Raw genomic sequence first — 55,454 nt, forward strand, 5'->3', positions numbered from 1 at the left:
ACCATGACGGGAACCGCGTTCGTGATCGGCGCTTCTGGACAGATCGGGCGGCAGGCCGTACGCGCCCTGGCCGCGGACGGCTGGCAGGTGACGGCCGCCTCGCGCGGCGGCGGATCGGACGAGGGGTGGCCGCCGGGCGTGCGTACGGTCCGGGTGGACCGCTCGGACAGCGCCGCGCTGGCCGCGGCGCTCGGCGACGGCTGCGACGTCCTACTGGACTGTGTGGCCTACGACGGCGCCGACGCGCGGCAGTTGCTGTCGCTGTCCGACCGGATCGGTTCCGCGGTGGTGATCTCCAGCGCGGCGGTGTACGAGGACGAGGCGGGCCGCAATTTCGACACGCAGGCCGAGCCGGACGGCTCCCCGCGCTTCCCGGTGCCGCTCCCGGAGACCTGCGCGACGGTCGCGCCGGGCCCCTCGACGTACGGCACCCGCAAGGTCGAGTTGGAGCGGACACTGCTGGAGGCGGGCGAGCGGTTGCCGTCGACGCTGCTGCGCGCCGGGGCGATCCACGGCCCGCACAGTCCGCTGCCGCGTGAGATCTACTTCGTCAAACGCGCGCTGGACGGCCGTCCGGTGCGGGTGCTGGCGTACGGGGGCAGGAGCCGGTTCCATCCGGTGCACGCGTCGAACATCGCCGAGCTGGTCCGGCTGGCGGCGGCGAAGCCGGGCTCCCGCGCGCTCAACGCGGGTGATCCGCGGGTGCCGACGGTCGCGGAGATCTCCGCAGCGGTGGACCGGGCGCTCGGTGTGACCAGCGAGACCGTGCTGGTGGACGGGCCGCCGCCGGAGCCGACCGTGGGCGACACTCCGTGGGGCATGCCGTACCCGATGGTGCTGGACATGTCGGCGGCCGAGCGCGAACTGGGCTACCGCGCGGTCACCTCGTACGAGGAGTCGCTGCCGGGGACGGTGGCCTGGCTGGCGGCGGAGCTGGACAAGGCGGACTGGCGCGAGGTGTTCCCGCTGCCCGCGCGGCTGTCGGAGCACGGCGACTGGTTCGACTACGCGGCCGAGGACCGCTGGCTGGCCGGGCGCGGGGCGTGACGCCCGGTCGGCACCGCGGCGTCAGCGGCCGTCCCGCCAGGGCCACTTGAAGCGGCGCATCACCCGGACGTGGCCGAAGACGGAGCGTCCGGTGATCCGTACGACCGGTCCGTCCACGCCGCTCTTGTCGCTGCGGCGGCCGTGCTGGGAGCGCTTGCCGAACAGCGCCGTGCCGACGTCGTAGACCTGCGCGTGGTCGGGGACGATGACCTCGACCTTGCCGAAGAAGGAGTCGGCCTGGATGACCACCTCGCGGCGGGTGAACACCGCCTGCCGCAGGTCGATCACGACGGCGCCGAAGCTGGCCCGTACGACGGTGTGCGGCGGCACCGGCCACTGGCCCGAGCGGCGGACCTTGCTGAACAGCGCCCGCACCGCCTCGTTGTCGGCGGGCGAGGCGAGCGGGGCGCCGGGCGCGGGGGCGGGCAGATCGGCGGTGAGCGGCGCCAAGTCGCCGCGGGTCCTGGCGGCGTAGGCCGCCTCCATCCGCTCGGCGTGCTCCTCGGCGGTCAGCCGGCCCGCGGCGAAGGCCTCCGCCAGCAGCGCCGCCGTACGGTCGCGCTCGTCGTCGGACGCCCGCATCCTCGGCTCGCCGGAACGCGCCTTCGGGGACAGCTCGGACACGGCACTACCTCCCAGGGAAACGGAACGCGACTCACGATATATCGCGTCTACCGCTGCCCGCAAGAAGCCGGCCGGAAGGCCGGACGAAGCCGTACGAAGTCCGGGATCAGCCCGTACGGATCGGCCCGACGGCCGCCGCGACCGCCCGAATTCACTCGCGCCGGAGCCCGTACACGCCCTACCGTCCTGGGCATGAGTGCTCGTCTGCGGAACATCGCCACGGAGAATCAGCGGATCGCGGCGGAAGGCGGGTACGACTCCCCGGCCGGACGGTACGTCCCGCTCGGCGAGGCCGTCGCGGCGGCGGCCGACGGGACCCGGATGTACGGCCCCGCGCCGGTCGCGGTCCCCGGCGAGGGAGCGTGGGGCGACGGGCCCGTGCGCTGCGAGGTGACGCCGGAGAGCAGCATGGAGGCGGCGGCCAGGCTGGTCGCGGCAGACGCCGCGGGCGGCGCGGTGGCCGTGCTCAACTTCGCCTCCGCACGCAACCCCGGCGGCGGTTACGTCAAGGGAGCGCAGGCGCAGGAGGAGGCGCTGTGCCGTTCCTCCGCGCTCTACACCTGTCTGCTGCGCGCGCCCGAGTTCTACGCCCACCACCGGGCGGACACCGATGTCTTCTACAGCGACCGCGTCATCCACTCCCCCGCCGTGCCGGTCTTCCGCGACGACAGCGGCACGCTGCTCGACGTGCCGTACACCGTCGGCTTCCTCACCTCGCCCGCGCCGAACGCCGGGGTCATCGCGCGCACGACGCCCGACCGCGTGCCCCTCGTCGGAGCGGCCCTCGACGCGCGCGCCGAGCGGGTCCTGGAGGTGGCCGCCGTACACGGCTACCGGCGGCTGGTGCTGGGCGCCTGGGGCTGCGGGGTCTTCATGAACGACCCGGCGCGGGTGGCCGCCGCCTTCGCCCGGCTGCTGACCGGCGACGGCCGCTTCGTGGGCGCCTTCGACCAGGCCGTCTTCGCGGTCCTGGACCGGCGCGCGGACTCCCCCACCCGTGCGGCCTTCGCCGCCGCCTTCAGCGACACCGCCGCGAAGCGACCGTAGCCGTACCGCGGTCGTCGTCGCCCCGTGGCGGCGCGGCCGTCACGCCGCATGCGCGGCGGGCGGCCCACCGCACCGTGAAGGTGGGTGGACCGCCCGTACGCGGTCTCGCCGTTCCTCGCGCTAAGACGCGGCGGGTACGGGTGCGGCGTGGGGTCCGCACACCACGTCGTGGGCGTCGACCGTGCCCGTCAACAGATAGCTCTCGACACGGGAGTTGATGCACGGGTTCACCAGGTTGGTGACGCCGTGCGAGCCCGCGTCCTTCTCGGTGATCAAGCGGGAGCCCGCCAGGCGGCGGTGGAGTTCGAGCGCCCCGGTGTAGGGGGTCGCCGCGTCCCTGGTGCTCTGCACGATCAGCACGGCGGGCAGCCCGTGGTGCGAGCGGACGTCCACCGGGCGCTGCTGCTTGACGCCCCAGGTGGCGCACGGCAGGTTCAGCCAGGCGTTCTCCCACGTCAGGAAGGGGTACTTGGCGTGCAGCGCGGTGTTGTCCCGGTCCCATGTGCGCCAATTCGTGGGCCACTTGGCGTCGGTGCACTCCACCGCGGTGTACACGGCGTTGCTGTTCTCGGCCGAGATGTTGCCCGCGGTGTCGGACAGGTCGGGCGCCGCCGCGTCGAGCAGCGCCTGGGTGTCACCCGCCTCGTAGCGGCTCCAGACGCCCGCGACCGTGGCCCACGTCGAGTCGTAGTAGGGCGCGTTCTGGAAGAAGCCGAGGAGTTCGTTCGGCCCGACGACGCCGCCGATCGGGTGGCTCTTGGCGCCGGCGCGCAGCGCGAGCCACTTCTGCTCGACCTTCGCGGGCGTGTCGCCGAGGTGGTAGACGGAGTCGTACGTCGCGACCCACGCCTCCCAGTCGTCCCAGCGGCCCTGGAAGGCCACGTCCTGGTCCAGGTTGTTCCGGTACCAGATCTGGCCCTGCGCCGGGTTGACGACGCTGTCCACGATCAACCGGCGCACGTGCGTCGGGAAGAGCGTCGCGTAGACCGCGCCGAGGTACGTGCCGTAGGAGACGCCCAGGTAGTTGAGCTTCTTCTCGTGCAGCGCGGCGCGGATGACGTCCAGGTCGCGGGCGGTGTTCTGCGTGGTCATCTGGGAGAGCGTCCGCGCGCCGGTGCGCTCCAGGCAGCCGTCGGCGTACTCGGCGGCGAGCTTGCGCTGCGCGAGCTTGTCGGCCTCGCTGTCCGGCACCGGGTCGGCCTTGGGGGCTTTCACGTACTCCTGCGGGTCCTCGCAGGAGATCGGGGCGGAGTGGCCGACGCCGCGCGGGTCGAAGCCCACGAAGTCGTACGCCTTCGCCGTCTTGACCCACAGCGCGGAGGAGGTGGTGACCCGGACCGGGAAGCGCAGTCCCGAACCGCCGGGACCGCCCGGGTTGTAGATCAGCGCGCCCTGCCGTTCGGCCGGGGTACCGGTGTTGCCCGCCCGGTCCACGGCCAGCTTGACGGTCGCACCGAACGGCTTGCCGTAGTCGACGGGCACGGTCACATAGCCGCAGGTGATCGGCGACGGAATGTTCCAACTCGCCGGGCAGGCAGCCCAGTCGATGCCCTTGCGGGCGGCGTTCGCGGCGGCGATCACCACGCCGACGGACTCGGGTACGGTGACGGACCGCGCCGATCTCGACGGCTGGTCGTGCGACTGTGCGGTGGCCGCCGGGGCGGCTGCGATGGCGCCCGCGATCAGGGCGCCGGTGGAGACGAGCACGATCGTGCGTCTCAAGGCGGAAACTCCCCTCCTGGTCCGTGGCTTGTGGCCACGGTGGTCACAGATGCTGCGGAGCGAATCCTTTCCCCTGTGAGTCGCCTGTGAACAGGCCAGGCGGGTGATTCTTCATCAAAGTGTGATTCTGCGGACGAGTTGGGCGTGAGGTGGCTGCCGCCGCACGGGTGACGGCCGTTTCCCCGGGCCTGCGCTGGTCGCGCTCCGGGCGCCGCGCTGGGGCCTGTCCGGCGGATCATGGGCAGTCCAGGCGGCGCCTGGTGCTCCCCCGGGCGGAAGGCGCCGGGATGCCCTCATAGCGTGGCTATGCGGGTATTCCGGCAACGCGGCGGGCGGGCGTGCCAGGCACCGAAGGGGCCGTTCGTGATCCGCCGGACAGGCCCTAGTCGGCCGGGGCGCTCGCGGCCCGGACGGCCGCCAGACCGGCGTCCAGCAGACGGCGCAAGCGCAGGCCGTCCGCGGCCACCGCGGTGATCAACGCGGCGGGGCCCGCGAGCGGGGTGACAGCCCCCCGGCCTTCGGCGGGGTCGGCGGGCAGCGTGCGGGCGACGGCCGGGAGGTCGGCGAAGCCGGGTTCGATCAGCAGGAGTTGGCCGACTGCCCGGTAGCGGCCGAGGACGGCCGGTCCGTCCCAGCCGGTGGGGGCGCCGGGGCCGAAGCGGAGTTCCTGGTCCAGGAGCGGGCGGCCGTCGAGGTGGGCGGTCAGCCGGGTGCTGAGGCGGCCGGGGGGTTCCGCGTGGCGGCCGAGGATCTGTTCGTCCCGCAGCAGGAGGCGCGCGCCGGGGGCGAGGTCCACGCGGGTGGTCATCCGCAGGTCGCTGCGGTGGGCGGCGATCACCGGCTCGGGCAGCCAGCGCAGCGCGCCACCGGCCCGTACGGTCAGCCGCACGTCGTACGTCGCCCGCCCGCCGTCCCGCCCCGGCAGGGACACCGTGGCCGCGGCGGACCCCACCGCGAGCCGCGCGCCCTGCCCCACCTCCGCCTCGATCCGCAGCCGGTCGCCGCCGAGCGGCGCGCTCATCGCGCCGACCACCATCACCCCGGCCCCTTCGCCGTCGGCGCCGCCGACGATCCGGCTGCGCCGCAGCGCCAGCGGTCCGTCACCGGCCAGCACGGGCAGCGCCGTACCGCCGTGCCCGTCGGGGGCGGCGACGATCCGCGCCGTGGCGACGACGCCGTGCGCGGTGTCGCGGACCGCCACGTCGTTCACGCCGTCGTCGCGGGGACGGCGGCCCAGGCGGCGAGGCGGTCGCCCACCCAGGCGGCGACCGGGGCGACGCCGTCGGGGGCGGCGACGGAGGTGAGGACGACGGGCAGGTCGCCGCGCTGGGCGGCGGCGTCGCGGGACATGCGGGTGAGGTCGGCGCCGACGTAGGGGGCGAGGTCGGTCTTGTTGATCACGAGGAGGTCGGCGGTGGTGACGCCGGGGCCGCCCTTGCGGGGGATGTCGTCGCCGCCCGCCACGTCGATGACGAAGATCTGCGCGTCCACCAGTCCCTTGGAGAAGGTGGCGGTCAGATTGTCGCCGCCGGACTCGACGAGGATGAGGTCGAGCGGGCCGACCGCGTCCTCCAGGTCCTCGACGGCTTCGAGATTCGCGGAGATGTCGTCCCGGATCGCGGTGTGCGGGCACGCGCCGGTCTCCACGGCGGCGATCCGTTCGGCAGGCAGCACCGCGTTGCGCAGCAGGAATTCGGCGTCCTCGCGCGTGTAGATGTCATTGGTGACCACGGCGATCGACAGGTCGTCGCGCAGTCTGCGGCACAGCGCCGCGACGGTCGCGGTCTTGCCGGACCCGACCGGGCCGCCGAGCCCGATCCGCAGCGCGCGCCGCCTTCCGTCGGCGCGGACGGCGGGCGAGGAGTGCGCGTACCGCTCGGGGAAGGTCTCGGGGTGGTCGAGATGCATGGTCAACTCCGTTGGTGCGGACGGCGTTCGGAACCGGGCGGCGGATGAGGCTGCGGATCGGGAGGCGGATCAGGCTGCGGATCGGGAGGCGGATCGGGAGGCGGGTCAGGAGGCGAAGAGGCGTACGGGCCAGGCGGCGTGGTCCTGCGCGGCAAGGTCGAGCAGCGGCGCGGACGCGGCGGGCAGCACGTCCGGGCCTTCGGCGAGGGCGCGTTCGGCGGCGAGCGCCGCCGCGGCGGCCGCCTCGTCGACGCACGGTGCCAGCCGGGCGAGTACGGCCGCGGCGTGGAAGGGGTCGAGGCTCAGCAGCCGTACGGCGGCGGTCGCGGGCCCGCTGACGGACTCGTAGGCGGCGACGTGTGCCGCGTCCTGCGGGAGCAGGCCGGCGGCGCGGGCGGTGACGCCGAGGACGACGGGCTGGTGGGCGCCGCGCGGGCGGGCGGCGGCGAGCTGGTCGAGCGCGGGTGCGGGCCAGGCGGCGCGGGCGGCGCGCAGGAGCTGGCGGCCGAGCTTGCGGGAGGTGGTGCGCAGGGCGGGCGAGGGGGTGCGGGCGTCGGCCGCCGCGTCGAGGACGAGCGGGTCGAGGCCGAAGGTCGCCGCCGCGGCCAGTGCGGCGGCGACCAGTCCAGTGGTGTGCAGACGGCCCCGGCAGAAATCCGCCAGGGTCGCCGCGTCCCGCACCCGGCCGTCCGCGACCGCGGCCTCCGCGCCGCCGGAGTGCGCGTGGCCGCCGGCCGGGAAGCGGCCGTCGGCGAGCAGCAGCAGGGCGGCGCGCGCGGCGGGTGTCGTGGTCGTAGGGGGCGGTGTCGTCGGGGTCATGGTCTCAGAAGAGGAAGTACCGCTGGGTCATGGGGAGTTCCGGCGCTGGCGCGGGCTCCACGACCTCGCCGTCGATCCGTACGGTGAACGTGTCGGGTTCGACCTCGACTCTCGGCAGCGCGTCGTTCTCCCGCATGTCGGCCTTGGTCAGGGCGCGTGTACTGCGGATCGGCACGAACTCCTTGCCGAGGCCGAGGCGTTCGGGCAGGCCGTCCTCCAGCGCCGCCTCGTTGACGAAGTTGACGGAGTTGGCGGCGGGCGCGGCGCCGACCGCGCCGAACATCGGCCGGGGAAGCACGGGTTGGGGGGTGGGGATGGACGCGTTGGCGTCGCCCATCTGGGCGTAGGCGATCTGCCCGCCCTTGATGACGAGTTGCGGCTTGACTCCGAAGAACGCCGGTTCCCACAGCACCAGGTCGGCGAGCTTCCCGGCCTCGACGGAGCCGATCTCGTGGTCGAGGCCCTGCGCGACCGCGGGGTTGATGGTGTATTTGGCGACATAGCGGCGGGCGCGGTGGTTGTCGGCCGCGCCGTCGCCGGGGAGCGCGCCGCGCCGTCGCTTCATCACGTGCGCGGTCTGCCAGGTGCGCAGGGCGACTTCGCCGATCCGGCCCATGGCCTGTGAGTCGGAGCTGATGATGCTGATCGCGCCGAGGTCGTGCAGGACGTCCTCGGCGGCGATGGTCGACGGGCGGATCCGGGACTCGGCGAAGGCGAGGTCCTCGGGGACCGACGGGTTGAGGTGGTGGCAGACCATCAGCATGTCGAGGTGCTCCTCGACGGTGTTGACGGTGTGCGGCCGGGTCGGGTTGGTCGAGGACGGCAGCACGTGCGGCTGCGAGACCACGGTGATGATGTCGGGCGCGTGCCCGCCGCCCGCGCCTTCGGTGTGGTAGGCGTGGATGCCCCGGCCCGCGATGGCGGCCAGGGTGTCCTCGACGAATCCGGCCTCGTTCAACGTGTCGGTGTGGATGGCCAGTTGGGCGCCGGTCCGCTCACAGACCGTCAGGCAGGCGTCGATGGCGGCGGGGGTGGCGCCCCAGTCCTCGTGGATCTTGAACCCGACGGCTCCGGCGCGCAGTTGGTCGTGCATGGACCGCTGGTTGACGGTGTTGCCCTTGCCGAGCAGCCCGACGTTGACCGGGTACGCCTCCAGGCCCGCGAACATCCGCGCCAGGTGCCAGCCGCCGGGCGTGACGGTGGTCGCCTTGGTGCCCTCGGCCGGTCCCGTGCCGCCGCCGATGACGGTGGTGACGCCCGCCGACAGGGCCTGCGGCAGCAGCGTCGGCGAGATGAAGTGGACGTGCGCGTCGATGGTGCCCGCGGTGAGGATTTTGCCGTTGCCCGCGATGATCTCGGTCTCGGGGCCGATGACGAGGTCGGGGTGGACGCCGTCCATCGTCTCGGGGTTGCCCGCCTTGCCCAGCGCGGTGATCCGGCCGTCGCGGATGCCGATGTCCGCCTTGACCACGCCCCAGTGGTCGAGGACGACGGCGCCGGTGATGACGGTGTCGGGCGCGCCCTCCGCGCGGCTGGTCCGCGCCTGGCCCATCGACTCGCGGATCACCTTGCCGCCGCCGAAGACGGCTTCGTCGCCCGCGAGTCCCGGCCCGCCCGCCAGGTCGCGTTCGACCTCGATCAGCAGGTCGGTGTCGGCCAGCCGGACCCGGTCCCCGGTGGTGGGGCCGTAGAGGTCGGCGTATACGGCCCGCGAGAGGTCAGCCATCGAGCGCCCCCGCGGTCTCGCCGCGCAGCCCGGCCACGACGCGCTGTCCGGCGATCGGCACGAGTTCGACCTCGGCGGGGATGCCGGGCTCGAAGCGTACGGCGGTGCCCGCGGCGATGTTCAGCCGCAGTCCGCGGGCGGCGGCGCGGTCGAACTCCAGACCGGGGTTGGCCTCGGCGAAGTGGTAGTGCGAGCCGACCTGGACGGGCCGGTCGGCCGCGTTGAGAACGGTGAGGCGGGTCACCGGACGGCCCGCGTTGAGCGGCACGGGCGCGTCCGCGCTGAGGATCTCTCCGGGGATCATGGCGCTCCTGCCCGTCAGACGATCGGCTGGTGGACGGTGACGAGCTTGGTGCCGTCGGGGAACGTGGCCTCGACCTGCACGTCGTGGATCATCTCGGGGATGCCGTCCATGACGTCGGCGCGGGTCAGCACGGTGCGCCCGGACTCCATCAGTTCCGAGACGCCGCGGCCGTCGCGGGCCCCTTCGAGCAGATGCGCGGTGATGAGCGCGACCGCCTCGGGGTGGTTGAGCCGCAGCCCGCGGGCGCGCCGCTTGGCCGCCACGTCCGCGGCGACATGGATGAGCAGGCGTTCCTGCTCGTGGGGGGTCAACTGCACAGCCACACCTCACAGTCGTCAGAACCCGCGAGATTAGTTCGACGCGGTTTCGACTGCGTTAACCCCTGTTACGGGCGGCGGTCGCTGTTACGGACGGCGGTCGCCGGTCTGGTGACCCCGGTGCTCGGCCGCGATGCCGAACCGTCGGCGTTCGCCCGTGGCGGACGTACGGGAGCCGACGGCGGAGACCGTACTGATCACCTGCTCCTCGGCCTGCTCGTCGAGATCACGCAGTCGTTGCAGGTCAGCGGCGGACACCAGGGCGACGAGGGGCTTGCCGTGGCGGGTCAGCACCACCTGTTCGCCGCCGTAGACCACGCGGTTGATCAGTTCCGCGAGCTCGGCACGCGCTTGTGTCACCGGGACGTCATGGGTCATGCTCCCCATCATAACGAGATGTACGTCCTGTACATTTTGACCAGTGGCCAGTTCCTGCGCCCAGATCCGCCCGGAGGTGCACGCCGTGTTCCGTCCCACCGCCCGCTACGTCCTGCCCGAGTTCACCGAACGCAGCAGCAACGGCGTCCGCACGATGGACCCGTACTCCAAGCTGCTCCAGGAGCGGATCATCTTCCTGGGCACCCAGGTCGACGACACCTCGGCGAACGACGTGATGGCCCAGCTCATCCACCTGGAGAACGCCGCCCCCGAGCAGGACATCAACCTCTACATCAACTCGCCCGGCGGCTCGTTCTCGGCGATGACCGCCATCTACGACACGATGCAGTTCGTCACCTGCGACGTGGCGACGGTCTGCATCGGGCAGGCCGCCTCGGCCGCGGCCGTGCTGCTGGCGGCGGGCGCGCCGGGCAAGCGCATGATCACTCCGGGCGCGCGGGTGCTGATCCACCAGCCGTCGCTCGGCGAGGTGGTCCAGGGGCCCATCTCGGACCTGGAGATCCAGGCCAATGAACTGCTGCGCACCCGCGAGCAGTTGGAGACGCTGCTGGCCCGGCACACCGGCCGGGACATCGAGCGGATCCGTACCGACATCGAGCGGGACAAGGTCCTCGACGGCGAAGAGGCCGTCGCCTACGGACTGGTGGACAAGCTGACCACCAGCCGCAAGACCAACGGCCCCGCGTACGGCCTGCGGTGACCCGCGGTGGTCCCGGAACTGCCGCCGCTTCCGGCGCTCACCCGCTCCGAGGGTGAGCTGATCGACTCCTACCTGGAGGTTGTCGATCTGCTCGGCCGGATCAATCCGTCCCGCACCGCCGACACCTACAGCGCCCTGCGGGCCGCCCAGGCGCTGGTGGGCCGGGCGACCGCGCTGCGCGACGCGCTGACCGTGATGCACATGCGGGGCGAGACCGAACTGCACCACGCCACACTGGCCCGCGCCCTGCGGGTGCTGGACGGCGAGCGGCGGTCGGGGCTGGTGGCGCTGGCGCCCGATCCGGCCGCGGGGCCGCCGCCCGCGTGAGGCTGGTGCGAACAGCGCGGCCCGTGCGGCCCGTGCGGCCCGTGCGGCCCGTTGGTGTGAGCCTCGTGCGGTCCGCCGACGGAGAGCTCGCGCGGCACGCCGACACAGACCAGGTGTGAGCGCGGTCACTCTGCGCGCTCGAAACCGTCGGCACTGCACCAAAGGGGCTCATCCCATCGGCGTATCCACCGCCGATTCATGCTCTCCGGCCGAATTGCGCGCACCGGCCAAAACCGCCCATCGTCCGTCACATATCCGCAGGTCAGATGATGCGACCGGAGGCGCGGACCGGGTGATTCGCCCCGGTGTCCACCCGAATAGGTGAGTCGTGACCTGACTCACACCGCGCGTTTCCCGCCCGGCTGTGGCCGGTTCTGTGCGTCACCATCCGTAGTGACGACAAGCCCCCGCCGCCGTGGCGGGGCGGTCCACGCGGACGCCCAGTCCCGCCGCCGCGTGGACGTCAGGTCGACATGAGTGCACCGGCGGGAGCGGAGGACCCAGGTACGACGGGTCGGTCACGGCACAGCGCCGGAGCCGTCCCTTGGGGTGAAGCCGCACCACGCGGCCGGGCATCTTCGCCAGCCCGAACCCGACAGGTCATCCTTCGGAGGCTGATGACGAAGGGTTGCGCATGTTCGCGCTCAAGTGCATCTCCGGACGGCTGTCCCGGCTCGGGACGGCCTCCGTGCTCACCGCCACAGCGGTCGCACTGCCCGCGCTGCTGCCGGGCACCGCCCAGCAGGCCGAGGCCGCGACGATGGGCGTGAAGGCCCTGAACGTGGCGGCGTCGAAGAAGGGCTCGCCCTACCAGTGGGGCGCCACCGGCCCGAACCGCTTCGACTGCTCGGGGCTGACGCTGTACTCGTTCAAGCGCGCGGGCAAGAAGCTGCCGCGTACCGCCGCCGCCCAGTACAACAGCACCCGGCACATCTCGTCGGGTGCCCGCCGCGTCGGTGACCTGGTGTTCTTCCACACCGGCCGGTCCATTTACCACGTCGGGATCTACGCCGGGAGCGGCCGGATCTGGCACGCCCCCAAGACCGGCGCCAGGGTCCGGCTGGAAAGGATCTGGACCAGCGCCGTCTGGTACGGGCGGGTGGCGTGACCCGGACGGCCGATTCCGGCCGCGACGCGTATCGCGCCCGTACGGCGTATACGGTCCGTGGAGCGGTGGGCACTCGCCGCCGCGCGGCCCGGCCGTCGTCCGGCCCGAACAGCGGCCCGGAGCCGTAGGACAGTGCGGGCCGGCGGCTCGGGTGCGACGGGGCGACCCGCCGCACCCCCTTCAGCGGCGTGGACAGCCGGTCCGGCCGGGGGTACGGCTCCCCCGGCCGGATCAGGGACGGTCAGCCCGCCGGGAGCAGCACCGGCGCGAACGGACGCGGCGCCGGAATCCCGCGCCACGGGACGTAGTACGGGTTGCGTACGCAGCCGGCCAGGTCCTCGTCCTTGGTCGCCTTGTCGACGGGACAGGCGCCGACGATGAAGCGCCGGGCGAGGCCGCCGGGGAAGGCGACCTCGTGCTGGTCGGCCCACTTGTGGGTGTCACCGATCGTGGCGTTGACGTCGATGCCGCCGGGCGCGTCCACGTAGTAGTTGAAGCCGGGCTTCCACTGCTTGTAGAGGTCGTGGTCGTAGGTGGTGCTCACGAACGGCGACGGCTGGTTCTTCAGCACGTACGCCGCGAGGTCGTACTGCCCGTCCTGCGCGGCCTTGGGCTGGAAGCCCTCCTGGAAGACCACGGCGGGGGCGCGGCCGTCCGAGCGGAACAGCTCCCCGCACGTGCGGCGGTAGGACGGCTCGGGCGTGATGCGCTCGACGTCGACGCTGCGGTCGGCGGCGGCGAACAGCGGGTCGTGGACCACCGGGCACCAGCCGTCGTCGCCCGCGGGGGCGGGACGGGGCACGAGGGACGTGGAGGGCGCGGACAGGGCGGTGGGCGCCGCGGGGGACAGGGGTCCGGAGGCGACGGCCGACGCGGTCTCCGACGTGGCCGCGGTCTGCGCGGCGAGTACGGCGGTCAGGGTCAGCGCGCCGGTCGTGAGAAGCGACCGGACTCGGTTCTTGATCATGACGCACAGACTCGCGGGACCGGCCCCGCGATCGGCCGCATGTCACCCGATCGTAGGCGCGTCCGGCCGCGTACGGGACGGCTGAGAGGATGGTCGGATGAGCTCGCCGACCACCGCGGCGCACCGCGCCGGGCCCTCTCTGCGGTCCCTGCTGGACGCCGCCGCGCGAGGCGACTTCCCGCCCGCCGACGGCACCGTCACCTTCGTCTCCCAGCCGTCGGCCCGCGACGCCGGAGTCATCGCCTTCACCGCCCACACCGTGGTCTTCGCCGACATCGCCGACGCGTCGGGGACGGCGGGCACGTCGGGGACGGCGGGCACGTCGGGGACGGCGGGGACGGCGGGTACGGCCGAATGCCCGGCGTCCGAAGGCACCGGTGCCGGTCTCCGCGCCCTGCTCCCGCCCGACGACCTGTCCGCTCCCCTCAACCCGCCTTTCCTGACCGCTCTTTGCGCCCGCACCGGCCGTGTGGTCAACAACCTCGACCTGCTGGCCCTGGCCGCCCCGCTGCCGGGCCCGCCCCCGCTCCCCCTCACCGAGACCACCGACCGCTCCCATCCGCGGATCGTGCGGGCGCTCCAGCACCGCGACGACGTGCGGGCCTGGACCGCGCCCGGCGGCACCGTCCTCATCGGCCGCGGTGTGGCGGGCCGTTGGGAGACCGCCGTCGAGGTGGACCCGGACGCCCGCGGCAAGGGGCTCGGCCGCCTTCTCGCCCTCGCGGCCCGTCATCTCGTCCCGGACGGCGCGCCGTTGTGGGCCCAGATCGCCCCGGGCAACGCGGCGAGCGTGCGGGCCTTCCTCGCCGCCGGTTTCGCACCGGTCGGAGCAGAGGCGCTGCTGGTGCCGCCGACGCGCCCGTGAACAGCGCCCGTCGCTCAGGCCACCGGGACCGCCCAGGGGATCGTGATCCAGACCGTCTTGCCGCCCTCGTCGGTCGGCGTGATCCGCAGCCTGCCGCCGGACTCCGCCGCCAGATGCCGAATGATCACCATCCCGCGCCCGTTGTCCTGCTGGACCGCCGCGGGCAGCCGCTGGGGCCAGCGCGGGTGGCTGTCGGTCACGCCGATCAGCAACTGCTCCTGCCGTTCGAGACGCACGTCCACGGTGAAGGTCGGCGACATTCCCGAGGTGTGCAGCACCGCGTTGGTGGCCAGCTCGGAGACGATCAGGCGCACGGCGTCGACCGAGGGGGCGTCCGACGGCAGCCCCCATTCGGCGAGTCGGGCGCAGACATAGCGCCGGGCCGCCGGTACCGAGGCAGGGTCGCTCGGCAGAGTGACGGAAGCTTCCTGCAGATCTGCCATGGCGACATCGTTCCTTTCCCATCCCACCGCGGACCGGGGTATCGGCGCGGGCTCTCCGGGCCACGCCCGGAAGTGGCTGGTTCGCGCCAGACTGCCACTAATCGTGCCGCCGTTTCGGACGGTCCACCGCGCAATGCATATATCTGTCGCTCAAATCGGTGAACTCTGCTACGTGGATACGCATTTGGTCGGCACACTGTCGTAATGACCGCCCGACTACCGGCATCCCTCACTTCAGGAGGTGCGAGAGGCCATGGAACGGGTCCCCGCCGTACGACGACGCAAGCTCGGCGGCGAACTGCGCCGACTCCGCGACCTGTCCGGAATGACCAGCGAGCAGGTCGCCGAGGCGGCCGGCTGGCACCAGTCGAAAGTCAGCCGTATCGAGACCGGCCGCAGCAGCGTCAGCGCCGAGGACGTCGACGTGCTGCTCGACGTCTACGAGGTGCGCGACCGCGATCTGCGCGACCTGCTGGGCACGCTGGCAGGTCAGGGCAGACAGCGCGGCTGGTGGCAGGACTTCCGCGACGTACTGCCCGTGGAGTACCGCGACTTCATCAGCCTGGAGGCGGGTGCCAGCCGGGCCCGCTCGATGGAGAACAGCGTGGTGCCCGGCCTGCTCCAGACCCCCGCCTACGCCCGGGCGCTCACCCGCGACGTCATGCCGCATCTGACCCGGAGCGAGGCCGGCGCACTGGTCGACGTGCGGATCGCCCGGCAGGCGGTGCTGCGCCAGGACGAGCCGCTGGAACTGTGGGCCGTGCTGGACGAGGCCGTGCTGCGCCGCGTGGTCGGCGGCCCCGCGGTCATGTCCGATCAGTTGCGGTCACTGGAACGCGCCGCCGCACTGCCGCAGATCCGGCTCCAGGTGCTGCCCTTCGGCGCCGGAGGCCACATAGGAGTTACGGGTTCGTTCGTTATCTTCTCATTTCCGCGCATCGCTGATCTCGACGTGGTTGTTATCGATCATTTGACGAGTAGTCTCTACGTCGATCGAAAAGAAGACATCACCGCTTACGGCGCCGCTTTCACCCGATTGAGCAACATTGCCCTTCCTCGCGACGAGTCCGTCGCGTTGATCAGTAAGATCGCCGGGGAGATGTCGCGATTCGCAGGCGCATAAAGGAGGCCACCATGGCGGCACAGTCCGGGTACGTTTCCTCGAGCGCGTCGATTTCCGGCGTGACATGGCGGAGGAGCAGTCACAGCACCGCCGCGAACAACTGCGTGGAGACCGCGAGACTGGCGTCGGGGCTGCTCGCCGTCCGCGATTCCAAGGACCAGGAGGGGCCCGCGCTGCTCTTCCCACCGGGTGCCTGGTCGCACTTCGTCGGGGCGCTGCGCCGGGACGACCTCGGCCCCGCGTAGGACCGGGTCGGTTCCTGCGGCGGACGGACGGCGGCGGGCCGCGCCCTCAACCGCGCGGCGCCGTACGGACGATGACGTCCACCGCGCCCGCGACCTGCGCGTCCGTCAGGTCGCAGCGCGCGGTCAGCCGCAGCCGGGACACCCCGTCGGGGACGGACGGCGGCCGGAAGCAGCCGACGGCCAGACCCGCGGCCCGGCACCGGGCCGCCCACTCGACGGCCGCCTCGGGCGAGGGCGCGCGCACCGACACCACACAGGCGTCGGGCGCCGTCGCGTCCAACTCCGCGGCGGTCAGCATCCGGTGGAAGGCGCGGGCCACGTGCAACGCGCGGTCGGCGCGCTCCGGCTCGCGCCGCAGCAGCCGCAGCGCGCCGAGGGCGGCGCCCGCCGCGGCCGGGGCGAGACCGGTGTCGAAGATGAAGGTGCGGGCGGCGTTGACCAGGTGCTCGATGACGGCCGCGGGGCCGAGTACCACACCGCCCTGCGCGCCGAACGCCTTCGACAGCGTCGCCGTGCCCACCACGTCGGGGGCTCCGGCGAGTCCGGCCGCCGCGAGCGCGCCGCGCCCGCCCTCGCCCAGCACGCCGAAGCCGTGCGCGTCGTCGACGAGCAGCGCGGCGCCGTACTCGCGGCAGGCCGCGGCGAGCGCGGGCAGCGGCGCCGCGTCGCCGTCCACCGAGAACACCGAGTCGCTGACGACGACGGAGGACGCTCCCCCGGACCGGGACGCGTCGGCGTCCCGCCGGGCCCGCGCGCCGAGCGCCTTGCGTACGGCCTCGGGGTCGGCGTGCGGCACCACTTCGGTGGTGGCGCGCGACAGGCGGCAGCCGTCGATCAGTGAGGCGTGGTTGGCGGCGTCGGAGACCAGCAGGGTGTCGGGGCCGGTCAGCGCGGTGACGGCGGCGAGGTTGGCGGCGTAGCCGGAGGCGAGGACCAGGGCCGCCTCGAAGCCGGTGAAGTCGGCGATCTCCGCTTCGAGTTCCGCGTGCAGCGCGGTGCTGCCGGTGACCAGCCGGGAGCCGGTGGCGCCCGCGCCCCAGCGCAGGCAGGCGTCGGCGCCCGCCTGCGTGACCTCGGGGTGCCGGGTCAGGCCGAGGTAGTCGTTGCCCGCGAGGTCGAGCAGTTCCCAGTCCGCCGGGCGGGGGCGCAACTCCCGCCGGAGCCCGGCCTCGCGCCTGATCCGGTCCTGTTCCGCGATCCAGCCGAAGGGACCTGACGGGTCGGCGGTGTCGCTCCCGGCGGAGGCGTGCGGGTCGGCGGGGTCGGTGCTCTTCACGGGTGTCCCTGGGGTCGGCGGGTCGATGGATCGGGCGGAGCGGGCGGATCGGGCGGATCGGTGCGCGAGCCGGTCGGGCGGATCGGCGGCTTTTCGGCTCAGCGGTTCTTCGGCTCAGCGGTTCTTCGGCTCAGCGTTTCAGTGGCACTTCGGTTCAGCGGCACTTCTGGTTGGGCCGCGCGCCCCCTCACACGGACGTCATCAGCAACGTACTGGCCCGCACACATGCACAGGGTGTGGTGATGCACACACCAGTAGCCACCCGAGTTGTGCGGTCCGCCATTGGCCGCGGGTGCCGTCGTGCGCGAGGATCGCCCCTATGGATCTGCTGACCACTCTCGTGGACAAGGGGCTGCGGCGCGAGCTGCCCACCAGGGACGAGGCGCTTGCCGTCCTCGCGACCTCCGACGACGAACTGCTCGACGTGGTGGCCGCCGCGGGCAAGGTGCGCCGCCAGTGGTTCGGACGCCGGGTCAAGCTGAACTACCTGGTCAACCTCAAGTCCGGGCTGTGCCCCGAGGACTGCTCGTACTGTTCGCAGCGGCTCGGCTCGAAGGCCGAGATCCTCAAGTACACCTGGCTCAAGCCCGACGAGGCCGCCGCGGCGGCGCGCGCCGGGGTGGCGGGCGGCGCCAAGCGGGTGTGCCTGGTGGCGAGCGGGCGCGGTCCCACCGACCGCGACGTGGACCGGGTCTCGGCGACCATCGCGGCCATCAAGGACCAGAACGAGGACGTCGAGGTGTGCGCCTGCCTCGGCCTGCTCTCCGGCGGCCAGGCCGAGCGGCTGCGGACGGCGGGCGCGGACGCGTACAACCACAACCTCAACACCTCCGAGAACACCTACGGCGACATCACCACGACGCACACCTACGCCGACCGCGTGGACACCGTGCGGCAGGCGCAGGCCGCCGGGCTGTCCGCGTGCTCGGGGCTGATCGCGGGCATGGGCGAGAGCGACGCGGACCTGGTGGACGTGGTGTTCTCGCTGCGCGCGCTCGACCCGGACTCGGTGCCGGTGAACTTCCTGATCCCGTTCGAGGGCACGCCGCTGGCCAAGGAGTGGAATCTCACCCCGCAGCGCTGCCTGCGCATCCTGGCGATGACGCGGTTCGTCTGCCCGGACGTCGAGGTACGGCTCGCGGGCGGCCGTGAGGTGCACCTGCGCACGATGCAGCCGCTCGCCCTGCACCTGGTCAACTCGATCTTCCTGGGCGACTATCTGACCAGCGAGGGCCAGGCGGGCCAGGCCGACCTCGACATGATCGCCGACGCGGGCTTCGAGGTGGAGGGCGCGGGGACGTCCACGCTGCCCGCGCACCGCGCCGACGTCGCGGAGGCGGCGACCGGCTGCGGTTCCCACGCTTCCGGCTCCGTGTGCGGCTCGCACGAAGGCGGCTGCGGCCCCTGCGGCCACGACGAGGACGCGGCACCCGCCGCGAGCGCGGCGCCCGTGCGGACCGAAACGGCGCGGACGGAACCGGTACGCGCCGAGGGCCCGCGCCCCGATCTGGTGGCGGTACGGCGACGCGGCGCGGGGACGGACCTGCCGCCCAATGCCTGAGCCCTGCCCCTCGCCCGACGCGCCGCTCGCCCCGGACACGCTGCTGGCGCTGGACCGGGAGCACGTCTGGCATCCGTACGGCCCGATGCCCGGCCGTCAGGAGCCGCTTGTCGTCGCGTCCGCCTCCGGCGTACGGCTGCGGCTCGCGGCGCCCGCCGAGGGCCGTACCGAACTGGTCGACGGCATGTCGTCGTGGTGGTCGGCGATCCACGGCTACCGGCACCCCGTGCTGGACGACGCGGCGCACGCCCAGCTCGACCGGATGAGTCATGTGATGTTCGGCGGGCTCACGCACGAGCCCGCCGTACGTCTCGCGGCCAAGCTGGTGGAGATCACGCCGGAGCCGCTGCGGCATGTCTTCCTCGCCGACTCGGGTTCCGTGTCGGTCGAGGTCGCGATCAAGATGTGCCTCCAGTACTGGCGTTCGCTGGGCAGGCCGGGCAAACAGCGGCTGCTGACCTGGCGCGGCGGCTACCACGGGGACACCTGGCAGCCGATGTCGGTGTGCGATCCGGACGGCGGCATGCACGAGCTGTGGTCGGGCGTGCTGCCCCGGCAGATCTTCGCCGACGCCCCGCCGCCCGGCTTCGACGCGGCGCCCGACGCCGTGTACACCGCGCATCTGCGGGAGTTGATCGGACGGCACGCCGACGAGCTGGCCGCCGTCATCGTCGAGCCGGTGGTGCAGGGCGCGGGCGGCATGTCCTTCCACTCCCCCGAGTACCTGCGGGTGCTGCGGGAGGCGTGCGACGAGCACGACGTCCTGCTGGTCTTCGACGAGATCGCCACCGGTTTCGGCCGCACCGGCACGCTCTTCGCGGCCGAGCACGCCGGGGTCTGCCCCGATGTGATGTGCGTCGGCAAGGCGTTGACCGGCGGCTATCTCACGATGGCGGCGGCGCTGTGCACCGGCGAGGTCGCCGAGGGCATCTCGCGCGGCGAGGTGCCGGTGCTGGCGCACGGCCCGACCTTCATGGGCAATCCGCTGGCCGCCGCCGTCGCCTGCGCCTCCGTCGACCTGCTGCTCGACCACGACTGGGCGTTGGAGGTCAAGCGCATCGAGTCCGGGCTGCGCGAGGGCCTGGACGGGGTCGCCGCGCTGCCCGGTGTCCGCGATGTGCGGGTGCTCGGCGCGATCGGCGTCGTCCAGCTCGACCACCCGGTCGACATGGCGGCGGCCACCGCCGCCTCGGTACGCGCCGGGGTGTGGCTGCGGCCCTTCCGCGATCTCGTCTACACGATGCCGCCCTATGTGACGGGCGACGACGACGTGGCGCGGATCTGCGCGGCGGTACGGGACGCGGCCGTCGCGGGCTGACCGGACCGCGTCCTTGGCGGCAGACGCACGGCATCCGACATACCGCGCGCCGTACGGCATACGTCGTACGAGCTGACCGCGCTCGTCACCAATTGGGCGGAATGAGCGGTCCCGGCACGGGTACGAGGCGCGCCGGGACCGTACGCTCCGGGCACACGCGCGGCGCCCGGAGCGGCACGGCGACATGACATGGCACGGCAACGAGGAACGGAGCGACACCATGGCCATCGTGGTCATCACCGGAACGGGTACCGAGGTCGGCAAGACGGTGGCCACCGCCGCCGTGGCCGCCGCGTCGCTCGCGCAGGGGCTGAGCGTGGCCGTGCTCAAGCCCGCCCAGACGGGCGTGGCGGACGGCGAGCAGGGGGACGCCGCGGAGGTGGCCAGGCTCGCGGGTCCGGTGACGGCGGCCGAACTGGCCCGCTACCCCGAGCCGTTGGCGCCCGCGACGGCGGCCCGCCGCGCCGGACTGCGGCCGGTGGGCCCCGAGGACATCGCGGAGGCGGCGGCCAAACTGTCCGCGGTGCACGACGTCGTGCTGGTCGAGGGCGCGGGCGGGCTGCTGGTCCGCTACGACGAGCAGGGCTCGACCCTCGCCGACGCGGCGGCGCTGCTGCGGGCCCGTGTGCTGCTGGTCGCCCCGGCCGGCCTCGGCACCCTCAACAGCACGGCGCTGACCGTCGAAGCGCTCAGCGCCCGCAAGGTCGACTGCATCGGTGTGATCATCGGAAGCTGGCGGGCCGAGCCGGAGCTGGCCGAGCGCTGCAACATCGCGGACCTGCCCGAGGTCGCGCAGGCGCCGCTGCTCGGCGCGCTGCCGGAAGCCGCCGGCGCCCTGTCCCCCGCCGCCTTCCGCACCGCCGCCCCCGACTGGCTGGCCCCGCAGCTCGGCGGCACCTGGGACGCGGCCGCCTTCGCGGAGGTCTTCGCCCCGGCGCCGTACAAGGCGTAGGCGCGCGGGGCATCGCCGGACAGGGCGCAGCCGTACGTACGGGCGACCGCGAGCGGGCGCAGCCGTACGTACGGGCGACCGCGAGCGCGCCGCTACCCGACCTGTCCGGCCGGGCCCAGCTCCGCCTCCGTCGTCCAGGTGCGCAGCTCGTCGGCTATCCGGTCCAGTGGCGCCGAGCCGTCCTTCACCAGCCGGGCCAGGTCACGTACCTGTTCCGGCGTCATGGAGGGCTTGAGGCGGCTGGCGACGAGGTAGGCGTAGGCCACGGCCGAGGCGAACAGCGCGTTCGTCTCCTCCAGCGCCGGGACGTGCACGAGCAACTGGAGCATGGCGGCGGCGCGGGTGTGGGTGTCGGTGTAGACGGGCGTGCCGAAGATCTCCGCGTCGTGCCTGCTGACGGCCGCGACGAGCGCGCCCCAGTCGGTCACCTGCGGGTCGCCCGGCGTGTAGTGCTCGGCGACCATCAGCAGCCATGCGAGGTCGATACGGAGGGTCAACGCGCGCCTTCACCCCGGGCGGCCGCCCGGGTGCCGAACTCCTCGGCGAAGACCTCTTCGTAACGCTTCATGAAGTCGGCGGCGGCCTCGACGAATGCCTTGCCGTTCTCGCCCTCGTCCTGCTGGACGAGTTCCTCGATATAGCGGTTCACACTGATACCGCGCTGCGACGCGCGCTGCCGGGCCGTCTCGGCCGTGGCTTCGTCCACCCGAACGTTCAACTGGGTCTTCGACATGCGTCCACGCTAGCGCCGTGGCGCTAGTAGCGGCAAGGGCGCCTTCCTCGGCAACAGCGGGAACCTCCCGCGCCCCCCGGGGACGGATCGGGGCCTTCGACCGTTGGCAGGGCATGAACGACATTCATCTCGCATGCCGGAATTCCCCACCCGGAAATCGGTGCGGTGATTGGCTGCGGTGATGAGCGATCTTCACCTTCGGACCGCCACCCCCTCCGACGCCCTGCCCGTCCTCGCCTTCTGGCGGGTCGCGGCCGAGGGCACCAGCATCAGCGACGACCGGGCGGGAGTGGAACGACTGATCGCCCGCGACCCCGGCGCTCTGCTCCTCGCCGAGCGGGACGGCGACCTCGTCGGTACGGTCATCGCCGGTTTCGACGGCTGGCGCTGCCACCTCTACCGCCTCGCCGTCCACCCGGACGCCCGGCGTCAGGGCGTAGCGACCGCGCTGCTCGACGCCGCCGAACGCCGCTTCACCGCGCTCGGCGGCAGGCGCGGCGACGCGATGGTGCTCGAACGCAACGAGCGGGCGCAGCACGCCTGGAGAGCGGCCGGGTACACCCGCGAGTCCCGCTGGCGCCGGTGGACCAAGCCGCTCACCTCATGACGGTTCACCGAGCGACGACCGGGCCGGCCCCGGACCGCCAATACCGAGCGGTCGGCCCGGTCGTGGCCGATCATGGGACCGAGGTGACCGGATGACTGAAACACTTCTGCTGTTGGTGGCCGTACTGCTCACCCTCGCCTGCGGCGTCTTCGTCGCGGCCGAATTCTCCCTGACCACGATCGAGCGCGGTGAGCTGGAGCGCGCGGCGCGGGACGGCGAGCGCGGCGCCGCGGCGGCGCTGGCGGCCGTCCGCACACTGACCGTGCAGCTCTCCGGCGCGCAGCTCGGCATCACCGTGACGGGGCTGGTCATCGGCATGCTCGCCAAGAGCTCGATCGCGGAGCTGCTGCGCGGGCCGCTGCGGGCCGCGGGGCTGCCGGACTCGGCGTCGTCCTCCGTCGCCCTGGTGCTGGGCACCGCCCTGTCCACGGTGGCGCTGATGGTGGTCGGCGAGCTGGTGCCGAAGAACTGGGCGATCTCCACTCCGCTGCCGGTCGCCAAGGCCGTGGCGGCGCCGCAGCGCGCCTTCACCGCCGCCTTCCACCCGCTGATCCACCACCTCAACAACACCGCGAACCGGGTGCTGCGCGCGATGGGCCTCGAACCCGCGGAGGAGCTGGCGTCGGCGCGCGGCCCGCAGGAGCTGGCCGCGCTGGCCCGGCACTCCGCCAAGGAGGGTGTGCTGGAGGCGGACACCGCGGAGCTGTTCGTCCGTACCCTCAACCTCGCCGAGCTCACCGCGGAGAACGTGATGACGCCGCGCGTCCAGGTCACCGCGCTCGAAGCACAGGCCACCGCCGAGGACGTGGCGAACGCGACCCGCGCGACCGGCCTGTCCCGCTTCCCCGTCTACCGCGGCAGCCTGGACTCGGTGATCGGCACCGCCCACATCAAGGACGTCCTCGCGGTCCCCGCCGACCGGCGCCCGCGCGTGCCGGTCACCGAGCTGCTGCGCGAACCGCTGCTGGTCCCGGAGACGCTGACGGTCGACCGGCTGCTCGACCGGCTGGGCGGACGGCGCTCGATGGCCGTGGTGATCGACGAGTACGGGGGCACGGCGGGCGTGGTGACCATGGAGGACATCGTGGAGGAGGTCGTCGGCGAGGTCCGCGACGAGCACGACCCGCACGAGCTTCCCGACCTGCTCTTCCTGCGGGAGGCGCCGGACGGGCGGCGGATCTACGACGCGGACGGCGCGACCCGTACCGAGGACCAGTTGGAGCGGATCGGGCTGCACGCCCCCGACGGGCCGTACGAGACGCTGGCCGGTCTCGTGGCCCAGCGCCTCGGCCGTATCCCGGCGCGCGGCGACGCCTTCGAGCTGGACGGATGGCGGATCGAGGTCACCGACGCGAGCGGGCACCGGGCGTCGCGGGCCCGGCTGATCTCCCCCGCGCGGGCGGCCCGGGCCCCCGCCGCCGCGGACAGGGCGGCGGGCGGCACGCCCGGCGCCACGGCGGGCAACCCGCCCGGCAACGCGCCCGGCGACACCGCGGGCACGGCCGAGCGGAGACGTGACCGATGACCGTCGTCCAGTTGCTCATCGGCGCGCTCACCCTCGTGGTGAACGCGTTCTTCGTCGGCGCCGAATTCGCCATGATCTCGGTACGCCGCGGCCAGGTGGAAACCCTCGCCGAGAGCGGCGACCGCCGCGCCCGCAGCGTGGTGTGGGGTCTGGAACACCTCTCGCCGCTGCTGGCCGCGGCGCAGCTCGGCATCACCGTGTGCACGCTGGTGCTCGGTATCGTCGCCGAGCCCGCCATCGCGCACCTGCTGGAGCCGGTGTTCCACGCCGTGCACGTGCCGGAGGGCGCGATCCACGTCATCGCGTTCGTGATCGCGCTGGCCGTGGCCACGTATCTGCACATGCTGTTCGGCGAGATGGTGCCGAAGAACATCGCGCTGGCCGATCCGGTGCGGTCCGCGCTGGTCCTCGGCCCGCCGCTGGTGGGGCTGACCAGGGCGCTGCGGCCGGTGATCTTCGCGATCAACGCGTTCGCCAACACGCTGCTGCGGCTGCTGCGGGTGGAGCCGCGCTCCGAGGTGGCGGCCGTCTTCTCCGACGACGAGCTGTCCCGGATGGTGGTGGACGCCGGGGCGGCGGGGCTGCTCGACGAGCGGGCCGCCGAGCGGCTGCGGGACGCCCTGGAGCTGGGCAGGCGGCCGATCGGCGAGATCGTGGTGCCGCCCGAGCGGGTGGTACGCGCGCCGCTGGGCATCACGCCCGAGGGCCTGGAAGCGCTCGCCGCCGACTCCGGTTACTCCCGATTCCCGGTCGCCGACCCCGACGGCCGGGTCCTGGGCTACCTGCACGTCAAGGACGCCCTGGACGCCGATCCGCGGGACGCGCCCTTCCGGCGCACCGCCCTGCGGCACATCACCCGCGTCGGCGCCGCCACCCCGCTGGACGACGTCCTCACCGCGATGCGGGCGGGCAGCGCCCACCTGGCGGCGGTCGTGGACGACGCGGGGCGCGGCATCGGGCTGGTGACGATGGAGGACGTGCTCAAGGAGCTGGTCGGTCCCGGACGCCCCTGAACGGCAGGGCGACCGGGTACGGGTCCCGACCTCGTTGCCGGTGCTCCTGAGCGGTCGCATAGGATCTCCGGCGCCATGCAGAATGACGCACAGACAGACACACAGGCGGGCGCGGAGGCGGGCGCGCGGTCGCCGGCCGCGTACAGCAGCTTCGTCGCGGTCGGCGACTCCTTCACCGAGGGCATGTCCGACCTGCTGCCCGACGGGTCCTACCGGGGCTGGGCGGACCTGCTCGCCGCCCGCCTCGCCGCCGCTTCCCGCACTGCGGCCGGGGACGGGGACGGGACCGTGGACGGGACCGCGACCGGGACCGGTCAGCAGCCGGTGCCGGGGGACGGTCCGGGCTTCCGGTACGCGAATCTCGCCGTGCGCGGCAAGCTGATCCGGCAGATCTCCGAGGACCAGGTCGACGTGGCCGCCGCGATGGGCGCCGACCTGATCACCCTGGTCGGCGGCCTCAACGACGTGCTGCGGCCCAAGTGCGACGTGGACGAGGTCTGCGCGGTCCTGGAGAGCTGTGTCGAACGGCTCACGCCGGCCTGCGGCCAGCTCGTCCTGATGCGCAGCCCCGCCCGGCGCGGGCCGGTCGCCGCCCGCTTCCTGCCCCGGATGGAACAGCTCTTCGCCTTCCTCGACGACCTCGCGGCCCGCCACGGCGCCCTGGTCGTCGACCTCTACGGCGCCGAGGTCCTGGGCGACCAGCGCATGTGGGCCGACGACCGGCTCCACCTCACGGCGGACGGCCACCGGCGCGTCGCCGAGGCCGTCTGGCAGACCCTCGGCCATCCCGCCGAGTCCGACTGGACGGTCGGTCTCCCCCCGGCGGTCCGCCCCGGCTGGACCGCCCGCCGCACGGCCGACCTGCGCTTCACCCGGCGGCACCTCGTCCCGTGGATCGGCCGCCGCCTCACCGGCCGCTCCTCCGGCGACGGCCGTCCCGCCAAGCGCCCCGACCTGCTGCCGTGGACGGCCGGTCCGTCGTACGACGACTGATCCGCCGTACGACGGGTCGCCCGTCAGCCCAGCGGCAGGTCCAGGTGGGACTCCTCTCCCGGCGGGGAGCTGACGGTGGTCGTGCTGCCCTCGACGTCGGCGTCGGAGTAGAGCTTGTCCTTGCTGTTGACGACCAGGGCCAGCCGGTGGCCGGCGGGCACGTCGTAGGCGGCGGCCTGGAGCTGCCAGGTGACGGTGGTGTCCTGGCCGGGCACGAGGTCGGACAGGGTGTACGGCTCGTGCGTGACGATCCGCGCCGTCCGGTCCTCGGCGATGTCGAAGAGGTACGCGACCAGGGTCGTGGACGCGGCGGAGCTGCGCACGGTCAGCCGGACCTCGGGGATGCCGCGAATCCGGCGCGCCACGTGCCGGTCCGCGCCCGCGGGGAGCGGATCGGTGGCCCACAGCGCCAGGTGCTGCCGGTCGAACTTCTCCGTCTCGTAGGTCTTCGGATTGCCGTTCCACTCGGCCTTGCCGGTCGCCACGATCCCGTCCACCGCCGTGGCCTCGGTCAGGTGCCCGGCGATGAACCCGCGCGACCAGCCGGGCGCGGGCTCCTCGGTCAGTGACCCGTCCCGGCGCCCGGCCCCGGTGTTGGCCAGATACCAGCGTTCGGTGGAGACGGTGACGTCGCCCCAGGTCTGCCGGGGTTCGCGCCGCGCCGGGGTGACGACGGTGTCGTCTCCGGTGCCGGAGCCCGGCCGGGTCTCGTAGGTGAACATGATCTGGTTGTTGACCTGGGACCAGTCGGGCACGTCGTTCGCCTCGCCCCGCAGGTGGTGGTCGAGCCAGGCGTACGCCTCGGCCATCGCGAGGTTGGGGCCGGTCGGCCCGGCCAGCGGTCCGGTCAGTCCGGGACCCTCCGGCACCGCGTGGTCACCGATCCACATGTTCAGCCGCTTGGGGACGGTGAGGCGGTTGAAGGTGGCCAGCACCTGGTTGACCGGGAACAGGCCCTCGTGCCAGGTGTTGGAGATGAAGGTCGGCACACCGCGGTCGTTGGTGGCGTCGGTGTACGCCTCCGGCGCACGCTCCGTGCCCCACGCCACGACCGCGTCCATGTTCTGATTCGCGTGGAAGTCCGCCAGGATCTGCTGGGTGCCCTCGTCGAATTTGCGCTCCACGGGTCCGCCGGTCAGGGCGAGCAGGACGGCCACGGCCTGGAGGTGCCGGGTGTCGTGGTGGTAGAGGCTGGTGGCCAGATTGCCCCAGGTGCTCAGCGCCACGACCGCGTCCACCCGGTCGTCGTTCGCCGCGACGAGCTGGCTGATCCCGGACCCGTAGGACTCGCCCAGGAATCCGATCCTGCTCGGCGCGAAGTGCTCCTGCGCGTAGTCGATCACCGAGGACCCGTCGGCCCAGTCGTTGGGTCCGCCGACATCGATGAAGCCGCCCGAGGTGAACGGGCCGTCCACGTACCCGTGGCCGGGGATGTTCACGGTCAGGCCGATCCCGCGCGGGGTGTACGCCAGCACGTGGTAGCCCTTGAGGGCCAGGGTCAGGTGCGCGTACTCGAACAGCGGCCAGCCGACCGGGGTCCAGCCCGCGGGGAGGATGACCAGCGGGCGCGGCTCCGCGGAGTTGAGCCTGATGGTGTGCGCCGCCAGCCGGGTCCCGTCCTGGGCCCGGATCCACGGGAAGCCGACGGTGGCGACCCGCAGCACGTCGTCGGTGAGCCGGCGCAGGTCGCGCGGCAGCAGGTTCTGGGTGGTGTTGCCCTGCAACGCGGCGACCAGCGCCTCGCCCAGGTTGGCCGCGTCGGGATTGACGCTCGCGCCCGTGCCCCAGATGCCGTTGTCGGCGACCTGGGTCAGTTGGGCGGTGGTGACCGCGCGGACCTCGTCCTGCGGAGGTCCGTCCCCTGATGACGTGCTCATGAGCGTGTTCCTTCCGTCTCGGTCCCGGACAGCCGGGTGACCGGGTAGCAGAACATGTGGCAGAAATCGTGCGAATCGCCACACCTCGATCGTGGGACCTCGCCGATCACCGGGGACAGGGCGCGAACCGACGCGCGGAAGCGTCCGGGCGGCCGCGTACGCCCGGCGCAGACCTACGACAGACCCGGGTCGACTCGGCAGTGGTACGGCGCCGGGGTACCTGCCGCGCGCGGCGGTCACGGCCCCGTTCCCGGACCGCTGACCAGGGCTCCGGCGCGTGTGACCGGCGGAATTTGGCCGCCCGGATACCCGGTAAACTCTCCGCACGTGACTGCTAAGCCGCGCATCCCCAATGTCCTCGCCGGCCGCTACGCCTCGGCGGAGCTGGCCACCTTGTGGTCTCCCGAGCAGAAGGTGGTGCTGGAGCGCAGGCTGTGGCTGGCCGTGCTGCGGGCGCAGAAGGACCTGGGGATCGAGGTGCCGGAGCAGGCCATCGCGGATTACGAGCGGGTGGTCGAGCAGGTCGACCTCGGCTCGATCGCGGAGCGCGAGAAGGTCACCCGGCACGATGTGAAGGCGCGCATCGAGGAGTTCAACGCGCTGGCCGGGCACGAGCAGGTCCACAAGGGCATGACGTCACGGGACCTGACGGAGAATGTGGAGCAGCTTCAGATCCGGCTGTCGCTGGAGCATGTCAGGGACCGTACGGTCGCGGTGCTCGCGCGGCTGGGGCAGCTCGCGGGTGAGTACGCGGAGCTGGTGATGGCGGGCCGCTCGCACAATGTGGCGGCGCAGGCGACGACGTTGGGCAAGCGCTTCGCGACGACCGCGGACGAACTGCTGGTGGCCTTCGAGCGGGTCGAGGACCTGATCGGCCGCTATCCGCTGCGCGGCATCAAGGGTCCGGTCGGCACCGCGCAGGACATGCTGGACCTGCTGGGCGGCGACAGCGCGAAGCTGGCGGATCTGGAGCAGCGGATCGCCGACCACCTCGGCTTCTCGCGGGCCTTCACCTCGGTCGGCCAGGTGTACCCGCGGTCGCTGGACTACGACGCGGTGACGGCGCTGGTGCAGCTCGCCGCCGGTCCCTCGTCGCTGGCCAAGACGATCCGGCTGATGGCCGGGCACGAGCTGGTCACCGAGGGCTTCAAGCCGGGCCAGGTCGGCTCGTCGGCGATGCCGCACAAGATGAACACCCGTTCCTGCGAACGCGTCAACGGCCTGATGGTGATCCTGCGCGGTTACGCGTCGATGACCGGCGAGCTGGCGGGCGACCAGTGGAACGAGGGCGATGTGTCGTGCTCGGTGGTGCGCCGGGTCGCGCTGCCCGACGCCTTCTTCGCCTTCGACGGGCTGCTGGAGACGTTCCTGACGGTGCTGGACGAATTCGGCGCCTTCCCGGCCGTCGTCGCCCGCGAACTGGACCGCTACCTGCCGTTCCTGGCCACCACGAAGGTGCTGATGGGCGCGGTGCGCGCGGGCGTCGGCCGCGAGGTCGCGCACGAGGCGATCAAGGAGAACGCGGTGGCGTCCGCGCTGGCCATGCGCGAGCAGGGCACCGAGCGCAACGAACTGCTCGACCGGCTCGCCGCCGACGCGCGGATCCCGCTGGACCGGGCGGGGCTCGACGCGCTGATGGCCGACCGGCTGTCGTTCACGGGCGCGGCGGCCGGACAGGTCGCCGAGGTCGTCCGGCGGATCGAGGACGTCACCAAGGCGCACCCGCGGGCCGCCGCGTACCGCCCCGGCGCGATCCTCTGACCACCGGGACGAGCAGGACGAGCAGGCGGCAGCCCGTATGACTCCGGAACAGCTCACGGCGGCCCGCGACCGCACCCTGGACGATGTCATCGGGGGCGGTCTGCGGGTGCTGTTCTGCGGGATCAATCCGGGGCTGATGTCCGCGCATCTCGGGCAGCACTTCGCCCGGCCGGGCAACCGCTTCTGGCCCGCGCTGCACGCCTCCGGTTTCACCCCGCGCCGGTTCGCCCCGGCCGAGCAGGAGGACATGCTCGCGCTCGGCCTCGGGATCACCAACGTGGCCGGGCGGGCGACCGCGCGGGCCGACGAGCTGACGGCGCGGGAGCTGGTCGAGGGCGGGAAGCAGCTGACCGCGAAGGTCGAGGAGTACCGGCCCGGCTGGCTCGCCGTGCTGGGCGTCACCGCCTACCGGGTGGCCTTCGCGGACAAGCACGCCCAGGTCGGCCCGCAGGAGCGGACGATCGGCGCGACCCGGATCTGGGCGCTGCCGAGCCCCAGCGGCCTCAACGCGCACTGGTCGCCGGCCGCTCTCGCGGAGGAGTTCGCCCGGCTGCGCGTCGCCGCGAGTCACGAGCCGAAGCCGTAGCCCCCCGCCCTGCCGTTCCGCCTGGGCCGGCGGGACGGCCGCGCGCGGCACCGGCACTCCACCGGTCCCGCGCACCGTCCCCGTAGGACATTTGGCGTCCCGTCAGCGCTTACGGGACGCCACGCGTCTTCGCGGGTACGGGCGACCACTCGCCGCGACGGCCCGCGCCCGGTACGATCCGCCACACACAGGTACAGGCTGGGAGGACATACGTTGGGGCGGCTCACCGGCGGGGACCCATCCCTGCTCCGGCGGATCAATTCCGCGGTCGTCCTCCATGCGCTGCGCGGGGCGCAGGCCCCGACGCTGACCGAGCTGGTGCACAGCACGGGACTGTCGCGGCCCACTGTCGAGGGCGTCATCGAGGGCCTGGCCGAGTCGGACCTGGTGGTCGAGGTGGCCCCCGAGGGCGCCGACGCGCGCAAGCAGGGCCGTCCCGCCCGCAGGTTCCGTTTCCACGCCGAGGCCGGGCATCTGCTGGGCATCGAGATCGGCGCGCACCAGGTACGGGTGGTGCTGTCGGACCTCAGCGGCCAGGTGCTGGGCTCGCACGGCCGCGAGGTCGACGAGGCCGCGTCCGCCGACGACCGGCTGGAGCGGGTCCGCGGCACGGTCGCCGAGCTGCTGCGCAAGGCCGGGGTGGCCCGCAGCACCCTGTGGGCGGTCGGCGTGGGCAGCCCCGGCATCGTGGAGGCGCACGGCGAGGTCCGGCTGAGCACGGCGCTGCCCGGCTGGACGGGGCTGCCGCTGGGCGAGCGGTTGCAGCGCTCCTTCCGCTGTCCGGTGCTGGTGGAGAACGACGCGAATGTCGCGGCGGTCGCCGAGCACTGGAAGGGTGTCGCGGTCGACACCGACGACGTGGTCTTCGTCCTGGCCGGGCTGAGCCCCGGCGCGGGTTCGCTGATCGGCGGGCGGCTGCACCGCGGCTTCGGCGGCGCGGCGGGCGAGATCGGCGCCCTGCACCTGCTGGGCCGCGAGGTCACGCCCGAGCACCTGCTGTCGACCACCGGCACCCCGCTGCACCCGCTCGACGAACCGGCGGTCGCGCGGGTCTTCGCGCTGGCGAAGAAGGGCGACGTACAGGCCAAGGACGCCGTCGAGCGCTTCCTTCGCCGCCTGGTGCACGATGTCGCCGCGCTGGTGCTGGCGATCGACCCGGAGCTGGTGGTCGTCGGCGGCTGGGCGGCGGGCCTCGACGGGGTCCTGGAGCCGCTCCGTTCCGAGCTGGCGCGCTACTGTCTGCGGCCCCCGAAGGTGACGCTGTCCGCGCTCGGGCAGGAGGCCATCGCGACCGGCGCCCTGCGGCTGGCCCTGGACCATGTCGAGGAGCAGCTCTTCGCGGTGGAGCAGACGTCACTGGCGCGGCACTGACGTATCAGTACCGCGCCATGGTGACGTCGGGTCGGCGTACGGCCGCCGGGCTCGGCGCCTCCGGTGGTCTGGACCGGCGGGCGCGCGCCGCCGGGGCAGCCGCCCGGTTCAGGAAGCCTGGCGGCTGTCGTCCTGGTGGTGGGTGACCTCAAGAGCACCCGAGTCGCCGAAGGTCAGCCGGCAGGTGTCGGCGCGGTACGTGGCCACCGACGCGGCGGCGACCCGGCCCTCGGAGAAGTAGCGGGTGGTGACGACCAGGACGGGCGCGCCGGGCAGCCGGTCGAGCTGCTTGGCGTCCTGGGCGCTGGCCGAGCCCAGCTCGACGGAGCGGTCCTCGCCCTCCAGCTCCAGTGTGTGCAGCTCGCGCAGGACGGCGGGGCCGTGGTTGGCGGGCGTGAGCATCGTCGACAGCTCGGGCACCGAGGCCGGGGGCACGTACAGCAGCTCGGTCGCGACGTGCTGGCCGCGCATCACGCGCTCGCGGCGGATGGTGTGCACCGCCTCGTCGCCGCCGGTGCCGAGGAGCGCCGCGATCGGGCCGGGCGCGGCGGCCTCGACGCAGCCCACCGTGTTCCAGGAGTCACGGCCGGAGCCGGGCCACGCCTCGGCGACCGGTCCCACGGACACGCCCATCCGCGGCGGTGCCACGGTGGTGCCGACCCCCCTGCGCCGCTGGAGGCGCCCTTCGAGTTCCAACTGTTCGAGCGCCTGCCGGAGCGTCGCGCGCGCGACGCCGAAGCGGGCGGCCAGGTCCCGCTCGTTCGGCAGGATCTCACCGACCTCGAACTCCGAGTCGAGGGCGTCGTTCAGCACGGTCTTCAGGTGCCAGTACTTCGGCTCCTGCACCGATTCGAGCTGCGTGGTCCCCACCCTGTCCTCGCAATCACCGGGTCCGCGACGGGCTCTGGCTTGTCGGCCACGCCCTCGGCTTGTTCAGCCTTGTTTCCGAACCACTATTTATTAAAGGTCCTTGCACTACTACGTCTCGAAGATAGAGCCGCCTCGTGAACTTGGTCAAGACCAATCCTCGAACGCGACGGCCTGCTATGGGGCGGGCGCGCGAGACGTTCATGAGTTGTTGACGGTGTGCTGAGACGCCGTTCGTGATGTCCGTGGGAAACGACGCGGGTGTTGACCTGGGCATGACTGAAACCCGACGGTGATACGGGGTAACGCCACGGAAACCCGCCGCGGCCGACCGGGGAGCACAATCCGTGTGCCCCGCCCTCGTTCCACCGTTTGTTGAATCCAGAGGAGCACCATGTCAGGACCCGTCGTGGACGCGGAGAAGCCGTCGTCCGGACCACCACCCGCGGCCAGTCCGCTGGACCGCTACTTCCGGATATCGGAGCGCGGATCCACGCCCGGCCGGGAGATACGCGGCGGTCTCGCCACCTTCTTCACGATGGCGTACATCCTCGTGCTCAACCCGATCATCCTGGGCAGCGCCACGGACAAGTTCGGGCACCACCTCTCGGTCGCCCAACTCACCACCGCCACCGCGCTGGTGGCGGCCGTGATGACCGCGATCATGGGCGTCGGCGGCAACCTCCCACTGGCGATCGCGGCCGGTCTCGGCCTGAACGCCGTGGTGGCCTTCCAGCTCGCGCCCAAGATGAGCTGGCCCGACGCGATGGGCCTGGTCGTCCTGGAGGGCCTGCTGATCTGCGTGCTCGTCGCGACCGGCCTGCGCGAGGCGATCATGAACGCGATCCCGCAGCCGATCAAACAGGCGATCAGCGTGGGCATCGGCCTGTTCATCGCCTTCATCGGCTTCGTGGACGCCGGATTCGCCAGCCGCATCCCCGACGCGGCGAAGACGACGGTCCCGGTGCAGCTCGGCGCGACCGGGACGCTCACCGGCTGGCCGGTGCTGGTCTTCTGCCTCGGTGTGCTGCTGACGGTCGCGCTGGTCGCGCGGCGGATCAAGGGCGCGATCCTGATCAGCATCGTGGTCATGACGATCGTGGCGATCGTCGTCAACAAGATCGCCGACCTGCCCGACTCGGCGTGGGGCCTGACCGTACCCAAGGTGCCGCACCATGTGACGTCCACGCCCGACTTCGGGCTGATCGGTCACTTCAGCCTCTTCGGCGGCTTCCGCGAGGCGGGCATCGTCACGGCCGCGCTCTTCGTCTTCACCCTCGTGCTGTCGGACTTCTTCGACGCGATGGGCACGATCGTCGGCATCTCCAACGAGGCCGGTCTGCTGGACGAGCAGGGCCGGGTGCCGAACATCGGCCGCGTGCTGTTCATCGACGGCGCCGCCGCCGTCGCGGGCGGCGCGGCCTCCGCCTCCTCCAACACCGCCTACGTGGAATCCGCCGCGGGTGTCGGCGAGGGCGCCCGTACGGGTCTGGCCAGCGTCGTCACCGGCGCGCTCTTCGTGGTGGCGCTCTTCCTGACCCCGCTCGCCGGCGTCGTCCCGTCCCAGGCTGCCGCCCCCGCCCTGGTCGCCGTCGGCTTCCTGCTCATGGCGCAGGTCCGCACCATCGACTGGACGCAGTACGACATCGGCATCCCGGCCTTCCTCACCATCGCCGTGATGCCCTTCACCTACAGCATCACCAACGGGATCGGCGCGGGCTTCCTGTCCTTCGTCGTGATCAAGATCGTGCTGGGCAAGGCGCGCGAGGTGCATCCGCTGGTGTGGGGTGTGTCGGTGTGCTTCCTGGCGTACTTCGCGATCGATCCGCTCCAGCAGGTGCTCGGCGCCAAGTAAGCACTCACGGAGGTCTGATGACGCGCCGCACGGTCCCTCGGCGCCGCCGAGGGACCGTGCGGGAGGCGCCGCGCGCGGCGGCACCGGGCGGACGACGCCCCGACCGGGACGGGGGCGCCCGGTCGGGGCTGCTGGCCGGACCGGTGTCGCGCACCGGCCCGTACTGTCACAACTCGCCCACCCCAGCGGAAGTTCCCGGCCGCGCGGAATTTTGCCATCCGGCTATGGGGCGTCCGCCGCCGCCGGAACGGTCCGCCGATCACGGTCGGATACGTGCTCGGGAGGCCGGTGCTCGGGAAGCGGCTTCGTGGGAAGCGGCTTCGCGGGAGGCCGGTTCGCGAGGGGGCGGTTCGCGGAAGGTTCCTTCGCGAGCGGCCGTCGGCGGGACCGCAGCGCTCCCGAGCCGACGGCGACACCGACCGCGACCAGGACGCTGCCCGCGAGTTGACCCGCCCCGAAGGTGCCGACCGCCACCAAGGGCGCGGTCACCGCGGCGGACACCGGGATCAGCCCGGAGAAGAGGGTGGCGCGCTCGGTGCCGATCCGCTGCACGCCCGCGTACCAGCACAGGAATCCGATCACGGTGGCCACCAGCGACTGCCAGCCGAGCGCCAGCGCCTCGGATCCGGTGGGTACGCGGACCGCCGCCCGGCCCTCGGTCACCAGCCCCAGCGTCCCCGCCTCCACGGCGGCCAGCGCGCACACGCACGCCGACAGCAGCGGCGGCCCCAGCGGCTTCACCAACGGCGCCGCGAGCAGAGCGAATCCGCACTCCCCCACCAGCGCCATCACCGACCAGAACAGCCCCACGCCGTCCGTGCCGCCCCAGCCCTGCACCACGAAGGCGCCGGACGCCACGAGCACGGCCCCCGCGGCGACCGTCCGCGTCGGCCGCCGCCCCGCCCCGAGCGGTACGAGCACCGCGACGACGACCGGGGCGCACCCGACCAGCACGCCCGGCACCGCCGGTTCCGCGGTGCGCTCGGCCGCGAGGATCGCGAGGTTGAAGCCGACCATGCCGACCGCCGCCACGCCCGCCGCCAGCGCCCACTGGCGTACGGTCAGCGCCCGCAGACTCCGCACGGCGCCTTTGCGCGCGGGCCACAGGAGCAGCAGACAGGCCGAGCCGTAACGCAGCGCCTGGCCGCCCGCGTGCGGATAGTCCACGAGCGCGCCGCCCGCGGTGAAGGACGCGCCGACCAGGACACAGGCGACAGTGGCGAAGAGGAAGCCGGCGCGTGGGGATGAGTTCATACGACGACGGTATGGAGACAAGCGGTCCGGTTTAAGGTCCATTCCCATGGGTGTTAAGAGGACCAATTCGGATGGTGCCGGGGCGGACCCGGAGGGGGCGGGCGGCGCGCCGACCGCGGCGGCCGGGCCGGACGTACTCCGGACGACGGTCCCGGCGGGCCCGCCGGCCGACGGGCCGCAAGGCGCCCAGCCCGAGGGATGGACCGCCGCGTGGGAGCTGTTGCTGCCCTCCGCGGGGGCGTCGCCGCGAGGGCGGGGGCGGGCGCTCCAGGCGGCGCTGCGGGACGCCGTGCGCTCGGGACGGCTCGCGCCCGGCACGCAACTGCCCGCCAGCCGCGAACTGGCCGCCGACCTCGGCGTGTCGAGGGGCCTGGTCACCGACGCGTACGCGCAGCTCACGGCCGAGGGGTATCTCAGCGGGCGGCAGGGCTCCGGCACGTGGGTGACGGGCGCGGGCGCCGTACCCGTACCGGCCGCGACGGCCATGCCCGCCGTGGACGACCGGGGCGGTCCCACGGACCTCAGGCCGGGTCTGCCGGACCTCTCCCTGTTCCCGAGGGCCGCGTGGTCGGCCGCCCACCGGCGGGTGATCGCCCGGCTCCCGCACCGCGCCTTCGGCTACCCGGATCCGCGCGGCCTGCCCGAACTGCGCGAGGCGCTCGCTGAGTTGCTGGCCAGGCGACGCGGGGTGGCCGCGGACCCCGACCAGGTGATGGTCTGCTCCGGCGTGGCCCAGGCGCACACCCTGCTCGGCTTCGTCCTGCGCGGGCGCGGCGAGCGCGCGACGGCCGTCGAGGACCCGGGCAGCCCCGAGCAGAGCGGACTGCTCGGCGCGACGGGGCTGACGGCGGTGCCGGTGCCCGTCGACGAGGAGGGCCTGTCGGTGACGGCGCTGGCCGCCGCCGGAGTACGGTCCGCCATCGTCACGCCCTGCCACCAGTTCCCGACCGGGGTCGCGTACTCGGCGCGGCGGCGCGCCCAACTCACCGACTGGGCCCGTACGGTCGACGGTCTCGTCATCGAGGACGACTACGACGGCGACTTCCGCTACGACCGCGCGCCGGTCGGCGCCCTCCAGGGCCTCGCCCCCGGCCATGTCGCCTACACCGGCTCGGTGAGCAAGACCCTCGCCCCTGGGCTGCGGCTCGGCTGGCTCGTCGCGCCGCCGGACATCATCGCCGACGCCGCCGCGCGCAAGCGCACGATGGACCTCGGCAACCCGGTCACCGAGCAGGCCGTCCTGGCCGAGTTCCTCACCTCCGGGCAGTACGACCGCCACCTCCGCCGCTGCCAGCGCCTCTACCGCCGCCGCCGCGACACCCTCACCACCGCGCTCGCCACGCACTTCCCCGGCGCCACGACCAGCGGCATCGCCGCCGGTCTGCACGCCATCGTCACCCTCCCACCGCGCTACGGACCCCCGTCCCGTCTGCTGGCCGCCGCGACCTCCGCCGGAATCACCCTCCGCCCCCTGTCCGACTACGAGCACGCGCCGACGCGGGTGCCCGGCGTCCGGTTGGTCATCGGGTACGCGCACCTGTCCCCGGAGTCGATCACTCGCGCGGTCGAGCTGCTGGCCAGGGCGGAGTCGGCCGCACCGCGCTGAGACGAGCGGTCCTGAGCCCGGCCTCAGCTCTCGTCGTCCGCCCGGTCGGCGCTGGTGTAGGCGAGGATCGAGGCGGCCTCGGCGCGGCGGGCGTCGGCCGTGGGGTCCTGGGCGTCGGCGTATTCGGCGGTGACGGTACGGGCGCGGGTGGCGGCGGCGGTGGGGCGGGCGAGGTCGGCTTCCAGCCAGGCGGCCATGAGGGTGGCGGCGGTGCGGTCGTCGCGGGCGGTGGCGCCCAGCGGGGTGAGGGTGGCGATGGCGAGGTCGGCCAGTGCCAGGGCCTCCTCGTGGACGGCGTCCGTGTCGCCCGGACCGTCGTCGGAGCCGTCGGTCCCGCCCGCCGCGCGTAGGACGATCTCGGCGGTCTGACGGTAGGTGTCGGCGAGGTCCACGCGCAGGTGGGCGGTGGCCGTCCCGTCGTCGGGGTCGGCGGCTTCGAGTGCCTGACGCACGGTGTCGACGGCGGCGCTCATGAGGGAGCGGGCCACGGTGATGCCGCCGCGGCCTTCACCGACTTCGATCCAGGCGCGGGCGCGCAGGGTGCGGATGAGGGCGTGCGGGTCGCCCACGGCGCGCCAGAGGTCCTCGGCGCGGGCGTAGGCGCGTACGGCCTCGTCGTGCAGACCGGCGCGGTTGAGCGCGTCGGCGGCGAGATTGGCGAGCATGGCGTGGTCGCAGGGGTCGTCCCAGCCCTCGGCGATCCGGGCGGCGCGCAGGAACTGCTCGGCGGCCTCGCGGGCCTCGCCGAGGTCGAGTTGGCACTCGGCGAGCCACCAGCGGGCCTGGACGATCTGGGCTTCGTTGCCGCCGCGTTCCAGGTCGGGAAGCACGGACTCCAGGACGCAGGCGCCCTCCTCGGCCCGGCCGAGCCGCCGCAGCGCGCCGCCGAACAGCAGCCGGGCGGTGGCGCCCATGTCGTCGCCGTGGCCGGCCTCGTCGGCCCAGGTCGCGGCCTCCAGCGCCTCGGCCGCGGCCTGTTCGTCGTCGCCGAGCGCGGCGCGCGCCTGGGCGATGAGCAGGTGCAGATGGGCGCGGTGCGGCGGTTCGAGTACGTCGGCGCCGTGGTCGAGCGCGGCGCGCGCGCAGTCGGCCGCGGTCTCGGGGTCGCCGCCGCGCAGTGTCAGGTCGGCGAGGGCCGCCTCGGGCTCGGCGGCGTACCAGGGCTGTTCCGCCGCGTGGTGCAACTCGGCTCCTCGGGTGAGGAGTCGGACGGCCCGCTCGCCGTCGCCGCGGCCCGCGGCGAGCCGTCCGAGCATGACGGTGGCGTCCGCGAGGCGTCCGGTCATCCCCGGCTCGGCCTGGTGCTCGTCGCTGAACTCGGCCACGTCGGCGGCCTGTTGGGCGGCCTCCGCGAGCGCGGCCTGCCGGGCCTCGTCGTCGCCGCCCGCCGCGGCGGCCAGCAGGACGCGGCAGCGCAGCAGCCCCGCGCCGCTGACCTGGCGGGCGGTGGCCCGCTCCTCGCCGTGCAGGTCGCGCAGCACCGCGCACTGCTCCTCGACCGCCCGCAGCGCCTCGTCCGCCTCGCCGGTGAGCGCGAGCGCGTAGGCGGCGCGGGCCCGGCTCGCCGCGGCCTCCCCCGGCTCCCGCGCGTCCTCGAACTGCCGAGCGGCGCGCAGGAACAGCTCGCGGGACCGTACGGGTTCGCCGATCGCGGCCATCGCGGCGTTGTCGGTGATCTCCGCGCGCGCCGCGGCGTCCACTTCGGCGCCGGTCCGTTCCACGGCGGCGGCCACGTCCGCCCACGCCTGGTGGGCCCGCGGGTCGCCGCCGCCGCTGAGCCGCCGCGCCTCGGCGACCATGTCCGGCAGGTCGTCGGCGCCGGGTTCTGCCGGTACGGAGTCGGCCCGCGGCGGGGGAAGGGCCGGTCCCGCCTCCGTGCCAGCCGCCTCGCCGAGCCGCGCCGCCCGAATTCCCAACGGCAGCCGCTCCAGCAGGGGTTGGCGCGCCATCCGCTCCCGTACGGCCTCGGAGACGGCCCGTGTGCCGTTGCGGGCGTCGAAGCTGTGCGCCAACTCCAGGGCGCGGGTGCGGGCATGGGTGTGCAGGTCGGCGGCGGTCCAGTCGCGTCCCGCCGGTCCCGGCACCGGTCGGCCGGCGTGGCCGAGCGCGGTGAGCCGGGCGGTGAGCAGCGCGGTGACGGCGTGGTGGTCCATGAGGCTGTCGGGGTCGCCCGCGGCGGTGAAGTGCGCGGGGTGTGCGGCCAGGATCTCCAGGCCGCGCGCCTCGTTGCCGGTGAGCGCGCAGAATTCGATGTGCTGGGCGACGGCGGACCGCATGCTCTCCATCGACCGGACCATCCGGTAGCCGCGCAGGTGGTTGGCGCGGGCCAGGTCGGCGCTGCCGGTCCTGAGCAGCGGCAGCAGCGAGGAGGCCAGCACCCCGTGCGGCTCGTGCGCACACGTCAACTCGCCCGCCAGCACCGGCTGCCAGCTCTCCAGCGCCCGCCGGTCCTCGCCGAGGCGCACCCGCCAGCCGCCCTGGGCGTGCAGTTCGCAGGCGTGGCAGTCGCTCATCACGTCGCGGTCGGCGGCCAGCCACGCGGCGAAGGCGGCCTCGGCACGCGGCAGGTCGCCGATGTGCCGGGCGATCCTGAACTGGCCCTGCCGCACGGCGCGTTCGGAGTATCCGGCGAGCCGGTAGCGGTGTTCCATCTCGGCCTGCCACTTCTCGATGGCGGCCAGCGGGATGTGCGGCTGGTCGAGCATGCCGCTGGAGACCCACTTGAAGTACCAGTGCAGGCTCTTGGCGCTGAACTCGTCGAAGTCGCCCGGCTGTTCGTCCCACATCCGCAGCGCCTTCGCAAAGGGCACGAATCTCTTGTCGGACTCGGAGCTGTAGTTGTACGCGGTGAGCAGATTGAACAGCGCCTCGATGATCAGCGGCCGGTCACCGGTGCGGTCGGCCTCCTCGGCGATGCGCTCGGCGCGGGCGTTGCGGGCCGCGCCCTCCGGCTCCGCCGCGTTCTCCTGGATGGCCCGGCGCAGATCCGCCGCGGTCGTGGGCTCGCCGGTCATCGTGGGCTCCCCGGGACGCCGCGCCGTGGCCCGGTCGGACACGTCGTCCTCATCGGCCCTCCTCCTGCCCGGCCGGGTGGTCGGTGGCCCACTGGAGCAGGTCGAGGAAGGCCCGGTTGAGCAGCGCGGTGTCGGCGGGCCGCAACGGCCGCTGCGCCATCAACAGCGCCTGCCCGTAGAGCGCTTCGACGGAGCTGGCCACCAGGTCGCGGGCGCCGAGCGCGCCGATCCTGCGCACCAGCGGGTTGAGGTGGTTCAGGACCAGCCGGGCCCTGGGCGCGGTGCCGCGCAGCGATCCGAGGATGCCCGCCCACAGGTCGTCGGCCTGTTCCTCTTCCTCCTCGCGGGCGCGCTCGTGCCGGGCCGACCGGTCGTCGAGGTGCAGCGCGGGGACGGTCAGCGGGTGGAACGTGCGCAGGACGACGTCACACCCCAGCGGGTCGAGTGCGGCGCGGGCGACGGTGAGGAAGCCCGACAGGGCCAGTTCCTCGGCCGGGTCGACCGTGTCGAGGTGGGCGGTGACGGTGTCGGCGTCCAGTTCCGCGACCGGGGTGCCCGGCCGTACCCGCGGGAGCATCCCGACCAGGTCGGCGTCGTACGTGTAACCGCCGTTGACCACGCCCATGCCCTGGGCGGCGGCGATGGCGGCGACCTGGCGGAATTCCTCGACGGTACGGGTGAAGTGCACGGTCGGGTGGCGGCGGGCGAATTCGTCGAGCGACTGCTGCCCGTCGGTGGTCTCGAACGGCAGCCAGGGCAGCATCACCCGCAGCAGGTCGGGGTCGTGCCGGGCGAGCGTCTTCACGCCGAGGTGGTGCACGGACAGGAAGTGTCCGAGGCGTTCCGGCTCGCCCGCGGCCAGCGTCGTCAGCCACTCCTTGATCCGCTCGCCCAGCGCGTCGCGGACGGCGGCGAGCGTCTCGTCGGCGTAGAGGTGTTCGCGGGACGCGGTCGGCCGCAGGCTGTCGGTGTCGATGACGCAGCGGACGAAGAAGGCCCAGTCCGGGAGGAGTTCGTCGGCGCGGTCGGTGAGCAGCATGCCCTTGAGGTGCACGCGGTGGCCCGCGCGCTGGGCCGGGCTGACGGCCGAGGGCAGGACGTACGCGATGCCGCGCACTCCGGCGACCGGCACGTCGAGGTCGATGGCGTCCAGCGGCAGGAAGCCGAACTGCTCCTGGCAGTGCCTGGCCAACTCCACCCGGCGGGCCCCGGCGCTGGCGTGGCGGCGCTCCCAGACCGGCGGCCGGTCGGTGACGGGCGTGTCGTCCACCCGGATGTCGTACGGCAGCAGCGAGCCGAAGTCGCGGGTGACGGCGGTGACCCGCTCGGGCGCGAACCAGTCGGCGGCACCGGGCCGCGCGGTGAGGTGCACAGTGGTGCCGGGTTCGGTCCTGGCGTCGTCCGGCAGCGTACGTACGGTGTACGAGCCGTCGTCGCGCGCGGACCATTCGACCGGCGGCGCGTCCGGGGTGCGGGCGGAACGGCTGACCACGCGGATGGTGTCGGCGACGACGAAGCAGGCCAGCAGGCCGATGCCGAACTGGCCGAGGAATTCGGAGCGGGCGGAGGCGATGCCGCTCTCCAGCGCGTCGCGCTTGGAGCTGCGTCCGATGGTGGCCAGCAGATTGTGAACGTCCGCCTCGGTGAGGCCGATCCCGGTGTCCTCGACGCGCAGCGCACCGGGTTCGGTGTGCAGCAGGACGCAGGCGGGCGCGTCCTGGTCCTGCGCGCGGCGGGCGGTGATCGCGTCGACGCCGTTCTGCAGAAGTTCCCGCAGGTAGACCTTCGGGCTGGAGTAGAGGTGGTGGGAGAGGAGATCCACCAGGCCACGCAGATCGACCTGGAAGGTGTGCGGTGTCTGTTCTGCAGTCATCGTCGCTGCGCCGGTGGGGGTAGCTGCTTCGGCGCGGGTAGGGCGGCTCGGGTGGTCCGCGGCGGGGTGAAGTCGGGCCATCGTAGGCGGCGCGGGGGCTCGTTGACCATGGGGCCATGGATGCCGCACTCCGGCGCGAGAGGGGCGCATTCGGCAAAAACGTTGAAAACGTAAGTTAACCGAAAAGATCCGTCCTTTACCGGCCGGTCACGGAACGTTCGTGATCACGCAACACATCTTAGGCATGGTAGACGTATGTCTCAGTCGACTCCTGCCCATCCCGGATCCCGTCAGCATCACTGGCGCCGCGAATTCGTCGAAGTGGCCGCGCTGTTCACGGCGATGGCCACCGCCGACCTGATCGCCGAGACGGTGGGGCACGGACCCGACGGCCGGGTGCTGCTGGTCATGTCGGCGGCGGCGCTGCTCGCGGTGGCGGGCTTCCACACCTGGTGGGCACGCGGGCGCGGCCACGCGCCACCGGCCGCCGCGCCGCGGCCGGGCGAGGACGGACGCGCCGACGCATCCGCCGACGAGGCAGGCGCCGAGCGCGCGGGCGGCCGTACCGACGGCGAGACGACGCTGTGGCGGCTGCGGACGACCGTGCGCGACGCCCCCGGCAGCCTGGGCGCGGTGTGCACGGCGCTCGCGGGCAGCCGCGTCGACATCGTCACCCTTCAGACGCACCCGCTGGCCGACGGCACGGTGGACGAGTTCCTGCTGCGGGCCCCTGCGGCGCTGCCCGCCACGGCGCTCGCCCGGACCGTCACCGCCGCGGGCGGCACCGACACATGGACGGAGCGGGCGGACGCCCACGACCTGGTGGACACCCCGACCCGCATGCTCACCCTGGCCACCCGTACAGCGCTCGACGCGGCGGAACTGCCGCTCGCGCTGCGGCAGTTGTTCGGCCGCTGCACCATCCGCTCGACGCCCGCGCCCGCCGACGCCCCCGCTCACGCCGAGGACGCGCTCGACGGCACCGTGATGCGGCTGCGCGACCCGTCGGGCGGCACGATCACCGTCCAGCGCGACCATCTCCCCTTCACGCCCACCGAGTTCGCCAGGGCGCGGGCCCTGCTGGAACTCGACGCGCGGCTCGGCGCGCGCCTCGGGGCCAGGACGCCCGACGCCAGGGACGTCCTGACGCTCCCCGAGGGCAACGAGATCACGATCCGCCGCGCCGGGCCCGAGGACCGCGACGCCGCCCTGGCCATGCACGAGCGCTGCTCCCCCGGCACCCTCGCCCTGCGCTACCACGGCCCCGTGGGCGACGCCGACCGCTACCTCGCCCACCTGCTCAGCCCCCGCTTCGGCCAGTCCCTCGCCGTCGAGACCGCCTCCGGCCGCCTGGTCGCCCTCGGCCATCTTCTCTGGGACGGCGACGAGAACGAGGTCGCCCTCCTCGTCGAGGACGGCTGGCAGCGGCGCGGCATCGGTGCGGCCATGCTGCGCAAGCTGGTCGCCATGGCCGCCGAGGCCGGGCGTGACAGCGTTTACGCTGTCACGCAGTCGACCAACACCGGCATGGTCGCCGCCATGCGCGAGCTTGCGCTGCCGCTCGACTACCAGGTCGAGGACGGCACCCTCGTCATCACCGCCACACTGGCGTCTGCCGACGCCCCTTCCCCCCTCCCCCGCACCACCCAGGACCGCACCTGACGCCTCGGGTCACCCCCCGAAGGGGCGCGGGAAGGGTGCACTGCCGTCGCGCAGGGCCTGCTCTTCAGGGGCGCGGGGCGGGTGCACTGCCGTTGCGCGGGGCCTGATTTCCAGGGGCGCGGGGAACTGCGCGGCCCGCCCCCACCGGCCTGTCAGCCCGAGAACGACAGCAACTGCCCCTCCGGGGCCGGTATTTCAAGGCCCGCCACCATCGTGGCTGAGCGCGCAGGTTCCCCGCGCCTAAAAACACGGCCTACCCTCCTGCGTCAGCGGAGAACGCGGTCAGACGTCGATGCGACGTACGCCGGGTGCGGCCGAGGTGGTGGAGGACGCGAGCGCGAGCGTCAGGTCGGACCAGAGGTCGTCGACGTCTTCGAGGCCGACCGAAAGGCGGAGGAGCCGTTCGCTGACGCCGGAGCGGGAGCGATCCGCCTCGGGGACGATGCGGTGGCTGATGGAGGCGGGGTGCTGGATGAGGGTGTCGACGCTGCCGAGGCTGACGGCCGGGGTGATGAGGCGGACGCCGCCGATGACGGCGTGGGGGTCGCCGAGGACTTCGAAGGCGATCATGGCGCCGCCGATCCGCGGGTAGTGGACGGCGCCCACGCGGGGATCGGCGGTGAGGCGCCGGGCCAGTTCCGCGGCGGTCGCGGAGGCCGCCCGCATGCGTACCGGAAGGGTGGAGAGCCCGCGCAGCAGGAGGTAGCCGGCAAGCGGGTGCAGGACGCCTCCGGTGGCGAACCGCACCTTGCGCAGCCGCCGCGCGAAGTCCTCGTCGCAGGCCACGGCGCCGCCGAGCACGTCGCCGTGGCCGCCCAGGTACTTGGTCGCGCTGTGCAGCACGACCCGGGCGCCGGATTCGGCGGGCCGCTGGAGTACGGGCGTGGCGAAGGTGTTGTCGACCAGCAGCGGCACGGTGCCGCAGGAGTGGGCGACGGCCCGCAGATCGACCTCCGCGAGCGTCGGGTTGGCGGGCGTCTCGACGATGACGAGACCGGTGTCGGGCCGCATCGCGTCCGCGATGCCCGCCGGGTCGGTCCAGGTCACCTCGGTGCCGAGCAGTCCGCCGGTCAGCAGGTGGTCGCTGCATCCGTACAGCGGCCGGACGGCGACGACATGGCGCAGCCCGTCGGCGGCGCGCGCCAGCAGGCAGGCGGTCAGCGCGGCCATCCCGCTGGCGAAGGCCACCGCGGCCTCGGTGCCCTCCAGCCGGGCCAGCGCGGTCTCGAAGCGGGCGGTGGTGGGATTGTCCAGCCGGGCGTAGACGGGCGGGCCTTCGAGCTGTTCACCGGTGGCGGCGAAGGCGTCGATCCGCCGGGCCTCGGCGCGGCTGTCGTACGACGGGTAGGTGGTGGACAGGTCGAGCGGCACGGCGTGCACGCCGAGGGCCGCGAGGTCTTCGCGCCCGGCGTGCACGGCCTCGGTGGCCAGGGTCAGGCGGGGCCGGGACGGTGTCGTTGCTGCTGTCGTCTCCATGTGCTCCAGGCTGAACGCTCGCCGGGCGTCGTGGGAGAGCGCCCGTGCTACGTTCGCCCGATGTCTGATTCCGTCGCGCTGGATCCGGTGGATCTGGAGATTCTCCGGCTGCTGCAGAACGATGCCCGGACCACGTACCGCGACCTCGCGGCGGCCGTCGGTGTGGCGCCGTCGACCTGCCTCGACCGGGTGGCCCGGCTGCGGCGCGGCGGCGTGATCCTCGGGCACGAGCTGCGGCTGGACCCGGCGAAGCTGGGCCGCGGTCTGGAGGCGCTTCTTCTGGTGCAGGTACGGCCGCACCGCAGGGAGTTGATCACACCGTTCGTGGACCGCGTCCGCGCGCTGCCGGAGTCCCGCGCCCTGTTCCACCTCACCGGGCCCGACGACTATCTGGTGCATGTCGCGGTGACCGGTGCCACCGATCTCCAGCGGCTGGTGATCGACGAGTTCACCTCACGGCGGGAGGTCGCGCGGGTCGAGACGCGGCTGATCTTCCAGCAGTGGGCGTGCGGCCCGCTGCTGCCGCCCACGCCGTGACCCGGACGGTCCGATCCGTACGGGCCCGGCGGGGCTGTTCCGCGGGGCGCGAGGGCCGGGGAACACGCCCCCAGCTGCGGCGTACGCGCCAGGCGTAAGGCACCACGCACACAATGGTGGTGACGCGAGGGCCGGTCTCGTACCAGGATGGCGCCATGTCCAATATCACCAGCAGCCCTCTGCCCCGCCAGGTCGCCGACACCTACGTCGACGATCTCCTCGCTCTCGACCCGGTCCTCGGCACCTACCTCGGCGCCCCCGGCAGCGCCCGCCGCCTGCCGGACTTCTCACCGGCCGGCGCCGACGCGCTGGCCGCGCTGGCCCGTGCCACGCTGGACCGGTTGACCGAGGCGGAGGCGCGGCCCGGTGGCGAGAGCGACGCCGAGCGGCGGTGCGCGCGGCTGCTGCGCGAGCGGCTGAGCGCGGAACTCGCCGTGCACGCGGCCGACGAGCACCTGCGCGCGGTGAGCAACCTCAGCTCCCCCGCGCACAGCGTCCGGGACGCGTTCACCCTCATGCCGACCGACTCCGCGGCGGACTACGCCGACCTCGCCGCCCGGCTGCGCGCCGTCCCGGCCGCGCTCGACAGTTACCGCGCCGCGCTCGCCGAAGGCCTGTCCCGCAAGCTGTACGCGGGCCCGCGCCAGGTGTCGACGGTCATCGGCCAGATCGGTGAGTGGATCGGCGACGACGGCGGGGAGAGCTGGTTCACCGCGCTCGTCGCCGAGGGGCCGCAGGAGCTGCGCGCCGAGCTGGACGCCGCCGCCGCCGAGACCACCGCCGCCTACGCGGCCCTGCGCGACTGGCTGCGCGACACGTACGCCCCCGCCGCCGAGGGCACGTCCGACACCGTGGGCCGCGAGCGCTACGCCCGCTGGTGCCGGCTGTGGAACGGTACGGACCTCGACCTGGACGAGGCGTACGCGTACGGCTGGTCCGAATACCACCGCATCCACGCCGAGATGGTCGCCGAGGCCGCGAAGATCCTGCCCGACAAGTCCCCCTGGGAGGTGCTGGCCCACCTGGACCAGCACGGCACCGCCATCGAGGGCGTGGACGAGGTACGCGACTGGCTCCAGGGCCTGATGGACGAGGCGATCCAGGCGCTGGACGGTACGCACTTCGAGCTGGCCGACCGGGTCAAGCGCGTCGAGTCCCGGATCGCGCCCCCCGGCGGCGCGGCGGCCCCGTACTACACCGGTCCTTCGGAGGACTTCAGCCGTCCCGGCCGTACGTGGCTGCCGACGATGGGCAAGACCCGTTTCCCGATCTTCGACCTGGTCTCCACCTGGTACCACGAGGGTGTGCCGGGCCATCACCTCCAGATCGCGCAGTGGGTGCACGTCGCCGAGAGCCTGTCCCGCTACCAGGCCACCGTCGGCATGGTCAGCGCCAACGCGGAGGGCTGGGCGCTGTACGCCGAGCGCCTCATGGACGAGCTGGGCTTCCTCACCGACCCCGAGCGGCGCCTGGGGTACCTGGACGCCCAGATGATGCGGGCCAACCGCGTCATCGTCGACATCGGCATGCACCTCGAACTGGACATCCCCGCCGACTCGCCCTTCCACCCGGGCGAGCGCTGGACGCCCGAGCTGGCCCGCGAGTTCTTCGGCCTCCACAGCGGCCGGCCCGCCGACTTCGTCGACAGCGAGCTCATCCGCTACCTCGGCATGCCCGGCCAGGCCATCGGCTACAAGCTCGGCGAGCGTGCCTGGCTCACCGGCCGCGAGACCGCTCGCGCGGCGCACGGCGACGCCTTCGACGCCAAGGCGTGGCACATGGCGGCCCTGTCGCTCGGGTCGCTGGGACTCGACGACCTGGTGGCGGAGATCTCGGCGCTCTGACCTCCGGTCGGGGCATTTCCCGGTGACGCGAGCCCCGCCTCGCCGCCCGGGAAGACCTGTGCCCCGAAGGCGCGCCGGGGGGAACCGCGCGCTCGGCCCCCACCGGTCCGGTGGTCGCGAAACAGCGTCTGCCCCACTGGGGCGACCCTGTGCCCGCGGCCCCGTGTGGGCCGGTCGCGCGGTTCCCCCCGCCCGCGGAAAAGCCGGGCGCGGCCCTCGGCACGGGGTCGCCGCGCGAGGCGGTTACGCTGCTGCCTTCCGGTTCGACGCCGGGACGACAGCTCGCAGAAGGCGGTACGGCTCGATGACGTTGCACGCTTCCCATGACGGTGGACGGCTGGTGCTGACGCAGGGCCGGTTGACCCTGCGTGAGCAGCTTCCGGAGGACGCGGCGCTGTTGGCGGACGGCAAGCCCGCCGGGTTGGTGTGGGTCGACGGCGTGCCGGGGGACGGCACGGTGGGCGCGGCCTCGATGACGGTGGCCGCCGCCGCGGCGGGCGTCTACCGGCCGGGCTGGGGCGTCTTCGCGATACAGCGCAGTGACGACCTGGTGGCGCTGGGCGGCGCCGGGTTCCACGGGCCGCCGGACGGCGGCGCGGTGGAGATCGGGTACGACCTGTCGGAGTCGGGGCGGGGCGCGGGCTGGGCCACGGACGCGGCGCGGGTGCTGTGCCAGTGGGCGCTCGCGCAGCCGGGTGTACTGGTGGTGCTCGCCACCACGGAACCGGCGAACCGCCCGTCGCAGGCCGTTCTGGAGCGCGTCGGCTTCGTGCGGGTCGCGGACCGCGGCGAGCTGTGGGCGTACGAGCTGACGTCGCTGCCGGACTGAACGGCCGAACAGGCGGACGTCGGGGTCAGCAGCCGCAGTCGTCGGCGCCGACCGGCGCGGTCAGGGGGTCGGCCGTGCGCCGGGCGGGGCCGTCGGCCGTCTCGTACGCGAAGCCCTCGCGGATCCAGTACTCCATGCCGCCGAGCATTTCCTTGACCCCGTAGCCGAGACCGGCCAGGGCGAGGGCGGCGCGGGTGGCGCCGTTGCAGGCGGGGCCCCAGCAGTGGACGACGACCGGGACGTCGCGGTCGAGGAATTCGGCGGCGAGTTCGGGGACGCGCGCGGTCGGCAGGTGGACGGCGCCGGGGATGTGGCCCTGGTCCCAGGACTCGGTGGAGCGGGAGTCGAGCACGACGAAGCCGGGGTCGCCGCCCGTGGCGCGGGCCGCCTCCAGTGCCGCGGCGACATCGGAGACGTCGGTGTGGAAGGCCAGGGAGGCCGCGAAGTACGCGGCGGCGTCGGCGGGGGCTGCCGGTGGCACCCGCAGGACCGGGCCGACGGCGGTGGCAGGGGTGGCGCTGAGCTGGGATGTCCGCTGTGTCATGGCTCAGAATCTACGGTCGCGCCCGGCTTGCCGGAAGTGCGCTTCCCCCGCAAATGCCTTGATCGGCCGGGCTTTCCCTTGCTATCCCTCGTGCATGACCGCTTATTCCCTCGACCCGACCGACTGGCGGCTGCTGGAGGCCCTGCAACGCGACGGCCGGGCCAGTTACGCCGAGCTGGCCCGTACCGTCTCGATGTCGCCGAGCGCCGTCACGGAGCGGGTCAGGCGCCTGGAGGAGGCCGGGGTGATCACCGGATATTCGGCGGTGATCGACCACGACCGGATCGGGCTGCCGATCCTCGCGATGGTCCGGCTGCGCTATCCGACCGGCAATTACCGGCCGTTCCACGACATGCTGGCGACCACCCCCGAGGTGCTCGAGGCGCATCACGTGACGGGGGACGACTGCTTCGTGATGAAGGTCGCGGCGCGGTCCATGCGGCATCTGGAGGAGACCACCGGGCGGATCGCCGGGCTCGGCGCGGTCACGACCAGCATCGTCTACTCCTCACCGCTGGAGCGGCGCCCCCTCACGCTCTGACCGGCCCGCTTCCGGCGGCCGGTGCCCCGGTCCGCATCCGCACGCTCGATCCGTCCCTGCCCTTGACGACCCGCAGTTGGGCCGGGATGCGGTGTCGCAGGTCGGCGACGTGGCTGACGATGCCCACCGCGCGGTCGCGTTCCCGCAGGCCGTCGAGGACGTCGAGCACTTCGTCGAGGGTCTGGTCGTCGAGGCTGCCGAAGCCCTCGTCGATGAAGAGGGTGTCGAGGCGGGCGCCGCCCGCCTCGTCGGTCACGACATCGGCGAGGCCGAGCGCGAGGGCCAGCGACGCGAAGAAGGTCTCGCCGCCGGAGAGCGTCGCGGTGTCGCGTTCGGTGCCGGTCCAGGCGTCGACCACCATCAGGCCGAGCCCCGACTTGGCCCGGCCGCCGCCGCGCGCGTCGGTGTGCACGAGGGTGTAGCGGCCCGAGGACATGCGCTGGAGGCGAACGGCCGCCGCGGCGGCGACCTGTTCCAGCCGCGCCGCCAGCACGTACGTCTCCAGCTCCATCCGGTAACGGTTCTCCGCGGTGGTGGCGGAGGCGAGGTCGGAGAGCCGGGCGATGGCGTCGAACTCCGCGCGGGCCGGGGCGAGTTCCCTGGTACGGGTGGCGGCCTGCGCGGACAGCCGGTCGAGTTCGGCGCGGCGGGTCGCGGCGGCGGACTCGGCGGCCGATGCGGCGCGCAGCCGGTCGGTCGCGGCGGCGAGTGCGGCCTGCGCGGCTGCCGGGTCCGCGGGCGGCAGTTGGGCCGCGGCGGCGGGTTCGGGCGCGGCGAGGTCCGCTTCGACGGCGGCCTCCTCCTTGGCCCACGCCTCGGCCTCGCGCTCGGCGCGCCACAGCCGTTCCGGGTCGAGCAGCGCGGCCTCGGCGTCGGCGGGCGCCGCGAAACCGGCGCGCGTCGCGGCCTCCGCGAGTGCCGTGTCGGCCTCCGCGAGCCGCTGCCGGCTGTCGCTCCGGTCGCGTACGGCGTGCGCCGCCCGGTCGAGCAGCGCGATCCGCGCCGACAGCCGGGCCCGCCGGTCCGCGACGCTCGCGTACCCGGCCCGCGCCTGGTCCAACTCGGCGCTCAACCGCCGCTGCTGCGCGTCCAGTTCCTCCCGCCGCGAGGTGCGTACGTCGGTCCTGCTCTGTGCCTCGTGCCGCTGCGCCGTGCGGCGGTCGCGCTCCTGTTCCGCGCGCTCCAGCGCCCGGCGCGCCTCGGACACGTCGGCCGCCGCGCGTGCGGTGGTGGAGTGTTCGGCCTCCAGTACGGCGCAGGCGGCGGTCAGCCGGGCCAGCGGCTCGTCCCCCGCCGTGGCGGCGGCGGCCTCCCACGCGGCCGCGATCCGGTCGGCTTCGGTACGCGCCGACTCGTGCCCGGCCGCGGCGCGTTCGTAGGCCGCGCCCGCCGCGTCCTCGTCGGCGCGGGTGACCTGCTGCGCGGCGGGCCGCGCGGGGGCGGGGTGTTCCGGCGAGCCGCACACCCGGCAGGGCTCGCCGTCCGCCAGCTGCTCGGCCAATTCGGCGGCGATGCCGTCGATCCTGGCCTCCCGCAGGTCCTGCCATGTCTCCCTGGCCCGTGCCGCCGTGTCCCGCGCGTCCCGCGCCCGGTCCTGCGCCCGCGTCAACTCCTGTGCCAGCCGGTCGCGTTGGTTGGCCGCGTCCCTGCGGCGCCGCGCGGTCTCCAGCTCAGCCGCCAGGCCCGCAGCCCTGGTCGCGGCCTCGGCCGCGCCGTCCGCCCTGGTCTGCAAGGCGGTGCGCAGCGTCGGCCACTCCTCCAGCCACCCGTCGGCCTCGCGTACGGCTCCCTCGTCCGCGCGCTCCTCCCGGTCGAGCGCCGCGCGCCGCTCGGCGATCTCCCGCACGCGCTGCTCGGCCTCTCCGGCGCGGGCGAGGCCGCCCAGCTCCTCCCGCAGCTCCCCCGCGCGTCCCGCCAGCGCCTCGGCGCGCCAAGACCCGTGCTCCGCCGGGCTGTTGGGCGACACGGAGGCGGATTCGGGTGCCACCTCGCCCCGGCCGGCCTTCCGTTGCTCGCCGAGCCTGACGTCGTGACGGTCCACGGACCTGACCTCGGTCGGCCTGACGGTCCGCTCTTCGCCGTACCCGACAGACGCCCGATCGGCGGGCCCACCGGCCGACCGCTGCTCGCCGGGCCCGCCGAGCGGCAACTGGCCACCGGGCCCGGTGTCTTGGCCGTCCGAGGACCGGCCGGGCTCGGCCGGGCCGGAAGCCGGTCGGGGGCCCGGCGCGTCGGCCGCCAGTGGACCGGCCGCCTGCCGGGCGGGCGTCTCCACCGGGGATCGGTGGTGCGGTACGGCGGGCGTCGGGGGCTGTTCGCCCGCGGTCGTCAGGTCCGTGAGGACGCGGTGTTCGAGGGCGACGGCTTCGCGGTGTTGGAGGGCGGCCTTGTCGCGCAGGGCGAGGGCGGGTTCGACGGTCGCGGCGCGGTGGGCGCGGGCCAGGCGGTCGCGGGCGGCGGCGCGGTGGGCGCGCTCACCGTCAAGGGCGGCGGCGCGGCGGCGGGCCTCGGCGTGCCGGGACTGGAGGGCGGAGAGGTCGCGGGCGGCGTCGAAGCCGGTGGCGGCGGCGCGGTGGGCGGCCTCGGCGTGCCGCAGGGCCTGCGCGGCGATCGTGGCGGCCTCGCGGGCGTCGCAGCGCAGGACCGCGGCCCACTCCAACAGCCCTTCGGGCGAGGGGCCTTCGTCCGGCGCTCCGTCAGCAACGGCCCCGGCCGCCAGGCCGCCCGCGGCCTGCCGCATCCGCTCGGCGAGGTGGACCAGCCCCTTGTCACCGGCGGCGAGCCGCCCGGCCGCGTCCTGCTTGCGGTCGCGCAGCCAGTGCTCGACGGCCTTGAAGCGGCGCGTGTCGAAGAGCCGTCCGAGCAGTGCGGTCCTTTCGGTGGCGCTCGCGCGCAGGAAGGTGGCGAATTCGCCCTGCGGCAGCAGCACGACCTGGCAGAACTGCTCGCAGCTCATGCCGACGAGCTGCTTGATCTCCTCGCCGATCTCCTGGTGCGACTTGGACAGCGCCTGCCATCCGCCGTCCTTGTGCTCGCGCAGCAGCGTGACGGCCTTGTCCATGGTGGTGCCGGTGCCGCGCTTCTTCGCCCGCGGCTGCTCGGGCCGCCGGGTGATCTCCAACCGCCGTGTCCCGACGGTCAGTTCGAGGACGACCTCGGTGGCGGTGCCCGCCGCCGCGTGGTCGCTGCGCAGCCGCGTCACCGGCCGGGCGCCGGGCACCTGGCCGTAGAGGGCGTAACAGACGCCGTCCAGGACGGAGGTCTTGCCGGAGCCGGTGGGGCCGTGCAGGAGGAAGAGCCCGGCGGCGGAGAGTTCGTCGAAGTCGACGCGCTGGGTGGCCGCGAAGGGGCCGAAGGCGGTGAGTTCGAGGCGGTGCAGTCGCATCAGGCGCGTTCCGTCCGTACGGTGTCCGCCCGTACCGCGTCGAAGGCCGCGCTCAGCGTGGCGCTCTCGTGCGCGGCGGGCGCGGAGCCGCGGACGTGGGCGACGAAGTCCTCGGCGATCTGCTGGTCGCTGCGCCCGCGCAGCCGCCTGGCGTACGAGGCGAGCGGGTCGTCGTCACCGGTCTCGGGCTCGAAGGCGAGGCTGAGGACGTGCGGGAAGCGTTTCGCGAGCGCGGCCATCGGCTCGTGCGGGCGGAAGGGGTCGGTGAGGGTGGCCTCCACCCAGGCGTCCTCGTGCCGGTCGAGCGCCGGGTCGGCGATCAGGTCGTCGAGACGTCCGCGGATCCGGGCGAGCGCGCGCGGCACGGGCGTGTCGACCCGTTCGGCGTCGATGGCGCCTTCGGGGCCGAGGCCGACCAGCCACATGCTCTTGCGGTGGTGCTCCTCGGAGAAGGAGTACGCGAGCGGCGAGCCGGAGTAGCGGATCCTCCCCTGGCCTTCGGCCAGGGGCTCGCCCGTCGCGTCGCGCTCGGTGAGGGTCTGGCAGCCGTGCAGGTGGCCGAGTGCCACGTAGTCGACGCCGTCGAAGACCTCGGCGGGTACGGCCTCGACGCCGCCCGCGGTGATGTCGCGCTCGCTGGCGCAGGGCGCGGCGCCGGTGACGAAGGCGTGCGCGAGCACGACGCTGCGCGTGCCCGCGGGGCGCTCGGCGAGGTCGGCGCGGATCCGGTCCATGGCGGCGCCGAGCACCGCCGTGTGGTCGGCCCGGTCGGCGGCGAACTCCTCGCGCGCCAGGGCCGGTTCGAGGTACGGCAGCCCGTAGACGGCGACGTCGCCGTGTTCGTCGGTGAGCACGACGGGCCGGTGGCAGCTCGCCGGGTCGGTGCGCAGGTGGATGCCGGAGCGGCCCATGACGCGGGCGCCGACGCCGAGCCGCCGGGCCGAGTCGTGGTTGCCGGAGATCATGACGGTGGGCACGTCCAGGTCGGCGAGCCGGTGCAGTACGTCGTCGAAGAGTTCGACGGCGGACAGCGGCGGGACCGCGCGGTCGTAGACGTCCCCGGCGACGAGGACGGCGTCCACGCGTTCGGCGCGGACGGTGTCCACGAGGTGGTCGAGGAAGGCGCGCTGGGCGTCGAGCAGGCTGACGCGGTGGAAGGAGCGTCCCAGGTGCCAGTCCGAGGTGTGCAGAAATCTCACGCGACCGCTCCGACCCGCACGCTCACCCTCGCCGTTCCTCGACTCCCGCGGGCGTCAGACGACTTCGACTGGCTTCCGCGGGCACCTGTGCCGCGCCGCTTCCGGCGCCCGATCCGTACCGCTGCGATCTTCTCATCCGGGCTCGCGGCCCGTGCGCCGTGGCTCACCGGCGGTGGTCATGGAGTGTAGAAGGTCGCCGCCCGGCAGGCGGTGGAGATCGCTGATCAGGTCACCGGAAAGCCAGGAAACTGGCGTAAGACCCTGTAATTCGCCAGCAACTCCCCTAAAAGGGCACACCGCTTGACCCTGACGCGCGGGTCAGGGATTAACGTCACCGCGCCCCGGCCGACGGCACCGCACCACACCGCCGCCCCGAATCCGCGCGTCCTCAGGAGACCCGTCCATGTCCGCAACGCCACCGGTAGCCCCTCAGGCAAGCCCCTCTGTCCTGCCCCGCACCAGCCGCGAAGTGCGGATCGTCGCCGTCCCCCGAGGACTGCCCTCGCCCGGGGACTTCGCCGTCGTTCAGACGCCGCTCCCGGAGCCGGGCCCCGGCCAAGTCCTCGTCCGCAACCGGCACTTCCTCGTCTTCCCCGGCCTGCGCACCCTGCTCGGCGGTGAGAGCGACGGCGTCCCGCTGCCGCCGCTGCGCCACGGCGACACGCTCTTCGGGCCCGCCGTCGGCGAGGTGGTCGCCGCGCCCGACGGCGACGGGCCGCGTCCCGGTGACACGGTGCTGCACCTGCTCGGCTGGCGCGAGTACGCGCTGGTGCCCGCCGCCCAGTGCGCCGTGCTGGACGACACGCTGCCCGACCCGGTGGCGTATCTCGCCCAGGGTTCCTCCGCGTACGGCGCGCTCACCCGGCTGGCCCAGGTGCGGGCGGGCGACACCGTCTTCGTCACGGGCGCGGCGGGGGCGGTCGGCACACTGGCCGGGCAGGTCGCCAGGCTGCTGGGCGCGGCCCGGGTGATCGGCAGTACGGGCTCGCCGTGGAAGGCCGACCGGCTGCGCTCCGAACTCGGCTACGACGCGGTCGTGTTGCGCGGCTCCGGGCCGTTCGCGCGTCAGCTCGCCGAGGCGGCGCCCGGCGGTGTGGACGTCGTGCTGGACACCGTCGGCGGCGAGCAGTTGGCCGCGGCTCTCGGCGCGGCCAACCAGGGCGCGCGCTTCGCGCTGATCGGCGCGCTGTCCGGGCAGCTCTCCGCGGACCGGGCGGGCGGCAGCGCTCCCGTCGAGATCGACTCGTACCGGCTCGTCGTCAAGGGCCTGTCCCTGCGCGGCTACAGCGGTACCGACCACCCGGAGGTCGAGGCGGAGTGGACCTCGCGCTTCGGCGGCTGGCTGCGCTCGGGCGAGATCCGCTTCCCGTACACGACGGTCACCGGCATCGAGCGCGCGCCCGAGGCGCTGCCGGATCTGATCGGCGGGCGGCACTTCGGGGCTGCGATAGTGGAGCTGGAGTAGGGATGGGCTAGCGGCACGCGGACCGTCAGGGGGACGGATGCGGATCGGCGAAGCGGCGGCAGCCGCCGGAACCACCCCGCGCGCACTGCGCTTCTACGAGCAGCGCGGCCTGCTGCCGCCACCGGCCCGCACCGGCTCCGGCCAGCGCGACTACGGTCCCGCCGAGGTCGCCCGGCTGCGCGTGATCCGTGAGCTGCTCGCCCTCGGCCTGACCGTCGAGGATCTGCGCAGCCGCGCCC

General features: G+C 73.5%; 50 protein-coding genes and 1 riboswitch (1 of these 51 running past the window's edge). Of the genes, 27 read left to right on the plus strand and 23 right to left on the minus strand.

The window, feature by feature from the left end:
• Positions 1–3 precede the first annotated feature (3 nt).
• Positions 4–1,047, plus strand: a complete 1,044-nt coding sequence (locus tag ACFY9V_RS18730; RefSeq protein ID WP_391161974.1) for an NAD-dependent epimerase/dehydratase family protein — start codon at positions 4–6, stop codon at positions 1,045–1,047.
• Positions 1,048–1,068: 21 nt separating this feature from the next.
• Here ACFY9V_RS18730 and ACFY9V_RS18735 read toward each other — a convergent pair whose 3' ends face one another.
• Positions 1,069–1,671 carry a DUF1707 domain-containing protein gene (locus ACFY9V_RS18735; protein ID WP_355341153.1) on the minus strand — a complete coding sequence of 201 codons (603 nt, stop codon included), beginning with the start codon at positions 1,669–1,671 and terminating at the stop codon, positions 1,069–1,071.
• Between the two features lie 192 nt (positions 1,672–1,863).
• On the opposite strand from ACFY9V_RS18735, the gene ACFY9V_RS18740 reads away from it, so the two are divergent.
• Positions 1,864–2,718, plus strand: coding sequence for a TIGR02452 family protein (locus ACFY9V_RS18740; RefSeq protein WP_391161975.1), 855 nt, complete (start codon positions 1,864–1,866; stop codon positions 2,716–2,718).
• A 120-nt stretch (positions 2,719–2,838) separates the two neighbouring features.
• Here ACFY9V_RS18740 and ACFY9V_RS18745 read toward each other — a convergent pair whose 3' ends face one another.
• The 8 genes from ACFY9V_RS18745 to ACFY9V_RS18780 all read right to left on the minus strand — a co-directional run bounded on the left by ACFY9V_RS18745 (position 2,839) and on the right by ACFY9V_RS18780 (position 9,892).
• Positions 2,839–4,440, minus strand: coding sequence for an alpha/beta fold hydrolase (locus ACFY9V_RS18745; RefSeq protein WP_391161976.1), 1,602 nt, complete (start codon positions 4,438–4,440; stop codon positions 2,839–2,841).
• A gap of 382 nt (positions 4,441–4,822) precedes the next feature.
• The gene (locus ACFY9V_RS18750) at positions 4,823–5,650 is read right to left on the minus strand and encodes an urease accessory protein UreD (RefSeq protein WP_391161977.1); all 828 of its coding nucleotides are present in this window, start codon (positions 5,648–5,650) and stop codon (positions 4,823–4,825) included.
• Positions 5,647–6,348: an urease accessory protein UreG gene (gene ureG, locus ACFY9V_RS18755; protein ID WP_188282479.1), complete on the minus strand. Its 702-nt coding sequence runs from the start codon at positions 6,346–6,348 to the stop codon at positions 5,647–5,649. The genes ACFY9V_RS18750 and ureG overlap by 4 nt, the downstream gene beginning before the upstream one ends.
• Positions 6,349–6,453: 105 nt before the next feature.
• Positions 6,454–7,167: an urease accessory UreF family protein gene (locus tag ACFY9V_RS18760; protein ID WP_355341168.1), complete on the minus strand. Its 714-nt coding sequence runs from the start codon at positions 7,165–7,167 to the stop codon at positions 6,454–6,456.
• Between the two features lie 4 nt (positions 7,168–7,171).
• Positions 7,172–8,893: an urease subunit alpha gene (locus ACFY9V_RS18765; RefSeq protein WP_391161979.1), complete on the minus strand. Its 1,722-nt coding sequence runs from the start codon at positions 8,891–8,893 to the stop codon at positions 7,172–7,174.
• Positions 8,886–9,197 carry an urease subunit beta gene (locus ACFY9V_RS18770; RefSeq protein ID WP_355341174.1) on the minus strand — a complete coding sequence of 104 codons (312 nt, stop codon included), beginning with the start codon at positions 9,195–9,197 and terminating at the stop codon, positions 8,886–8,888. Before ACFY9V_RS18770 ends, ACFY9V_RS18765 begins: the two co-directional genes overlap by 8 nt.
• 14 nt (positions 9,198–9,211) lie before the next feature.
• Entirely contained in the window at positions 9,212–9,514 is a 303-nt protein-coding gene (locus ACFY9V_RS18775) for an urease subunit gamma (protein ID WP_355341177.1), read from the minus strand.
• A gap of 87 nt (positions 9,515–9,601) precedes the next feature.
• Complete coding sequence (locus ACFY9V_RS18780) at positions 9,602–9,892, minus strand: type II toxin-antitoxin system Phd/YefM family antitoxin (RefSeq protein ID WP_188285531.1); 291 nt, start codon at positions 9,890–9,892, stop codon at positions 9,602–9,604.
• 85 nt (positions 9,893–9,977) lie between these two features.
• Between ACFY9V_RS18780 and ACFY9V_RS18785 the strand changes: the two genes are divergently transcribed.
• The 3 genes from ACFY9V_RS18785 to ACFY9V_RS18795 all read left to right on the plus strand — a co-directional run bounded on the left by ACFY9V_RS18785 (position 9,978) and on the right by ACFY9V_RS18795 (position 12,048).
• Entirely contained in the window at positions 9,978–10,613 is a 636-nt protein-coding gene (locus ACFY9V_RS18785; RefSeq protein WP_188285535.1) for an ATP-dependent Clp protease proteolytic subunit, read from the plus strand.
• 6 nt (positions 10,614–10,619) lie between these two features.
• On the plus strand, positions 10,620–10,940 hold the full coding sequence (locus ACFY9V_RS18790) for a hypothetical protein (RefSeq protein ID WP_188285530.1): 321 nt from the start codon (positions 10,620–10,622) through the stop codon (positions 10,938–10,940).
• A 502-nt stretch (positions 10,941–11,442) separates the two neighbouring features.
• Positions 11,443–11,571, plus strand: a riboswitch (cyclic di-AMP (ydaO/yuaA leader).
• A gap of 3 nt (positions 11,572–11,574) precedes the next feature.
• A complete protein-coding gene (locus ACFY9V_RS18795; RefSeq protein WP_355341181.1) occupies positions 11,575–12,048 on the plus strand; it encodes a C40 family peptidase in 474 nt (157 codons plus the stop codon).
• A 241-nt stretch (positions 12,049–12,289) separates the two neighbouring features.
• Here the strand turns inward: ACFY9V_RS18795 and ACFY9V_RS18800 are convergent, their stop codons facing one another.
• On the minus strand, positions 12,290–13,015 hold the full coding sequence (locus ACFY9V_RS18800) for an ADP-ribosyltransferase (RefSeq protein ID WP_391161980.1): 726 nt from the start codon (positions 13,013–13,015) through the stop codon (positions 12,290–12,292).
• 97 nt (positions 13,016–13,112) lie between these two features.
• Here ACFY9V_RS18800 and ACFY9V_RS18805 point away from each other — a divergent pair, with 97 nt between their 5' ends.
• Entirely contained in the window at positions 13,113–13,880 is a 768-nt protein-coding gene (locus tag ACFY9V_RS18805; protein WP_391161981.1) for a GNAT family N-acetyltransferase, read from the plus strand.
• Between the two features lie 14 nt (positions 13,881–13,894).
• Here the strand turns inward: ACFY9V_RS18805 and ACFY9V_RS18810 are convergent, their stop codons facing one another.
• Positions 13,895–14,323, minus strand: coding sequence for an ATP-binding protein (locus ACFY9V_RS18810; RefSeq protein ID WP_355341190.1), 429 nt, complete (start codon positions 14,321–14,323; stop codon positions 13,895–13,897).
• Between the two features lie 253 nt (positions 14,324–14,576).
• Between ACFY9V_RS18810 and ACFY9V_RS18815 the strand changes: the two genes are divergently transcribed.
• Both ACFY9V_RS18815 and ACFY9V_RS18820 read left to right on the plus strand, forming a co-directional pair.
• Entirely contained in the window at positions 14,577–15,446 is an 870-nt protein-coding gene (locus ACFY9V_RS18815; protein ID WP_355341193.1) for a helix-turn-helix transcriptional regulator, read from the plus strand.
• Positions 15,447–15,457: 11 nt separating this feature from the next.
• A complete protein-coding gene (locus ACFY9V_RS18820) occupies positions 15,458–15,691 on the plus strand; it encodes a DUF397 domain-containing protein (protein WP_355341196.1) in 234 nt (77 codons plus the stop codon).
• A gap of 46 nt (positions 15,692–15,737) precedes the next feature.
• On the opposite strand, the gene ACFY9V_RS18825 is transcribed toward ACFY9V_RS18820, so the two are convergent.
• A complete protein-coding gene (locus ACFY9V_RS18825) occupies positions 15,738–16,967 on the minus strand; it encodes an aminotransferase class I/II-fold pyridoxal phosphate-dependent enzyme (RefSeq protein WP_391161982.1) in 1,230 nt (409 codons plus the stop codon).
• A 319-nt stretch (positions 16,968–17,286) separates the two neighbouring features.
• On the opposite strand from ACFY9V_RS18825, the gene bioB reads away from it, so the two are divergent.
• From bioB to bioD, 3 genes are all read left to right on the plus strand, one after another.
• A complete protein-coding gene (gene bioB, locus ACFY9V_RS18830; protein ID WP_391161983.1) occupies positions 17,287–18,528 on the plus strand; it encodes a biotin synthase BioB in 1,242 nt (413 codons plus the stop codon).
• Positions 18,521–19,846, plus strand: a complete 1,326-nt coding sequence (locus ACFY9V_RS18835) for an adenosylmethionine--8-amino-7-oxononanoate transaminase (protein ID WP_391161984.1) — start codon at positions 18,521–18,523, stop codon at positions 19,844–19,846. Before bioB ends, ACFY9V_RS18835 begins: the two co-directional genes overlap by 8 nt.
• A gap of 220 nt (positions 19,847–20,066) precedes the next feature.
• Positions 20,067–20,798, plus strand: a complete 732-nt coding sequence (bioD, locus tag ACFY9V_RS18840) for a dethiobiotin synthase (RefSeq protein WP_355341205.1) — start codon at positions 20,067–20,069, stop codon at positions 20,796–20,798.
• A gap of 92 nt (positions 20,799–20,890) precedes the next feature.
• On the opposite strand, the gene ACFY9V_RS18845 is transcribed toward bioD, so the two are convergent.
• Positions 20,891–21,295, minus strand: coding sequence for a fic family toxin-antitoxin system, toxin component (locus ACFY9V_RS18845; RefSeq protein WP_355341208.1), 405 nt, complete (start codon positions 21,293–21,295; stop codon positions 20,891–20,893).
• Positions 21,292–21,531, minus strand: coding sequence for an antitoxin (locus ACFY9V_RS18850; RefSeq protein WP_355341211.1), 240 nt, complete (start codon positions 21,529–21,531; stop codon positions 21,292–21,294). The genes ACFY9V_RS18845 and ACFY9V_RS18850 overlap by 4 nt, the downstream gene beginning before the upstream one ends.
• 181 nt (positions 21,532–21,712) lie before the next feature.
• Between ACFY9V_RS18850 and ACFY9V_RS18855 the strand changes: the two genes are divergently transcribed.
• The 4 genes from ACFY9V_RS18855 to ACFY9V_RS18870 all read left to right on the plus strand — a co-directional run bounded on the left by ACFY9V_RS18855 (position 21,713) and on the right by ACFY9V_RS18870 (position 25,669).
• On the plus strand, positions 21,713–22,138 hold the full coding sequence (locus ACFY9V_RS18855) for a GNAT family N-acetyltransferase (protein WP_355341214.1): 426 nt from the start codon (positions 21,713–21,715) through the stop codon (positions 22,136–22,138).
• 91 nt (positions 22,139–22,229) lie between these two features.
• On the plus strand, positions 22,230–23,663 hold the full coding sequence (locus tag ACFY9V_RS18860; protein ID WP_391161985.1) for a CNNM domain-containing protein: 1,434 nt from the start codon (positions 22,230–22,232) through the stop codon (positions 23,661–23,663).
• Positions 23,660–24,676 carry a hemolysin family protein gene (locus ACFY9V_RS18865; protein WP_355341220.1) on the plus strand — a complete coding sequence of 339 codons (1,017 nt, stop codon included), beginning with the start codon at positions 23,660–23,662 and terminating at the stop codon, positions 24,674–24,676. The genes ACFY9V_RS18860 and ACFY9V_RS18865 overlap by 4 nt, the downstream gene beginning before the upstream one ends.
• A 183-nt stretch (positions 24,677–24,859) precedes the next feature.
• Entirely contained in the window at positions 24,860–25,669 is an 810-nt protein-coding gene (locus ACFY9V_RS18870; protein ID WP_391162221.1) for a GDSL-type esterase/lipase family protein, read from the plus strand.
• Between the two features lie 23 nt (positions 25,670–25,692).
• Here the strand turns inward: ACFY9V_RS18870 and ACFY9V_RS18875 are convergent, their stop codons facing one another.
• A complete protein-coding gene (locus ACFY9V_RS18875; protein ID WP_391161986.1) occupies positions 25,693–27,546 on the minus strand; it encodes a CocE/NonD family hydrolase C-terminal non-catalytic domain-containing protein in 1,854 nt (617 codons plus the stop codon).
• Between the two features lie 327 nt (positions 27,547–27,873).
• Between ACFY9V_RS18875 and purB the strand changes: the two genes are divergently transcribed.
• The 3 genes from purB to ACFY9V_RS18890 all read left to right on the plus strand — a co-directional run bounded on the left by purB (position 27,874) and on the right by ACFY9V_RS18890 (position 31,264).
• A complete protein-coding gene (purB, locus tag ACFY9V_RS18880; RefSeq protein WP_355341229.1) occupies positions 27,874–29,307 on the plus strand; it encodes an adenylosuccinate lyase in 1,434 nt (477 codons plus the stop codon).
• A gap of 37 nt (positions 29,308–29,344) precedes the next feature.
• The gene (mug, locus tag ACFY9V_RS18885) at positions 29,345–29,893 is read left to right on the plus strand and encodes a G/U mismatch-specific DNA glycosylase (RefSeq protein ID WP_391161987.1); all 549 of its coding nucleotides are present in this window, start codon (positions 29,345–29,347) and stop codon (positions 29,891–29,893) included.
• A 213-nt stretch (positions 29,894–30,106) separates the two neighbouring features.
• Positions 30,107–31,264, plus strand: a complete 1,158-nt coding sequence (locus tag ACFY9V_RS18890; RefSeq protein ID WP_355341235.1) for an ROK family protein — start codon at positions 30,107–30,109, stop codon at positions 31,262–31,264.
• Between the two features lie 108 nt (positions 31,265–31,372).
• On the opposite strand, the gene ACFY9V_RS18895 is transcribed toward ACFY9V_RS18890, so the two are convergent.
• Positions 31,373–32,134 (minus strand): GntR family transcriptional regulator, encoded by a 762-nt coding sequence (locus ACFY9V_RS18895; protein ID WP_355341238.1) that lies wholly within the window; start codon positions 32,132–32,134, stop codon positions 31,373–31,375.
• 391 nt (positions 32,135–32,525) lie between these two features.
• Between ACFY9V_RS18895 and ACFY9V_RS18900 the strand changes: the two genes are divergently transcribed.
• On the plus strand, positions 32,526–33,986 hold the full coding sequence (locus ACFY9V_RS18900) for a solute carrier family 23 protein (RefSeq protein WP_391045172.1): 1,461 nt from the start codon (positions 32,526–32,528) through the stop codon (positions 33,984–33,986).
• Positions 33,987–34,208: 222 nt separating this feature from the next.
• Here ACFY9V_RS18900 and ACFY9V_RS18905 read toward each other — a convergent pair whose 3' ends face one another.
• Entirely contained in the window at positions 34,209–35,240 is a 1,032-nt protein-coding gene (locus ACFY9V_RS18905) for an EamA family transporter (protein WP_391161988.1), read from the minus strand.
• A 46-nt stretch (positions 35,241–35,286) separates the two neighbouring features.
• On the opposite strand from ACFY9V_RS18905, the gene ACFY9V_RS18910 reads away from it, so the two are divergent.
• On the plus strand, positions 35,287–36,846 hold the full coding sequence (locus ACFY9V_RS18910) for an aminotransferase class I/II-fold pyridoxal phosphate-dependent enzyme (RefSeq protein ID WP_391161989.1): 1,560 nt from the start codon (positions 35,287–35,289) through the stop codon (positions 36,844–36,846).
• A gap of 23 nt (positions 36,847–36,869) precedes the next feature.
• Here the strand turns inward: ACFY9V_RS18910 and ACFY9V_RS18915 are convergent, their stop codons facing one another.
• Positions 36,870–39,860 carry a tetratricopeptide repeat protein gene (locus ACFY9V_RS18915; protein ID WP_391161990.1) on the minus strand — a complete coding sequence of 997 codons (2,991 nt, stop codon included), beginning with the start codon at positions 39,858–39,860 and terminating at the stop codon, positions 36,870–36,872.
• A 49-nt stretch (positions 39,861–39,909) separates the two neighbouring features.
• On the minus strand, positions 39,910–41,733 hold the full coding sequence (locus ACFY9V_RS18920) for an HSP90 family protein (protein WP_391161991.1): 1,824 nt from the start codon (positions 41,731–41,733) through the stop codon (positions 39,910–39,912).
• A gap of 255 nt (positions 41,734–41,988) precedes the next feature.
• Here ACFY9V_RS18920 and ACFY9V_RS18925 point away from each other — a divergent pair, with 255 nt between their 5' ends.
• Positions 41,989–43,395: a GNAT family N-acetyltransferase gene (locus ACFY9V_RS18925; protein ID WP_391161992.1), complete on the plus strand. Its 1,407-nt coding sequence runs from the start codon at positions 41,989–41,991 to the stop codon at positions 43,393–43,395.
• A gap of 282 nt (positions 43,396–43,677) precedes the next feature.
• Here the strand turns inward: ACFY9V_RS18925 and ACFY9V_RS18930 are convergent, their stop codons facing one another.
• Positions 43,678–44,871, minus strand: coding sequence for a PLP-dependent transferase (locus ACFY9V_RS18930; RefSeq protein WP_391161994.1), 1,194 nt, complete (start codon positions 44,869–44,871; stop codon positions 43,678–43,680).
• A gap of 60 nt (positions 44,872–44,931) precedes the next feature.
• On the opposite strand from ACFY9V_RS18930, the gene ACFY9V_RS18935 reads away from it, so the two are divergent.
• The 3 genes from ACFY9V_RS18935 (at position 44,932) to ACFY9V_RS18945 (ending at position 48,081) form a co-directional block, all read left to right on the plus strand.
• Positions 44,932–45,408, plus strand: a complete 477-nt coding sequence (locus tag ACFY9V_RS18935) for an Lrp/AsnC family transcriptional regulator (RefSeq protein WP_355341262.1) — start codon at positions 44,932–44,934, stop codon at positions 45,406–45,408.
• A 155-nt stretch (positions 45,409–45,563) separates the two neighbouring features.
• Complete coding sequence (locus tag ACFY9V_RS18940; RefSeq protein ID WP_391045192.1) at positions 45,564–47,252, plus strand: DUF885 family protein; 1,689 nt, start codon at positions 45,564–45,566, stop codon at positions 47,250–47,252.
• 304 nt (positions 47,253–47,556) lie between these two features.
• Positions 47,557–48,081: a GNAT family protein gene (locus ACFY9V_RS18945; protein WP_355341268.1), complete on the plus strand. Its 525-nt coding sequence runs from the start codon at positions 47,557–47,559 to the stop codon at positions 48,079–48,081.
• 25 nt (positions 48,082–48,106) lie between these two features.
• Here ACFY9V_RS18945 and ACFY9V_RS18950 read toward each other — a convergent pair whose 3' ends face one another.
• Positions 48,107–48,625 (minus strand): rhodanese-like domain-containing protein, encoded by a 519-nt coding sequence (locus tag ACFY9V_RS18950; protein ID WP_391161995.1) that lies wholly within the window; start codon positions 48,623–48,625, stop codon positions 48,107–48,109.
• Positions 48,626–48,719: 94 nt separating this feature from the next.
• Between ACFY9V_RS18950 and ACFY9V_RS18955 the strand changes: the two genes are divergently transcribed.
• A complete protein-coding gene (locus tag ACFY9V_RS18955; RefSeq protein ID WP_355341274.1) occupies positions 48,720–49,166 on the plus strand; it encodes an Lrp/AsnC family transcriptional regulator in 447 nt (148 codons plus the stop codon).
• On the opposite strand, the gene ACFY9V_RS18960 is transcribed toward ACFY9V_RS18955, so the two are convergent.
• Both ACFY9V_RS18960 and ACFY9V_RS18965 read right to left on the minus strand, forming a co-directional pair.
• Positions 49,156–52,551, minus strand: coding sequence for an AAA family ATPase (locus tag ACFY9V_RS18960; RefSeq protein ID WP_391161996.1), 3,396 nt, complete (start codon positions 52,549–52,551; stop codon positions 49,156–49,158). The two genes, ACFY9V_RS18955 and ACFY9V_RS18960, sit on opposite strands and share 11 nt — an antisense overlap.
• Positions 52,551–53,750 (minus strand): exonuclease SbcCD subunit D, encoded by a 1,200-nt coding sequence (locus ACFY9V_RS18965; protein ID WP_355341280.1) that lies wholly within the window; start codon positions 53,748–53,750, stop codon positions 52,551–52,553. Before ACFY9V_RS18965 ends, ACFY9V_RS18960 begins: the two co-directional genes overlap by 1 nt.
• Positions 53,751–54,153: 403 nt before the next feature.
• On the opposite strand from ACFY9V_RS18965, the gene ACFY9V_RS18970 reads away from it, so the two are divergent.
• Together ACFY9V_RS18970 and ACFY9V_RS18975 are read left to right on the plus strand one after the other, a co-directional pair.
• Complete coding sequence (locus ACFY9V_RS18970) at positions 54,154–55,215, plus strand: zinc-binding dehydrogenase (RefSeq protein ID WP_391161997.1); 1,062 nt, start codon at positions 54,154–54,156, stop codon at positions 55,213–55,215.
• Between the two features lie 37 nt (positions 55,216–55,252).
• Positions 55,253–55,454: the 5' portion of a MerR family transcriptional regulator gene (locus tag ACFY9V_RS18975; protein ID WP_391117895.1), read on the plus strand. Its footprint extends 170 nt past the window's final position; only the first 202 of its 372 coding nucleotides appear in the window; the start codon lies at positions 55,253–55,255; its stop codon lies beyond the right edge, outside the window.

It is taken from the genome of Streptomyces sp. NPDC008317 (genome assembly GCF_042955955.1).
GTDB lineage: Bacteria > Actinomycetota > Actinomycetes > Streptomycetales > Streptomycetaceae > Actinacidiphila.

Coding starts and splice junctions, on each gene's coding strand:
- ACFY9V_RS18765 (WP_391161979.1), bottom strand. CDS start 8,893: ATGGCTGACCTCTCGCGGGCCGTATACGCCGACCTCTACGGCCCCACC.
- ACFY9V_RS18930 (WP_391161994.1), bottom strand. CDS start 44,871: ATGGAGACGACAGCAGCAACGACACCGTCCCGGCCCCGCCTGACCCTG.
- ACFY9V_RS18970 (WP_391161997.1), top strand. CDS start 54,154: ATGTCCGCAACGCCACCGGTAGCCCCTCAGGCAAGCCCCTCTGTCCTG.
- ACFY9V_RS18925 (WP_391161992.1), top strand. CDS start 41,989: ATGTCTCAGTCGACTCCTGCCCATCCCGGATCCCGTCAGCATCACTGG.
- ACFY9V_RS18935 (WP_355341262.1), top strand. CDS start 44,932: ATGTCTGATTCCGTCGCGCTGGATCCGGTGGATCTGGAGATTCTCCGG.
- ACFY9V_RS18960 (WP_391161996.1), bottom strand. CDS start 52,551: ATGCGACTGCACCGCCTCGAACTCACCGCCTTCGGCCCCTTCGCGGCC.
- ACFY9V_RS18900 (WP_391045172.1), top strand. CDS start 32,526: ATGTCAGGACCCGTCGTGGACGCGGAGAAGCCGTCGTCCGGACCACCA.
- ACFY9V_RS18910 (WP_391161989.1), top strand. CDS start 35,287: ATGGGTGTTAAGAGGACCAATTCGGATGGTGCCGGGGCGGACCCGGAG.
- ACFY9V_RS18780 (WP_188285531.1), bottom strand. CDS start 9,892: ATGACCCATGACGTCCCGGTGACACAAGCGCGTGCCGAGCTCGCGGAA.
- ACFY9V_RS18795 (WP_355341181.1), top strand. CDS start 11,575: ATGTTCGCGCTCAAGTGCATCTCCGGACGGCTGTCCCGGCTCGGGACG.
- ACFY9V_RS18800 (WP_391161980.1), bottom strand. CDS start 13,015: ATGATCAAGAACCGAGTCCGGTCGCTTCTCACGACCGGCGCGCTGACC.
- ACFY9V_RS18855 (WP_355341214.1), top strand. CDS start 21,713: ATGAGCGATCTTCACCTTCGGACCGCCACCCCCTCCGACGCCCTGCCC.
- ACFY9V_RS18950 (WP_391161995.1), bottom strand. CDS start 48,625: ATGACACAGCGGACATCCCAGCTCAGCGCCACCCCTGCCACCGCCGTC.
- ACFY9V_RS18875 (WP_391161986.1), bottom strand. CDS start 27,546: ATGAGCACGTCATCAGGGGACGGACCTCCGCAGGACGAGGTCCGCGCG.
- ureG (WP_188282479.1), bottom strand. CDS start 6,348: ATGCATCTCGACCACCCCGAGACCTTCCCCGAGCGGTACGCGCACTCC.
- ACFY9V_RS18760 (WP_355341168.1), bottom strand. CDS start 7,167: ATGACCCCGACGACACCGCCCCCTACGACCACGACACCCGCCGCGCGC.
- ACFY9V_RS18870 (WP_391162221.1), top strand. CDS start 24,860: ATGTCCGACCTGCTGCCCGACGGGTCCTACCGGGGCTGGGCGGACCTG.
- ACFY9V_RS18905 (WP_391161988.1), bottom strand. CDS start 35,240: ATGAACTCATCCCCACGCGCCGGCTTCCTCTTCGCCACTGTCGCCTGT.
- ACFY9V_RS18920 (WP_391161991.1), bottom strand. CDS start 41,733: ATGACTGCAGAACAGACACCGCACACCTTCCAGGTCGATCTGCGTGGC.
- ACFY9V_RS18955 (WP_355341274.1), top strand. CDS start 48,720: ATGACCGCTTATTCCCTCGACCCGACCGACTGGCGGCTGCTGGAGGCC.
- ACFY9V_RS18770 (WP_355341174.1), bottom strand. CDS start 9,197: ATGATCCCCGGAGAGATCCTCAGCGCGGACGCGCCCGTGCCGCTCAAC.
- ACFY9V_RS18820 (WP_355341196.1), top strand. CDS start 15,458: ATGGCGGCACAGTCCGGGTACGTTTCCTCGAGCGCGTCGATTTCCGGC.
- ACFY9V_RS18865 (WP_355341220.1), top strand. CDS start 23,660: ATGACCGTCGTCCAGTTGCTCATCGGCGCGCTCACCCTCGTGGTGAAC.
- ACFY9V_RS18940 (WP_391045192.1), top strand. CDS start 45,564: ATGTCCAATATCACCAGCAGCCCTCTGCCCCGCCAGGTCGCCGACACC.
- ACFY9V_RS18815 (WP_355341193.1), top strand. CDS start 14,577: ATGGAACGGGTCCCCGCCGTACGACGACGCAAGCTCGGCGGCGAACTG.
- ACFY9V_RS18945 (WP_355341268.1), top strand. CDS start 47,557: ATGACGTTGCACGCTTCCCATGACGGTGGACGGCTGGTGCTGACGCAG.
- ACFY9V_RS18730 (WP_391161974.1), top strand. CDS start 4: ATGACGGGAACCGCGTTCGTGATCGGCGCTTCTGGACAGATCGGGCGG.
- bioD (WP_355341205.1), top strand. CDS start 20,067: ATGGCCATCGTGGTCATCACCGGAACGGGTACCGAGGTCGGCAAGACG.
- ACFY9V_RS18915 (WP_391161990.1), bottom strand. CDS start 39,860: ATGACCGGCGAGCCCACGACCGCGGCGGATCTGCGCCGGGCCATCCAG.
- bioB (WP_391161983.1), top strand. CDS start 17,287: ATGGATCTGCTGACCACTCTCGTGGACAAGGGGCTGCGGCGCGAGCTG.
- ACFY9V_RS18805 (WP_391161981.1), top strand. CDS start 13,113: ATGAGCTCGCCGACCACCGCGGCGCACCGCGCCGGGCCCTCTCTGCGG.
- ACFY9V_RS18740 (WP_391161975.1), top strand. CDS start 1,864: ATGAGTGCTCGTCTGCGGAACATCGCCACGGAGAATCAGCGGATCGCG.
- ACFY9V_RS18810 (WP_355341190.1), bottom strand. CDS start 14,323: ATGGCAGATCTGCAGGAAGCTTCCGTCACTCTGCCGAGCGACCCTGCC.
- ACFY9V_RS18860 (WP_391161985.1), top strand. CDS start 22,230: ATGACTGAAACACTTCTGCTGTTGGTGGCCGTACTGCTCACCCTCGCC.
- ACFY9V_RS18835 (WP_391161984.1), top strand. CDS start 18,521: ATGCCTGAGCCCTGCCCCTCGCCCGACGCGCCGCTCGCCCCGGACACG.
- ACFY9V_RS18850 (WP_355341211.1), bottom strand. CDS start 21,531: ATGTCGAAGACCCAGTTGAACGTTCGGGTGGACGAAGCCACGGCCGAG.
- mug (WP_391161987.1), top strand. CDS start 29,345: ATGACTCCGGAACAGCTCACGGCGGCCCGCGACCGCACCCTGGACGAT.